A 56,463-nucleotide genomic window follows, 5' to 3' on the forward strand; every position below is an offset into this window, starting at 1 on the left:
GTTGGGCTTCTTCTCCGGGTTCAGCCGGATCAGCGTGCCGGCTTCGACCAGCTCGTCGGTGAGGCGGCGCCACTCCTCGTCGGACCCGTCCACCCAGACGACCCGGTCGGGGGTGGTCAGTTCCGCGACCTCACGGACCCAGGCGAGCAGTTTCGGATGGGACGTCGGGGCCTGATCAATACCCCGCACAACAGCCGGAGCAACCATGACACATCTCCTTGTGGTCGACGCTGACCGATCTATGGGATGCACGAGACTCAGCGGCGCGATGCGTCGCCTTCGTGGAAACCTGGGATTGGCCTCAGCGTAAACCGGGCAGCCTTCCGAGTCAGTGGGACTGGTTGTGAAGAACTGCACAAGCTACGGCCACGCTGCGGCATCACGATCTGATACCCGCTTTCCTGCGCAGTTTCACGCAAATCTTGTTGTGCACCCCGGCGGACGCTTGTGGCGGTCGGGCCTTGGACCTGCCCCGCCGACCGGTGCGTGGATTCCCGTTCCGAGGCGCGTCAGTCCTCCGAATTGGTTACGCTGCGTACGACGGTTTCGCACACGGTGATCAGCTGCGCCGGGCGACCACGCCCGCTTGCCATAGCTCCCCCTCGGACTGGCCCGGAGCCGGTAGGCTCGCTCCGTGGCCGCCACGATGACCGGGGAGCAACCGGGTCCCCGGCAGACCCGACCGGGTCTGGTTGGCAAGCTGCTGGACCGATTCGGTCACCTCGTCCGCGAGATGAGCAAGTTCGCCACCGTGGGCGGCGTCGCCTTCCTCGTCGACTTCGCGCTCTTCAACTACCTGACGAGCACGCGCGACGTCGAGCAGCTGACGGCGAAGACGATCTCGACCATCATCGCGGCCTCCGTCGCCTTCGTGGGCAACCGGTTCTGGACCTGGCGGCACCGCCAGCGCAGCAACCCGGCCCGCGAGTACGCGCTGTTCTTCTTCTTCAACGTCGTCGGTCTCGGCATCGCGGTGGCCTGCCTCGCGATCAGCAGGTACGGGCTCGGCAGCGTCTGGCCGGCCGTGTTCCAGACGACCCTGGCCGACAACGTCGCCAGCTACATCGTCGGCACGGGCCTCGGCACGCTGTTCCGATTCTGGTCGTACCGGCGGTTCGTCTTCGTCGAAGCGGGAACCCGGACCGTTCCGCAGGTAAGACCCGACCCCGACCGCAGGGCGTGACCTGCCGCTCACCCCGTTTGGCCGGTGATCGCCGGTCACACCGACTGCCCTAAGGTGTTTCGCATGCGTCTTGTCCGCCTGCTGCCTGAGCGCTGGCAGAAGTTCATCCACGAGGCGCTCAAGTTCGGCATCGTCGGTGGCATCAACACCGTCATCAATTACGCAGTGTTCAATGCCCTTGCACTGACCGTTTTCGTCAATGGTCAGTTGAAGGCGACGGTGATTGCGACGGTCGTCGCCACGATCACGTCGTACCTCATGAATCGGCACTGGACGTACCGGGATCGCCCGAAATCGGCGATGCGCCGGGAGTACGTCCTTTTCTTCCTTTTCAACGGGGCTGGCCTGCTCATCGAGCTGGGCGCCGTCGCGGCGGCCAAGTACGGCCTCGGCGTTCACGGCCTGCTGGCACTGAACGTGGCAAAGACCGCGGGTGTCCTGTTGGCCACGCTGTTCCGGTTCTGGTCGTACCGGACCTTCGTGTTCCAGCCCGTCGCTGTCGCCGACGACGAGGCGAAGCCCGAGCCCACCTGGCACGACATCCCCCGCGACGAGTGGGACACGATGGCCGAGATGGACCCGGTCGCCGAACTGGCCGAATCCGTGTCGGAGCTGGAGGAGGCGGAGTCCGCGCGACGTGCCGACCCACCGGCCGGCGCGCCCACCCAGGGCCGCCCCCGGTTGAGCGTCAGCCCCGCCGCCGACCTGGACGCGGAGCTCGCCGCGGAGTTGCACGTCAGCACCCGCCGCGCGCCCCGCCGGTGACGACACCCGACGCCCGCTCCGGCACCGGGCAACCCGCCGAGCTGTTCTTCGAGGATCTTGTCCCGGGGCTCACCGTCGACCTCGGTGTGGTCACCGTGGATGGCGACGAGATGGTCGCCTTCGCGCGGCGCTTCGACCCGCAGTGGTACCACGTCGACGCCGACCTGGCCGGGGCCAGCCGGCACGGTGGGCTGATCGCCAGCGGCTTCTACACAGTCAGCCTGTTCATGCGCGCGTACGTCGACCACCTGCTGTCCCGGGCCGCCGCGGACGCCTCCCCCGGCCTGGAGGAGCTGCGCTGGCTCGCCCCCGTGCGCGCCGGTGACCGGCTCGCCGTTCGGGTCGACGTGATGGGCGCCCGGCCGTCGAGCGCCCGCCCGGGGCTCGGTACCGTCAGCCTCACCGGCACCATGCTGCGTCTCGGCCCGGACGATCGGCCCGAGCAGGAGGTGCTGCGGACCCGCTTCCGTGGCTGGTTCGCCGTCCGCCCAGGCGACGCCGACGCGCCTGACGCCGGCCCTGACGAAGCCGACGCGCCCGACCCGGCCGAGGCCGACGCGCCCGAGGCCGACCCAGCCGAAGCCGACGCACCCGGCAGCGGACCGTCCGACGCCGGCAAGCCGGCGGGTGGGCCGCCGGACGCGGGCTCGGCCGAGACCGGCCCGGAGCGACCCGCCAACGGCCCACCCCGGGCCGAACCACCCGGCTGACCCGCCCCGACACACTGCGGCGGCGGGCCGCCGAGGCACCCGACCCGGATCAGGTCGTGGTGTCCCGCAGTGGCTTGCCGTCCTGCATGTCGGCGAGCATGTCGCGCATCTCCCCGTCGCCGAGCGAGTGCTTGTCGTGTTGCGCCTCGACCAGCTCGTACAGGGTGGTCTGCACCCTTCCGACACTCGGCACGTCGGCGAGCACCGACTGGCCGCGTTCACCTGCCGACTCGATGGTGAGCGTGCCGCAGCCGAGCAGACGTTCGACGAACCGCTGGTTCATCGCGTGGTCGTTGACCCGGGTGAGCGGAAGGTCGCGCCGGTCGCGGGAGAAGACACCCTGCTGGATCAGCACCCGCTCATTGGTGAACAGGTAGTGGGTGGTACGCCAGACCAGAAACGGCCACAGCCCGAGCCAGAGCACCCCGACCAGGGCGATCACTCCGATCACGGCCAGCGCGACCGAACCGCCACCGCTCTCGGGCAGCAGGAGCACGCCGACCACCACCGCGGCGATGGCCAGCACCAGCACCGCGATCGGCCGGATCAGCGCCTTCCAGTGCGGGTGCAGATGGAGCACGACATGCTCGTCCGCGGTGAGCACGTCTTCAGGAAACGCCACGACAACCTCCATCGCCATTTTTCCGACGCGCAGACGGTAAACCCCCAGGCCCCACCACGACATCCGCCGCGCGGCCCCACCCGCTGTCCATGATCTTGCACGTGTTTCGAAAAGGGGTGGTGGTCAGCGCAGGTGCAGGACGTCTCCGGCGGCCAGGGTTCGGGCGCCCGTCGGCGTGGTGAGCTGAAGTTGGCCGTCCGGGTCCACTCCGGTGGCGGTGCCGATCACGGTCTCGCCGTCGGGGAGCAGGACGCGTACCTCACGGCCGATCGTCGCGCAGGCCGCCAGGTAGGCGTCGCGCAGGCCGCTGGCGACCGCGTCGCCACCCGCCGAGCGCCAGCGGTCGTACCAGTCGGCGACCGAGCGCAGCAGTGCCCGCAACAGGGGGTCCCGGTCGGTCGCCGCCGCACCGGCCAACTGCAACGAGGTGGCCGGTAGCCCGGTCGGATTCACCGGCAGCTCCTCGGCGCGCAGCGTCACGTTCAGCCCGATGCCGAGCACGATGGCCGGCGGTTGGTCCGGCGCCCGTCCGGGCACCGCCTCGGCCAACACGCCCGCGCACTTCGCGTCGTCGATCAGCAGGTCGTTGGGCCACTTCAGGGTGGCGTCCAGCTCCGCCAGCCGGGCCACCGCCTCCACCAGCGCCACGCCGGCCAGCAACGGCAGCCACCCGTACCCGGGGGGTGTCACGGGTAGCCAGTCGCGGTCCGGCACGGCCACGCCGGGCCGCAGCAGCACGCTCGTCGCGATGCCGGCCCGGGGCGGCGACTGCCAGACCCGACCGCGCCGGCCGCGCCCGGCGGTCTGCCGCTCGGCCACCACGACCAGACCCTCGGGTTCGCCGGCCCGGGCCGCCTCGGCCGCGTCGGCGTTCGTGGAGCCGGTCTCGGCGTGCAACTCCAGGCGGGTCCACGGCCCGTTCGGCGAGACCAACGCGCGACGCAGCCGCGCCGCCGACAGCGGCGGACGGTCCAGATCGGTGTACGGGGAGCCCGACATTCCGCCAGCCTACGGCGGTGGCGGCGCCGACACTGAGGGGTACTGCACAGCGGCACCGACCTGAACCATCGTTATATTCCCAGGGTGACTACCGAGACCGGGACCAACATCCACAGCACCGCGGGCAAGCTGGCGGACCTGGAGCGCCGGGTCGACGAGGCGGTGCACGCCGGGTCGGCCCGCGCGGTCGAGAAGCAGCACGCGCGGGGCAAGAAGACCGCCCGCGAGCGGATCGGGATGCTGCTCGACGAGGGCTCCTTCGTCGAACTCGACGAGCTGGCCCGGCACCGGTCCACGGCGTTCGGGCTGGAGCGCAACCGCCCGTACGGCGACGGCGTGGTCACCGGCTACGGCACTGTCGACGGCCGGCAGGTGTGCGTGTTCGCGCAGGACTTCACGGTCTTCGGTGGTTCGCTCGGTGAGGTCTTCGGCGAGAAGATCGTCAAGGTGATGGACCTGGCCATGAAGATCGGCTGCCCGGTGGTCGGCATCAACGACTCCGGCGGCGCCCGCATCCAGGAGGGTGTGGTCTCGCTCGGCCTCTACGGCGAGATCTTCTTCCGCAACGTGCGGGCCTCCGGCGTCATCCCGCAGATCTCCCTGGTGGTGGGACCCTGCGCGGGGGGTGCGGTCTACTCCCCGGCGGTCACCGACTTCACCGTGATGGTCGACCAGACCTCGCACATGTTCATCACCGGCCCGGACGTGATCAAGACGGTGACCGGCGAGGACGTCGGCATGGAGGAGTTGGGCGGCGCCCGCACGCACAACACGCGCAGCGGCAACGCGCACTACCTCGCCACCGACGAGGACGACGCGGTCGACTACGTCAAGGCGCTGCTGTCGTACCTGCCGTCGAACAACCTCGACGAGCCGGTGGTCTTCGACGCGCCCGCCGACCTGGCGATCAGCGACGAGGACCGGGAGCTGGACACGCTGATCCCGGACTCGGCCAACCAGCCGTACGACATGCACACCGTGCTGGAGCACGTCCTCGACGACGGGGAGTTCCTGGAGGTCCAGCCGCTCTACGCGCAGAACATCGTGGTCGGCTACGGCCGGGTGGAGGGCCGCCCGGTGGGCGTCGTCGCCAACCAGCCGATGCACTTCGCCGGCACCCTGGACATCGCCGCCTCGGAGAAGGCCGCCCGGTTCGTGCGCACCTGCGACGCGTTCAACATCCCGGTGCTGACCTTCGTGGACGTGCCCGGCTTCCTGCCCGGCACCGGCCAGGAGTGGGACGGCATCATCCGCCGGGGCGCCAAGCTCATCTACGCGTACGCCGAGGCCACCGTCCCCAAGGTCACCGTGATCACCCGCAAGGCGTACGGCGGGGCGTACGACGTGATGGGCTCCAAGCACCTCGGCGCGGACCTGAACTTCGCCTGGCCCACCGCCCAGATCGCCGTGATGGGGGCGCAGGGCGCGGTGAACATCCTCTACCGCTCCGAGCTGGCCAGCGCCGAGGACCCGGCCGCGATCCGGGCCGAGAAGATCGCCGAGTACGAGGACACCCTGGCCAACCCGTACGTGGCGGCCGAGCGCGGTTACATCGACTCGGTGATCGCACCGCACGAGACGCGCACCCAGATCGTCCGGGCGCTGCGCGTCCTGCGCACCAAGCGGGAGACCCTGCCGCCCAAGAAGCACGGCAACATCCCGCTCTGAGCGGGTGGCCCCTGCTCGCTTGATCCGCGCAACTTCGGGGAAAGTGCTGCCTCCCGGCACCGGGAGGCAGCAACATCCCTGACGTTGCGCGGATCAAGAAGGGTCAGCAGGCCGGGTTGGCCTCGGGGCACAGTCGCCGAGCGGCCGTCCGGCCCAGCGCCTCAAGATCCGCGTCGCCCAGGCCCAGGCCCGGGTCGGGCACCAGCACGGTGACCAGGTCGCCGACCCGGACCACGACGGTCATCCCCACCGGGCTGGAACGCTGGAGTGTCCTTCCCGAGGCCGGGCCACGGGGGGCGAACGGCACATGCCGCACCAGAATCGACTCGTCACCGGCGAAGTTGCTCGCCGCCGTCTCCCAGGCGTGCTTGCTCTCGTTGGGCGTCGTCTCGCCCGCGGCGACGACGTTCTCGACGACATGCCACTCGGGGCAGGCGTCGAGCAGCGCCCTCAGGTGAGTGAAGAGTCGCGCGCTCACCAACGGATCGACCCGGTAGACGTCCTGGCTGAGTTCGACCCTGGTCGGTGCCCTGCCGGCCCCCGTCGGCGACAACAGGGTCTGCGACCGCGAGTAACGGGAGTACGCGGGGACCGCGGGCAGGCCACGACCGTCGCCGCACCTCTGCAGCGTTGGATCCAGTCGGACGACCTCACCGAGGCCGGCGTCGCCGAGCTGCACGGCGCCTTTCACCGGCACCTCGGTGACAGCCAGCAGGGCGTCGAGGGGGATCTCCGCCCGGGCGGGGCTCTGCGTCGCCACAGGCACGGCGGTAGTGGGCGGAGCCGACGTGCGCTCCGTCAGGGCGTATGCCGGGCCGGTCACCGCCGCGAGCACCGCGACCGCCGCGAACGCGGCCGTGCGACGCCTACGCCTGCGGGCCGTCGCCCGGATCTCCTCCGGCTCCGGCCACCTGACGTCACGCAGGTCCCGGTGGACCCGTTCGACGAATGCCAGGTCGTCGTCACGCATCGGTAGCCTCCTCCAGGTCAGAGACGGCGAGCAGGCCGGCGAGCGCGGTGCGCCCCCGGGACAGTCGAGCCTTGACGGTGCCCACCGGGGCCGCGGTCTCCCGCGCCACGTCGGCGACCGGCATGCCGACCAGGTAGTACAGGGCGATGGCGACGCGTTGCTCCTCGGGCAGCCGACGCAGGGCCGCGACCACCTCGACGGTGTCGGTGCCCGGGCCGGGAACGCTCTCGGTGGCACCGTGCCGCAGGTACGCGCGGGCCCGGCTGCGCAGGCTGCGCCAGCGGCTGACCGCGACCCGGCTGGCCACCACCCGCACCCACGCCTCCGGATCGTCGTACCCACGGACCGTCGACCAGCGCTGCCACGCCCGGATGTACGCCTCCTGCACGGCGTCCTGAGCCTCGACCCGGTCCCCGGTCAGGGCGTAGACGAACCCGAGCAGCCGTTGCCGGCTCCCCCGGTAGAACTCGTCGAACTCGTCGACGTCCGGCACCCGTTGCCTCCCCGTGTCGGTCGCAGGGAACACGCGCCGGGCCGGGTCATCGGTTGCCCCGATCAGGAGATCATCTTCTCCAGTTCGGCGAGCGGGAACGCGCCGGCCGCGATCCGCTCCCGCACCGCCCGACGTACGGCCCGCTGCACGGCGACGTTGGCCGGCGTCGGCACGCCATGCAACCGGCCGAGCAGCGCGATCTCACCGTTGAGGTGGTCGACCTCGGTCGAGCCGGTGCCCCGGGCCAGGCTCTGCCAGGTGGAGCCACCGGAGCGGGCCTCGCCGTCGACCGGGCGCTGCTGCACCAGGTCGCCGCGTTCGGCCTTCTCCTCCGGCGGGGACGTGTGCGCGATCCCGGCGGCGGCGAGCGCGGCGACACCCTCGGCGCGTACCCGCTCGGCCAACGCCTCCGGGATGTCCCGACCGAGCAGCGCCTGGAGGCCGTTGCCCAGATTGCTGAGCAGCTTGCCGTACTTCCAGCGCAGCACGTCCTCGCGGACCGGCGCGACGAACCCGGCGGCGCTCAGATCGGCGGCGATCGCCCGGTCGGTGTCGTCGGCGCCCTGGGGGTAGCGCCCAATGTGGAGCATCCCCGGGTGCGGGTAGCCGTTCGCCACCACCACGCCCGGGTCCAGGTGGGTGGCCGGCAGCCAGACGCAGACCGGGTGCACGTCGGCGAAGAGCCGCAGCGCGGCCCGCTCGTTGGCCACCCCGTTCTGCGCGGTCACCAGCGGCAGACGTTCGCCCGCCGTGCCACCGCCGGCCACCGGCGCGTCCACCCAGGCGGCCAGCGCGCCGGCGGTGTCCTGCGACTTCACGGTGAGGATCAGCACGGTGTCCGCCGGCAGCGGCTGGTCCGTGGGCCGGTCCACCGCCGCGAGCCGGGCGGTGACCTCGCCGTCGGGCTGCCGCAGGGTCAACCCGTGCGCCCGGATCGCGTCCAGGTGGGCGCCGCGGGCCACCACTGTCACGTCCCGGTCGGCCTGGGCCAGCCGTACGCCGATGGTCCCGCCGACCGCACCCGCCCCGATGATCACGTATCGCATGGCCTCATTCTGCCCGCCCCCATCCCTCCCGCCGTCGATCATGGAGTTGTGGTGCCTGACTGCGGGGGTATTGCGGCTTTCGCGGCCCACCACAACTCCATGATCGACCCGTGCGGAGGTCGGTTTTAGAGCGCCAGGCCGGCGCTGGTGAGGATGGGGCCGGTCAGCAGCAGGGCGCCGGCGACCAGGGCGGCCAGGTTGACAAGCGCGAAGACCCCCACCCAGAAGAGCGGCGGGAACGGGGTGAGCCCCGCGAGTTGGTCGGCGTCCGAGGCGGGCATCCGCCCCCGCGACCGCAGCCGTTGCAGCTCCACCACCGGTCGCACCCCACCGAGCAGCAGGAACCACACCCCGACGTACGCGAACGCGGCCTGGACCTGCGGCGGGGCGTACCACGAGACGGCGAACACCAGTGCGCCGGTGACCAGCAGCGACACCACTCCGAAGACGTTGCGGATCAGGACGAGCATGGCCAGCAGCAGCGCCACCGCCACCCAGAGCAGCAGGGTGATCCGGTTGCCGCCGAGCAGCCAGGCACCGGCCAGCCCGACCAGCGGCGGGGCGACGTACCCGGCGAGCAGGGTGAGGATCATGCCCGGCCCGGTGGGACGGCCGGCGGAGAGCGTCAACCCCGATGTGTCCGAGTGCAGCCGGATGCCGCGCAGCTTGCGCCCGGTGAGCAGGGCGACGAGTGCGTGCCCGCCCTCGTGCGCGATGGTGATGGCGTTGCGGGCGATCCGCCACGGCAGCCGGGTGGACACCACCACCAGCGCCACGGCCGCGGTGATCAGCACCAGCAGCGGGGGCGGGTCCGGCTGAGCGCCGAACAGCGTGTCCCAGGTCTCGCCCAGCCCGTCGATCGACATCATGGAGCGCGAGCCTACCGGCGGCGTTCCGTGTCGCTCCCGGAGCACCGCCTCGTATCCCGGGAAACTGATCGGGTGGCGAGTGAAGCGAGAGGTGAGCGCAAGTGAGCGCAGCCCTCCTGGAGCCGCACGTCGGCCTGTGGACCGAGGCTGACTACTTCGCTCTGGGCGAGACGCCTGACCGGATCGAACTGCTCGACGGGAGCCTGATCGTGAGCCCTGTACCGAGCCGACGGCACCAACGGGTGTCGCGCCGGCTGGCGAACAGCATCGAGGCGGCAGCAGAGCCTCGTGGTCTCCTGGTCTATGACGCGATCAACGTCCGGCTCGGTGTCGACCGGGTCGTCGTTCCGGATCTCGTCGTCACCGACGCCGACGACGACGGCACCCAGCTCGACTCGGACCGAGTGTCGCTCGTCGGCGAGGTCGTCCCGCCGGGCAACGCCGCTGCGGACCGGCTGGTCAAGATGCAGCTCTACGCCATCGCGCGAATCCCCTGGTATCTGCTGGTCGAGCAGGACGGCGAGGGTCACTCGCTGCGGCTGCACCGGCTCGACGGTGAGCACTACGTCGAGGACCAGGTGGCCAAGGCCGGCGAGACGCTGACCATCGTCGAGCCGTTCCGCTGGCAGCTCGACCCGGCCGCGCTGGGCTGATCCGTCCGACTCCCGCAACCGGGACGACACACGCCCGTCGATGAAGCTTTTTTCAGTCGCCCTTGTGATCTAGGGCACTTACCTCCAAAGATGGTTGTCGATAGAGCGACGTCCTTGGAGGCATTCATGGCCCGTACCTCGTCATCGCTGCGCCGCGTGCTCGCGGCCAGCCTCACCGTCCTCGCCACCGCGGCGGCGGCCCTGGTCGCGACCGCCGGACCGGCGGCCGCCGCCACCACACCCGGCATCGACGTGTCCCGCTACCAGGGCACCATCAACTGGACAAGCGTCCGCAACGCGGGCATCCAGTTCGCCTTCATCAAGGCGACCGAGGGCACCACCTACAAGGACCCGAACTTCAACGCCAACTACGTCAACTCGTACAACGCCGGGGTGATCCGCGGGGCGTACCACTTCGCCCGGCCCAACATCTCCGCCGGCTCCACCCAGGCCAACTACCTGGCCTCCAACGGCGGCGCCTGGTCGGCGGACAGCCGCACCCTGCCGGCGGCGCTGGACATCGAGGCGAACCCGTACAGCGGCGGCTACTGCTACGGCCTGAGCACGACCGGCATGCGCAACTGGGTACAGGACTTCCTGAACACCTACCGCTCCCGCACCGGCCGGTACGCCGTCATCTACACCACCACGAGTTGGTGGAACCAGTGCACCGGCAGCTGGACCGGCCCGTGGGCGAACCACCCGCTGTGGCTGGCCCGCTGGTCGAGCACGCCCGGCGCTCTGCCGGCCGGGGCACCGGTGTGGAGCTTCTGGCAGTACACCAGCACCGGCGTCGTCTCCGGGATCAGCGGCAACGTGGACCGCAACTACTGGAACGGTGACCGCAGTCGACTGATCGCGCTGGCCAACAACACCTGATCGTGCCGTTGGCGGCAGCGGGATCGACGGTCACCACCTGGTTGACAATCGGTCCGGCTGCCGCCACACACCGGGTACGGGTCAGACCCGCCGTCGGCTCAACGCCGGCACCATCACCGGAGCATCCTCGCGGACCAGCGCGTCCCGCCGGCTGAGCCGCCGGACGCCCACCGCACCAATGGTGATGGCAACGACGCCGAACAGCGCGACGAGTACCGGAAGCCCAATGCTGATCAGCAGCAGTGCCACATCGCCGAGTGCGACGAGCATCCACAGTGCCAGCCGGGGCCGGGCGTTCCTGTATCGGTAACCCATGTCGCACCTCCCTCCGTCGTTGGAGATCAGATACCCCGAACGACGCAAGAACATGCGAGAGAGGTTCGCGCAGGTGCGGAACGCCTGTCAGTTGACCCGATCGGGCTTGAAGCCCTTGACGATCTGGTCGAAGTTGGCGAGGTTGGCCTGCCAGTCCTTCTCCGCGATCTCCCACCGGATGGCGTAACCCCGGTTGGTGGCGGTTACGAAGCCCCGGTTGCGCACATAGATGCGGGTGCCGTCCCGGGTCTCCAGCCACTCCCAGTCGGCGCAGGTCCGGTACCAGTCGCAGGCCTTGATGCTGCCCACCAACTGATAGTTCTTGACCAGGCTCTTGCGGTACGGTTCCTTCTCCTTCCAGTCGGCGACCGCGTCCTTCTCCGGGCTGGAGGTCCACTGGACCAGCATCTTGCCAGGCCCGCCGGACTGGTTGAAGACGGCCGTGTCCGAACTGGTCTGACGGCCGCTCCAGCCGGGTGGGAGCGGAATGGAGAGGGTCGGCCCCTCGTACAGCTTCCAACCCGCCGGCAGCGCGTTCGGGTCGGTCGACGGCGTGGCCGAGGGCGACGCACTCGGTGCGCCCGTGGTGGGCGGAGGCGCCGCCGGAGCCGAGGACTGCGCCGGCGCCGACGTCGCGGCAGCACCGGTCGTCGGGCCGGCCTGCGGGGTCTCGTTGTCGTCGCCCTTGGTGAGCATCGGCACGATCACCACGAGGCCGATCAGCAGCAGGGCCACAAGCGCCCCGATCAGCACGTTGCGTCGGGTGTTGTTCGGCTTCGTGCCGTCCGACGGCGGGACCGCCGCACGCCCGGCCGGACTCAACGGCGGCATGAGCGACGTCGGCGTCGTCGGCTTGCGCTGCTCCGGGGCCACCGGCGGTCCGTCAACCACAGTCGGTTCGTCGTCGACGTTCGCCGTACCGTCGCCGACGCTCGTCGTACCGTCGCCGGTCGTGTCGGCCGTGGCCGTGACCTTCGCGGTCGGGTCGGCATCGGACGGGCTGTCGATCGTGGCGGTCGGCTCGGCCGGCACCACCGCGGTCGGGTCGGCTGGCACCGGTGCCGTCGGGTCGGAATGCTCGCCGGAGGGAACGACTGTCGTCGGCGTGGCATCGGCGGAGGTGGTCGCGGCAGCAGCGGAGGTAGCGGCCGGCGGCGGTGACACCGGCCGGTCGGCACTCTCGGCCGGCCGCGGGGCGGGGACGTGCGGCGGGCGCGGCTCGCGCGGGCCGTTCGGCCCCGGCCGGCGTACGCCATCCAGCAGTGAGATCCCGCGCGCACGCTTGCCACCGGCGCGGCGCAGCAGGCGTTCCGCCACCTCGGCGGTGATCCGCTCGTGCGGATCCTTGCGGAGCAGCCCGTTGAGCACGGCCTTGAGCGGACCGGCGTTCTTCGGCGGCGGAATCGGCTCGGTCGCCAGCGCCGCGAGGGTGCCGATCGCCGACGGGCGGGCGTAGGGCGACTTACCCTCGACCGCCGCGTAGAGCGTCGCGCCCAACGACCACAGGTCGGCCTCCGGGCCGGCGGTGCCGTCCCGGGCCCGCTCCGGCGAGATGTACGCGGGTGAGCCGAGCACCATGCCGGTGCGGGTCACGTTCGGGTCGCCCGGGATCGTGGCGAGACCGAAATCGGTCAGTACCACGCGGCCGTCCTCGCCCAGCAGCACGTTGCCGGGCTTGACGTCGCGGTGCATGACGCCCGCCTTGTGCGCGGCACTGAGCGCGCCCAGCACGCCGAGGCCGATCTCCACCGTGCGGGCCACCGACACGGGACCGTCTTCGGCGAGAGTGTCCTGCAACGACTTCGACGCCACGTACTCCATGACGATCCACGGATCACCATCGGTGCGCAGCACGTCGAAGATGCGGACGACGTTCGAGTGGTTGAGCCGGGCGATGGCCCGCGCCTCCCGCAGGGAGCGCTCACGCATCTCCCGGCGCTCCTCGTCGGTGAGACCCGGCGGCGGCACCAATTCCTTGATGGCGACGTCCCGGTGCAACACCTCGTCGCGCGCCTTCCACACCCGGCCCATGCCACCCTGGCCGAGCGGCGTCAGAAGCCGGTATCGGTCAGCGACAAGTTGGGGAAGCGCGTTCGACATCGGTGAGACGGTACCCGGACCCACCGACGCTCACACCGCCGGCACGCCACTGTGCGCTTCCGGTAACTTCGCGCCGCGTACCCTGGCGTCATGTCTGCCGAAGAGCCGCTGTTCCGGGTCGTCCGGGGCGTGCCCACCGCGGAGGAGTTGGCCGCCCTGGTAGGGGCGATCATCGTGCGATCCCGCCCAGCCGCCGCGCCCACGCCGACGACCGCGTCCGCTTGGGCCCGCAGCGGTCGACCCTCCAGCTCCGGTGGGTGGCGCGCCGCCGGCCTGCCTCGCTGAACCGACCCTCCGGACGGGGGCTGCCAGCGGTGCGTGCAGACGTTACCCTCACTCAGGGAGACGGTGCCGTGACAGCGAGGGAGGACCCGTGATCCCCGACGAGGACCGCCCAGCGCCCTGGCTGCGCGGCTACGGTGGCATCGAGGCCGACATCAGCCAGCTCAGAGAGTTCGCCGACCGACTCGCCGCCGAGGTCGAGAGCAACTACGCGCCGCACCTTCCGTACATCGCCGAAGACATGTCCGCGCGGCTACCCAACCCGTGCGACGCCTTCGTCGAGCTGGTCACGTTCCTACACGCGCACCACGAGACGCAACAGGCCACCGCCGACATGGTCTACGCCGTCCGCGGCGCCACCGGCCACCTGGCCGCCGCCGCCGATCAGGTCGCCACCCGGTACGCCGACAGCGACGCCTTCACCGCCGCGCGAGTGGTGGACGTACGACAGGCCCTCGCCGACCCGACCAGCATGCTGCCCGGCGGCCCGACACCCATGCTGACCGACCCGACCGGCCCCGACGCCGACACCGAAGGGCCGGTGGTGCTGCCATGATCAAACGGGACTCCGGCCGCACCTCCGGCCTCACCGACTGGCACCTGATGGACGTCAACAGCATGTGGGCCTGCCTCCAGGACCACGAGACCGACAACCACTGGAAGCAGGTCGCCGGCTGGCGCAAGGTCTGCGACCTGGCGCAGACCCACCTCAGCCGCCTCCAGGAATACCGGCGCGGGCTCGCCGAGGCGTGGCCACCCGAAACCAGCGCCGCCTCCAGCACCTACCTCGCCGAACTCGACGAGCTGATCGACAAGGTGCAACGCACCCACAACGCCGCCGCCGCGAACTACACCGCCCTGTCCGCCGCCACCCAGGCCATCGGCACCACCCGCGCCGCGCTCCGCAAGATCCACGAGGAGTACGCGACCAAGTCCCAGAAGAAGCAGGCGTACGAGTCGATGGCCGCCGACCCGAAAGCGGTGATGGGCAACCGGGTCACCGAATCGCCCGTCAGTGATGCGGACCTGGAACGGCTCAACGTTCAGGCACGAGCGGCGATGTTCAACCTCAGCGGCGAACTCCAACAAGCCCAAGCAACCCTTCAAAAACCACCAGCAGCACCACGGAGCAATCCCGGAATCGATCAAAGCGACTCAGACGTCTACAATGCCGCTCCTGTCATTCCTCCGGTAGTCCCAGTACCACTTGCGCCAACTCTGAGGATTAAACCAAGCACCGTCGCGAGTCAGGCGGGAACATCTGCGAGCGCCGGCGTAGGGCCAGTTCTTGGCGGCGCAGGTGGCGTACTCGCCTCCGGCCCCACAACCCCGCTCCCACCAGTCAGCACTACATTCCCAACACAACTTGGTTCAACGCCTGGTTTCGCTGGGGCACCGGCTTTACCACCTGTCATTCCTGCGCGCGGCGATCGACCGAAGCCCCCGCGCTCGCAGCCTTACCCGGCCCACCCAGCCGGCAACGGCACAGGCGCCAAGGGGTCTCCCGCCACCTCACCGCGCCCGATGCCGCCCGGCGGCTTGATCGGTGGCGCGCCCGGCATGGGACTCGGCCAACCCGGGGCCAGCGATAGCCAACCTCGCCGCATCAACCCGGTGGGCGGCCTAATTGGAGGCGGCGGTGCCGGAACGGGACCCACTGGTGGCGCAGGCTCTCGCCCCGGGGGCAGCCGAGGCTCAAGCAACCTCCACGGGATGCCCCCGTTCGGTGCCGGCTTCAACGGCGGTACCGGCATAAGTCCTAGTGGCATCGCGTCTACGCGACGTGACGCCCGAGGAGTGCCGGGCGAGACGGAGAACCGCTGGGATCCCGACCATCCATGGGAGACGAGCGAAGGCCTACCCCCGATTGTTCGACCACCAAATGAAGAAGGCCCAGTCGATCCCGGCCCGGCCATTGGTCTGGACCGTTGATCCTAGCGGCCTGTGGAATTCTATTAGCAAGCGTCAGCCTCACGGCCGTTCCACCACCTCAACCAACACAGGTCGCAGGCAACCTGACCTCGGCTGGGGTTGAACGAATACGGCAGGATCAGTGGCACCTAAGCTACCTTAACGTTGCGCAGGCGCACGAAATCAACAGAGGAAAAGGGGTGATTGTGGCCGTGCCGGATACTGGCGTGGCACCTCACCCAGATCTTCGCGTAAATCTTCTAGATGGTGCTGACCTCGCCTCCGACGGCGGGAACGGCCAGCAGGATCAGAGTAGCCACGGTACCGGAATGGCTGGAATAATCGCAGCGCACGGGCAGTCGGGTGAGATCGGCGCTCTCGGCATCGCCCCAGAGGCTAGCATCCTGCCCATTCGAAACAAGCAGGCAGACGATGATGGCGACAGCGACAAGCTTGCGGCTGCAATTGAATACGCCGTCACCCGCGGCGCCTCAGTTGTCAGCATCTCCTCTGTCGCCGGACCAAGTATCCGACTACAGCACGCAATAGGAATTGCAATACAGGCCAATATCGTCGTGGTCGCAGGGGTGGGGAACAAGCCCCGCGACGAACTCGTCAGATTTCCTGCGACCTACCCCGGAGTTATCGCGGTGGGTGGAACTGATCGAGACGGAAACCACGCCAGCTTCTCGGCAGTCGGGCCGGAGATTGATGTGGTTGCGCCTGCGGTCGATATCTACAGCACGAGCATCGATGGCAAGTACCGCAAAGGCACTGGGACCTCTGACGCCACGGCGATCGTGGCGGGGGCGGCTGCGTTGATCCGGTCCAAGTACCCGTACCTGCCCGCGCGCGAGGTGGCGCACCGGCTCACGGCGACGGCGATCGACAAGGGCGCGCCTGGGCGTGACGACGAGTACGGCTACGGCGTGATCGATCTGGTGGCGGCGCTGACGGCGGACGTACCGCCGCTGGGGTTTGAATCTGTGAACGCGTCGGCTGGCCCGACGACGGCTGCTGCCCAGCCGGGTGACGACGAGGGTGGCGCGACCGCGCGTGGCCTGGTCACGCTTGGGGTGATCTTGGCTGCGGGGGTCGGATGGGCGGCGGTGGCGCGGCGCCGCCGGCGCGGCGATGATCCGCCGCCCAGGATTAGTCGCTGATTGGGCGACAGCGCGGCGATCGACTCGGGTTCCTTGATGTTGCGGTGTCCGGGGCGGTGGGACAGCCCGGTATCAACGAGGGCGAGTCGATCACGCCCGGCGGTGCGTGGGTCGGTGCGTGCGTCCGGTCGCGTGGGTCGGTGCGTGGTGGGAGGCGTTGTGGGGGTGGTTGCCGGTAACGTCGGACGGGTGCCCGAAACTCTGCCGCTCCGCCTTGTGCTCGCCTCGGCGAGCCCTGCCCGTCGCAAGATCCTCCAGGCTGCTGGAATTGAGCCAGATGTGCTGGTCAGCGGGGTGGATGAGTCGCTGGTGGTGACCGATCGGGCTGAGGAGTTGTGCCTGGAGTTGGCGCGGCTCAAGGCGCAGGCGGTGTTGACCCGGCTGAGCCCTGGCGCCGGCCAGCGGACGCTGGTGATCGGCTGCGACTCGGTGCTCGCGTTCGACGGGAAGATCCTCGGCAAGCCTACGGACCCGGCGGACGCCACCGGGCGGTGGCTGCGGATGCGGGGGCGCAGCGGCGTCCTGCACAGTGGGCACTGCCTCATCGACGTTTCCGCCGGGCGGCGCGCGGAGGCGGTCGCCTCGACCACTGTCCACTTCGCGGACATCAGCGACGACGAGATCGCCGCGTACGTGGCGAGTGGCGAGCCGCTGGCGGTGGCCGGCGCGTTCACGATCGACGGGTTGGGCGGGCCGTTCGTGGAGCGGATCGAGGGTGACCCGGGCACTGTGGTCGGGCTGTCGATGCCGCTGCTGCGTCGACTCCTCGCGGAACTCGACCTACGGATCACCGACCTGTGGACGAAGGTCGCGCCCGGGGGCCAGTCGGTCGAGTCGGTCGGTAACGTCCGCTCATGACCACCAAGTCGATCCCGCTGACTGACGAACTGCACTCCTACCTGGTCGCCCACGGCTCCCCGCCGGACGAGATCATTCGGGACCTGGCCGAGGAGACCCGGTCGGTGCTGCCAGAACACGCCACCATGCAGGTGGCGCCCGAGCAGGCCGCCTTTCTGACGTTCCTCACCCGGCTACTCGACGTACGGCAGGCTGTCGAGATTGGCACGTTCACCGGGCTCTCGTCGCTGGCGATCGCCCGCGGGTTGCCCGAGGGTGGGCGGCTGACCTGCTTCGACATCTCCGAGGAGTTCACCGGCATCGCCCGGCGCTACTGGGCTCGGGCCGGCGTGCAGGACCGGATCGAGCTGCGCATCGGCCCGGCCGGGGAGACGTTGCGGGAGTTGCCGCACGAGCGCTACCTGGACTTCGCGTTCATCGACGCCGACAAGACGGGTTACCCGGTCTACTGGGCCGAGTTGGTGCCTCGGATGCGGCCCGGTGGGGTGATCGCGGTCGACAACGTCCTGCGTGGCGGTCGGATCGTCGCGCCGCAGGACGAGGGCGACCGGGCGATGGCCGCCTTCAACGACGAGGTGGTGGCCGACGTGCGGGTGGATCCGGTGATGCTGCCGATCGCGGACGGCCTCACCCTCGCCCGGGTGCGCTGACGGCCAACGCCCGGCCGGCTCTGATCCTCTCGAGTTCCTGGAAGTCGCGGCATCCCACCCGGTAGGACACCCCGACTTCCAGGAAACCGAGTCGATCAAGCCAACCGCCGCCGCCGAGCCGATCACGCCAAGGCCGCCGCCGGGTCGACCAGGCCAGGGCGACCTGGACTCGACCAGCCGAGGCTGGTCGAGTCCAGGTCGGGTCAGCGGACGCTGCGGGCGAACTGGCGGGCGGCCCAGTAGACGCCCAGCGCGGCGAGGACCGCCGTGATGCTCAGGCCCTGCCAGACCTTGTCGCTGCCCAGGTCACCGGCGAACAGCGCCCGGGTGCCGTCGACAGCCCAGGAGAACGGGTTCCAGTTGGCGATGCCCTGCAACCAGCCCGGTGCGAAGGTGAGCGGCAGCAGGATGCCGGAGAGCAGCAGCACCGGCTGCGCCACGGTGTTCATCAGGGGGGCCAGGGCGTCCTCGCTCTTGACCTTGAGAGCGACGCCGTAGGAGACGGCCGAGGTCATGAGGGCGATCAGGGCGAGCATCAGGTACGCCAGCAGCAGGTCCCCGATGAACACCCGCAGGTCGAACAGGAGCGCCAGCAGGGTGATGATGATCGCCTGCACGACGAGCGACACAACGTCGCGCAGCGAGCGACCGAGCAGCAGGGCGAGTCGGCTGATCGGGGTGACCCGGGAGCGTTCGATGACGCCGGCGCGCAGCTCGGCGATCAGGCCGAAGCCCTGGAACAGCCCGCCGAAGATCGCCAGCAGCACCAACAGACCGGGTACGAAGATCTTGTAGGCGGCGGCCTGGGTGGGCGCGTTCAGCGCGGGCTTGAGCAGCGGGGCGAAGAGCAGCAGGTACATGACCGGCTGGAACACGCCGACGAAGACCCAGACCGGGTTGCGCAGCAGGAGTTGAGTCTGGCGTTGGAAGATCAGCCAGGTGTCACGGGCGAATTTCATGAGTGATCTCCGGGTTGTCAGGACTCGCGCAGCGAGCGACCGGTCTTGGTGAGGAAGACGTCGTCCAGGCTGGGTCGGTGCAGCTCGATCGAGCGCAGGTCAAGCCCGGCGTGGTCGAGCCTGCGCAGCACCTGCGGGATGGCGACGGCGCCCTCGTCGACGTAGAGGCGTAGGCCGCCCTCGTCGATGGTCTCCAGCTTGTTGACGTACGGCTCGGCGTCGAGCACCTGGGCTGCCTGCGGGGTGGCGGCCAGGTCGAGACCGACAAGCACCACGTCGCCGGAGATCTCGCGCTTGAGCTCGGCCGGCGTGCCCTCGGCGACGACCTCGCCGTTGTCCATGATCGCGATCCGGTCGCAGAGGGCGTCGGCCTCGTCCAGGTAGTGCGTGGTGATGAAGACGGTCATCCCGTCCCGGCGTAGCCGCCGGATCTCGTCCCACATGTGCGCACGGCTCTGTGGGTCGAGGCCGGTGGTCGGCTCGTCCAGGAAGACGATCTTCGGCTCGTGGATGATGCCCAGCGCGATCTCGACCCGCCGACGCTGACCACCGGAGTAGGTCTTGCACTTGCGGTCCGCGTACTCGGTGAGCTGGAAGGCCTCCAGCGCGCGGACGGCGCGGCGCTGCGCGTCGGCCTTGCCGATGCCATACATGCGGGCATGCAGGACCAGCTCGTCGCGAGCGGTGGACTCGTCCCAGGTGCTGCCGCCCTGCGGGACGTAGCCGATCCGCCGACGCACCTCGGCCGGGTCCTTGCGCAGGTCGGCCCCGGCGATGGTGGCCTCGCCGCCGTCCGGCTCGATCAGCGTGGCGAGCATCCGCAGCGTGGTGGTCTTGCCGGCGCCGTTGGGGCCGAGGAAGCCGAAGATCTCGCCCTCGGCGACCTCGAGGTTGACGCCGCGCACGGCGTCCACCGTCTTCGTCTCTCGACCCGCGCGGGAGCGGAACGACTTCCGCAGCCCCCTGGTCTCGATCATTTTTGCTCCTGGTCGTTCGGGCCGGCCGCGCCGGCCGTCGGAGTGGGACGACGCCGGACGGCGCACTCCCCCGCTGTGCCACCAGCAGGCTAACGCGATATAACTCTTGTAGTCAACGTTGATTATTACGCCTGCGTCGGAGGCGTCGACTCGGGACGTCCCTTCCACCCCGACCAACCCTCGACGTCCGCCAGCTCAGCAGGCAGGTACGACACTCCGGAGTCGATCCGCTCGGCGATCCGGTCGCACCACCCCATCTCCGCCTCCGCCCGCGCCGCCCACAGCTCGAACATCCAACCCACGTGCACCGGCTTGCGGTTACGCACCCAGTCCGACTCCAGGGAGGCGCGCATCGACTCGACACCGGCGCGCAGCAGATTGGCCCGGTTGCGCAGGGCCGCCGCGGCCTCGTCGCGCGGCAGGGCGGGCAGGAAGGAGAAGGCCACCGCGAAGGGGTCGGACTGCTCGCCGAGGTTCCACCAGAGGTTGCGCAGCAGCGTCTCGAACTCGTCCTCACCCTTCGGGGTCACCTCGTAGGTGGTGCGGGCCGGACGGGATCCCACCTGCTCGGTGGCGACGGCTCGGAGCAGCCCTTCCTCGGTGAGCTTGCGCAACGCGTGGTAGATCGAACCGGGCTGCACGTTCGCCCACTTGTCGGCGCTCCAGCTCAACAGCTCGCGGCGCACGTCGTAGCCGTGCACGGGCTGCATCCACCGCACCAGACCGAGGATCATCATTCGAGTCGCAGACACCCGACAAGCGTAATAGCCAAGTTTGACTATGGTGAGTGCCGCATTCCACACTGAGCGATCGTTAGGGTGACCGGGGCGGCCGATACACTCCCCGTCAGTAACCTGCCGGGGAGGAGCCACGAAGGTGCGCAAGGTACTCATCGCCAACCGCGGCGAGATCGCCGTCCGGGTGATCCGTGCGTGCCGCGACGCCGGCTTGGGCAGCGTCGCCGTGTACGCGGACTCCGACCGCGAGGCCCTGCACACCACCCTGGCGGACGAGGCGTACGCGCTCGGCGGGGACAGCGCGACCGAGACGTACCTGCGCATCGACAAACTGCTCGACGTCGCCGCACGGGCCGGCGCGGACGCCGTACATCCGGGTTATGGCTTTCTCAGTGAGAACGCCGACTTCGCCCAGGCGGTCATCGACGCCGGGCTGACCTGGATCGGCCCCACCCCGCAGGCGATCCGCGACCTCGGTGACAAGGTGACCGCCCGGCACATCGCCCAGCGCGCCGGTGCGCCGCTGGTCCCCGGCACCCCGGACCCGGTGGCCAGCCCGGACGAGGTGATCGCGTTCGCCGCCGACCACGGCCTGCCGGTCGCCATCAAGGCCGCCTTCGGCGGTGGCGGGCGCGGCCTCAAGGTCGCCCGGACGATGGAGGAGATCCCCCAGCTCCTCGAGTCGGCCACCCGGGAGGCGGTCGCGGCGTTCGGCCGGGGCGAGTGCTTCGTCGAGCGCTACCTGGACCAGCCCCGACACGTCGAGGCGCAGGTCCTCGCCGACCAGCACGGCAACGTGATCGTGGTGGGCACCCGGGACTGCTCGCTGCAACGTCGACACCAGAAGCTCGTGGAGGAGGCCCCCGCGCCGTTCCTCACCGACGCCCAGCGGGCACAGATCCACGACAGCGCCAAGGCGATCTGCCGGGAAGCCGGCTACCACGGCGCCGGCACTGTCGAATACCTGGTCGGCCGGGACGGCACCATCTCCTTCCTGGAGGTCAACACCCGGCTCCAGGTCGAGCACCCGGTCACCGAGGAGACCGCCGGCATCGACCTGGTCCGCGAGCAGTTCCGGATCGCCGACGGCGAGAAGCTGCGTACCACCGAGGACCCGACGCCGCGCGGGCACGCCATCGAGTTCCGGATCAACGGCGAGGACCCGGGCCGCAACTTCCTGCCCGCCCCGGGCACCGTCACCGCGCTGCGCCTGCCCAGCGGCCCGGGCGTCCGGGTGGACACCGGCATCTCGGCCGGCGACGTGATCGGCGGCAACTTCGACTCGCTGCTCGCCAAGGTGATCATCGTCGGTGAGACGCGGACCGAGGCGTTGGAACGCGCCCGCCGCGCACTGGACGAGATGATCGTCGACGGGATGGCCACCGCGCTGCCGTTCCACCGGCTGGTGGTGCGGGACGAGGCGTTCACCGCGGAGCCGTTCACCGTGCACACCAGGTGGATCGAGACGGAGTTCCACAACACCGTGCCGCCGTTCACCGCCGCCGCCGGCGCCGCCGAGGCGCCGGCCGAACGCGACACCGTCGTGGTCGAGGTGGGCGGCAAGCGCATCGAGGTCAGCCTCCCCGCCGGCTTCGGCGGGAGTACGACCACCGCGGCACCCGCCTCCCGCAAGCCGACCCGGCGCGGCGGCGGTGCCAAGGCCGGTGCCCCGGTCAGCGGCGACGCGCTCACCTCACCGATGCAGGGCACCATCGTCAAGATCGCGGTGGCCGACGGCGACACCGTGGCCGAGGGCGACCTGGTGGTGGTGCTGGAGGCGATGAAGATGGAGCAGCCGCTGCACGCGCACAAGGCGGGTACGGTCAGCGGCCTCAGCGCCGAGGTCGGCGCCGTGATCACCGCCGGTGCCCCCATCTGCACCATCGCCTGAGCGCCCGACTCCGCACCATCGCCGGAGCGCCCGGCGGGCGGTCAGCGCAGGGCTTCGGCGGCGACCGCTCGGACGGCGGCGGTCAGGGAGTTCAGCACGTCAGACTCCAGCCGCCAATGTTGCCAGTACAGCGGAACGTCGAGGTGTCGGCCCGGCGCGAGGTCGACGCAACGACCGGCGGTCAGGTCGGCCTGGGCGATCTGTTCCGGCACCAGACTCCAGCCCAACCCGAGCCGGATCGTCTCGCTGAACGCCGGCACCGACGGTACGTAGTGCACGGGCGGGTCGAGCGGTCGACCGACCACCGCCCGGATGAACCGGTGCTGCACCCGATCCTTCCGGTCGAAGACCACCAGCGGGGTGCTCGCCAGCGCGGCTGCGGTGAATCCTCCGGCGAAGTGGGAGGCCGCGAATTCCGGGGTGGCCAACGCGCGGTAGCGCATGGCCCCGAGCCGCAGCACCCGGCAGCCCTGCACGGCCTCCCGTTGGGCGGTGACCGCCGCCATCACCGAACCGTCACGGAGCAGCTCGGCGGTGTGGTCCTGATCGTCCTGCCGCAGGTCGAACGAGAGCCCGGCCCGCTGCGGCAACTGGGCCAGCGCGGCGGGAAACCAGGTGGCCAGCGAGTCCGCGTTGACCACCACGGCGACCCGGATCCGGCCACCGCCAGCCAGGGGGCCGCGGGCCTCGGTCAGCGCCTCCCGTTCGAGCAGCGCGAGCTGGCCGGCCAGGCGCAGCAGCGGGCGGCCGGCGTCGGTTGCCACGCACGGACGGGCGCGGCGGACCAGCACCTGGCCGACGGTCTCCTCCAGCGCCTTGATCCGTTGGCTCACCGCCGACGGCGTGACGTGCAGCAGCCGGGCCGCCGCGTCGAAGCTGCCCTCTGCCACCACCGCCGCGAGTGTCCGCAGCTGCGCCGAGTCGAGACCATCCATTAGCTGAGCTTAAGTTGCGTCAAAATCTTTAGTTGGACTGGTGGACACCCGCGGTCCTAGCGTCGACATCGTGCTCACCTCCGCCGTCGCCGGCTTCTCGATCTCCATCGCGCTCATCGTCGCCATCGGCGCCCAGAACGCCTTCGTCCTGCGCCAGGGCCTGCGACGCGAGCACGTCGTACCCGTGGTGCTGACCTGCGCCGCGTCGGACGCACTGCTGATCGTGGCCGGAGTGGCCGGGGTCGGTTCGCTGGTGACCGGCCGACCGGGCCTGCTGATGGCGATCCGCTGGGGCGGTGCGGCCTTCCTGCTCTGCTACGCGGGGCTCGCCGCCCGCCGCGCCCTGCGTCAGGGCGCCCTGCTGCCCACCGAGCGGCCGCCGGCCACGTTGGGGGCGACCCTGCTCGCCTGCGCCGCCTTCACCTACCTGAACCCGCACGTCTACCTGGACACCGTGCTGCTCCTGGGCAGCGTGGCCCAACAACACCCGCACCGGTGGGTCTTCGGCGCCGGCGCCGCCCTGGCCAGTGTGGTCTGGTTCACCGCCCTCGGCGTCGGTGCGCAGCGTCTCGCGCCGCTGCTCGCCCGCCCCGCCGCCTGGCGGGTGCTGGACGCGCTCATCGCCGTCGTGATGGCCGGGCTCGCCGTGGCACTCCTGCTGGGCTGACCGGTTCGTACCCGGCCGGACTCGCCGTGGCACTTCCGCCCGCCCCCATCCGGCGAGCACCGACAAGGCCACCGGGACCAGGACCAACGACGATGCGAGTGTTTTCCGCGACCACCGGCGGTGGAATGGACCTCGAGCGGGAATGATTGCCGGGTGCGGTTCCTTCACGGCGCGGCTCCCGCGCACGACCTGACCTATACCGACGTCTTCATGGCGCCGGCCCGCTCCGACCTGGGTTCCCGGCTCGACGTCGACCTGTCCACCGGTGACGGCACCGGCACCACCATCCCGCTCGTGGTGTCGAACATGACCGCGGTCGCCGGCCGGCGGATGGCCGAGACGGTGGCCCGCCGGGGCGCGATCGCGGTGATTCCGCAGGACATCCCGATCGAGGTGGTGGCGAATGTCGTCGCCTGGGTCAAGCAGCGGCACCTGGTCTACGACACGCCCATCACCCTGGGTCCGACGGAGACCGTGGGTGACGCCATCCATCTGCTGCCCAAGCGCTCGCACGCCGCGGTGATCGTCGTCGACGACGCCGGCCGACCGCTGGGTGTGGTCACCGAGGCGGACACCACGGGAGTGGATCGGTTCGCCCAGCTCCGCCACGTGATGTCCACGGAGCTGCACACCGTCCCGGCGGACGCCGACCCGCGTACCGGTTTCGAGCTGCTCTCCGCGGGCCGTCGCCGGCTCGCCCCGGTGGTGGACGCCGACGGTCGGCTGGTCGGGGTGCTGACCCGCCAGGGCGCGCTGCGCGCCACCCTCTACACGCCGGCCGTGGACGACCGGGGCCGGCTGCGCATCGCGGCGGCCGTCGGGATCAACGGCGACGTGACAGGTAAGGCCGCCGCGCTGCTGGAGGCGGGGGTGGACACGCTGGTCGTGGACACCGCGCACGGCCACCAGTCGCGGATGATCGCGGCGCTCCAGGCGGTCCGCAAGCTGGACCCGGGGGTGCCGGTCGCGGCCGGCAACGTGGTCACCGCCGAGGGGGTACGCGACCTCGTCGAGGCGGGGGCGGACATCATCAAGGTCGGCGTCGGGCCGGGCGCGATGTGCACCACCCGGATGATGACCGGCGTGGGTCGGCCGCAGTTCTCCGCCGTGCTCGACTGCGCGACCGCGGCCCGGCAACTGGGCCGGCACGTCTGGGCCGACGGCGGCGTACGGCACCCCCGCGACGTGGCGCTCGCGCTGGCCGCCGGCGCGTCGAACGTGATGATCGGCTCGTGGTTCGCCGGCACCTACGAGTCCCCCGGCGACCTCTACACCGAGCCGGACGGTCGGCGGTACAAGGAAAGCTTCGGGATGGCGTCGGCTCGGGCGGTCAGTGCCCGTACCGCCGACGACAGTCCCTACGACCGAGCTCGTAAGGCGGTGTTCGAGGAGGGCATCTCCTCGGCGCGGATGTACCTGGACCCGGTCCGACCCGGCGTCGAGGACCTGATCGACGAGATCATCGCCGGGGTACGCAGCGCCTTCACCTATGCCGGCGCGCGAAACCTGACGCAGTTCCACGAACGGGCGGTCGTCGGCGTCCAGAGCGCCGCCGGCTTCACCGAAGGAATGCCCCTGCCCACGAGCTGGTGACCCCGGCCCCGCCCGCGTCACCATGGAGTTGCGCCGCCTTGTTCGACGGGCGGCAATGGGCGAAACCACCACCATTCCAATGAACGACGCCCGGGCGGGCGTGCCGAGAGCTGCGCGGCGAGCGGGATCGGCCTGCGCCGTGCCGGCGCTGCTCGCGCCGCCCATGAACCGTTTGGCCGCCGGACGCGGATAACAGGTGACCCATCCCGCTCCGCGAAAGGCTTTATATGAAGCACCTGCGGCGAGCAAAAGATGTCGATGTCGGTGCGATGGCGGACGGAGCGATTATCGCCCGGTCCGTGCAGGAACCAGAGATCTTCTCGGTCATCTTCGACCGACACGCGCCGCACATCCATCGTTACCTGGCCCGTCGTCTCGGCGTGCCGGCGGCGGACGACCTGGTTGCCGAGACGTTTCTGGCGGGATTTCGTCGTCGGGATCGATTCGACGTCACCCACTCGAACGCCCGGCCATGGCTGTATGGGATCGCAGCCAACATCGTCAGCCAACACTGGCGCAATGAGGAACGGGAGTACCGGCTACGGCAGGCGTACGTCCCCCCGACGAGCGAGACGGAGCACGCCGACCGGGTCGCCAATGTGGTGACCGCGCAATCGCTACGTCGACTCCTTCTGGATGCGTTGGCCGTGCTCTCCGACGGAGACCGCGACGTGTTGTTGCTGGTCGCGTGGGAGGACCTGACCTACGACGAGGTTGCCGCCGCTCTGACGATTCCGGTCGGCACCGTGCGATCACGACTCAACCGAGCCCGCCGGCTGCTCCGTGAGCGGTTGGGCGGCGAACCGGCCGGCACTATCAAGGAGGCACTGAGCAATGGATGAGATGCGGCTGCTCCAGCAACTCGGTGGCGAGACCGGGCTGCCGACCATCGAGCGGTTGGAGCCGGCCCGTGCCCGGCTGACGACCGAGATGACCGCCCTGGCCTCCGTACCCGTGACGACGATCGTACTTCCGGCGCCTCCTCGCTCGCGGCAGCCCGTTTGGCGGCTCGTGCTCAGCGGGGTGGCGGCGGCCAGCGTGGCTGCGTCGCTGGCTGCCGTACTGGTTCTTGCCCCGGACCGGCTCGGTGGCAGCACGCCGGCCGCCCGGGCCGATGCGGCCCAGGTTCTCCGGAACGCGGCGGCCGCTGCGCTGGAGCTGCCCGACGTCAATCCCCGGCCACATCAGTTTGTCTACTCACGCAGCCAGGAGGGGCCGGAGATCCGGGAGAGTTGGCAGTCGGTGGACGGAGTCCGGGACGGTCTGATCATCGAGACCGCTACCGATGGCCGCACGGAGACCATCCTGCCCGGTTGCCGGAACGGAAGGTCCGCGGTGACCAGGGGCGGCCAGGTGGTGCCGGGCGAGACCGAGCAGTGCACTCCAACGCCCGCCTACCGTGCCGACATGCCCACCGACGCCGCCGCCATGCGGGCCTTCCTGACGAAGAATCGCAGCGGTGAACCGGGTGACGCCAATGCTGCCGGCAAGGACCTCCTCTACTACCTCAGCGAGGGCTACCTACGCCCTCGATCACGTGCGGCGCTCTACGAGGCGGCGGCGGCGACGCCGGGCCTGCGGGCTGTGGAGCACGCCAAGGACGGCGCGGGCCGATCGGGTATCGGGATCACCTGGTCGTCGACGGGCGGCCCGGGACAGATCGTGCTGGTCTTCCATCCCGAGACCTACGCCTTCCTCGGGGTGGGTGGGTCGGCGGGATCGTCAGCCACGCTGGCTCTTGCCGTCGTCGACCGAGTCGGTCAAACACTCTGATCTTGCCCGGACGGGCGGGCGCCTCGGCGCGCCCGCCCGGTGGCTGTCGGAGCCGGTGCCGAGAGCAGAGCGGCGGTCGTTGCTCGGGGCGAGCGAGGGAATCATGCGCGATGACCCCTCGGTGGATGATCATTTTCCGGCAATCGGCTGGTCCGGCTGGAACGGTTCGCGCGCTAGGCGGCTCAGGACTTCGCGGGCCGCGTCCCGGGGGTTGTCGCCCACCCGGGGCGGGAGCGCCCCGGCCAGCCAGAGGGTCGCGAAGCCGTGCGCGATCGACCAGGCGGCGAGCGCGTCCCGATCGGTGTCGGCGGGCGTGCCGTTGGTGGGCAACGAGGCCACCCCCGCCCGCAGAGCGGCCCTGGCCCGGCCCCGCGCGGCGACCAGTTCGGGGTCGTCGGCCCGATACAGCTCCGGCCGGAACATCAGCTCGAAGTGCGCGCGGTGTCGGACGGCGAAGTCGACGTACGCGACTCCGGCCGCCAACAGGTCGTCCCCCGCCGCCGTCAACTCCTGGGCCAGCAGGTCGAAGCCCTGGGTGGCGAGCGCGGTGCGCAGGCCGGCCTTGTCGCCGAAGTGGTGCGCGGGTGCGGCGTGCGAGACGCCAGCCCGACGGGCCAGGTCACGCAGGCTCAGCGCGGCCTGCCCGTCCTCCTCGATCGCGTCGAGCGCGGCCGCGAGCAGCGCGCGACGGAGGTCGCCGTGGTGGTAGCCGCGCGTCTCAGTCATGACCGAATCCTAACTTGTCGTTGACAAGATGCTACCTCGTCACGCAATCTTGCCAGCGACAAGATTGTGCGAAGGAGGATTCCGATGGCACCCCTGATCGCTCTGCTCGCCGGCAGCGCGCTGGCCCGACTGGCCGGCCTGGCTGGCATCTCCGCGCTGGACGGCTGGCACCCCGCACTGCGGGTCGGGTTGGCCCTGCTGTTCGTGCTGACCGGCGTCGCGCACTTCGTCGGTCAGCGCCGCGCCGACCTGATCGCGATGGTCCCGCCCCGACTACCCCACCCGGCTCTGCTGGTGACCCTCACCGGCGTCCTCGAACTGGCCGGCGCCGTCGGGCTACTGATCCCGGCGACCGCCCGCCCGGCCGCGGCCGGGCTCGCCCTGCTCATGCTCGCGATGTTCCCCGCCAACGTCTCGGCTGCCCGCCGGAGGTTGACCCTCGCCGGGCGTCCGGTGACCCCGCTCCCACAGCGCACGGTCCTGCAGATCGTGTTCGTGGCCACTGCCGCGGTAATTTCGTTTGGCCCCTGACTATCAGGGAGCTAAGGTGCCTCCTGTGGACATCGTGACCCTCCAGGACGTGCCGCTCGGCCGGCTGCTGCTGGTGGCCGGGCACCTCGTCGAGCAGCGCTGGAACCGCTACCTCGCCGAGGAGCACGGTCTCACCCACGCCGGCATGGTGACCCTGATGACGCTCGCCCGCCACGGCGAGCTACCCCACCGGGAGGTCGCCGAGATGGGCTTCGTCCGCCCTGCGACCCTGACCGGCATCGTGGACACGCTGGCCCGGGACGGGCTGGTCGAGCGGCAGCGCGACGACAGCGATCGTCGCAGCATCCGACTCGCGATCACCCCTGCCGGTCGGGAGCGGGTGGCGGCACTCACGGCCATGATCCACTCCGGACGCCCCATCACCTCGGTCGACGCCGACCCGGCAAAGGCCCAGGTGATCCGGGAGTTCCTGCTAGAGGTCATCGGCAGCGGGGACGACCCGCGGATGACCGGCCGCCCTACCGATCCGAAGGACCCGGCGTGCTGATCCGACTGTTGCGCAACCAACTGCGCACCTACCAACGACAGTTGCTGGCGGTGGTGCTGCTCCAGTTCGTGGGCACCATGGCCTCGCTCTACCTGCCCAGCCTCAACGCCGACATCATCGACAAGGGCGTGGCGCGGGGCGACACCGACTACATCGTGCACACCGGCGGGTGGATGCTGCTGGTCAGCCTGATCCAGATCGCCTGTTCGATCGCCGCGGTCTACCTGGGCGCACGGATCGCGATGGGCTTCGGCCGGGACGTACGGGCCACGCTGTTCGGGCACGTCAACCGCTTCTCCGCCCGGGAGGTGGCCCGGTTCGGGGCACCCTCGCTGATCACCCGCAACACCAACGACGTCCAACAGGTGCAGATGCTCGTCCTGATGAGCTGCACCATGCTGGTCGCCGCGCCGATCATGAGCGTCGGCGGCGTGGTGATGGCGCTGCGCGAGGACGTCGGGCTCTCCTGGCTGATGCTGGTGAGCGTGCCGGTCCTGGCCGTCACGCTCGGCGCGATCATCCGTCGGATGGTGCCGGGCTTCCGGCTGATGCAGACCCGCATCGACACGGTCAACCGGGTGCTGCGCGAGCAGATCACCGGCATCCGGGTCGTCCGCGCGTTCGTCCGCGAGCCGTACGAGACGAACCGTTTCGGCGTCGCCAACGCCGACCTGACCGCCACCGCGCTGCGGACCGGCCGGCTGATGGCGCTGATCTTCCCGGTGGTCATGCTGGTGCTGAACGTCTCCAGCGTGGCGGTGCTGTGGTTCGGCGCGCAGCGGGTGGACGCCAACGCGATCCAGGTCGGCGCGCTCACCGCGTTCCTGCAATACCTGATGCAGATCCTGATGGCCGTGATGATGGCCACCTTCATGCTGATGATGGTGCCCCGGGCCGCGGTCTGCGCCGAGCGGATCGTCGAGGTTCTGGACACCGACTCCTCGGTGGTCCCCGCCGCCGAGCCGGTCAGCGAGTTGGCGACCCGGGCCGAGTTGGAGCTGCGCGGGGTGCGCTTCCAGTACCCCGGCGCGGTCGAGCCGGTGCTGCGGGACATCTCCTTCCGGGCCACCCCGGGCACCACCACGGCGATCATCGGCAGCACCGGCGCGGGCAAGACGACCCTGCTGTCGCTGATCCCCCGCCTGGTCGACGTCACCGCCGGTGCGGTGCTCGTCGACGGGGTGGACGTGCGTGAGCTGGCGCCGGACGAGCTGTGGCGGCGGATCGGTCTGGTGCCGCAGCGGCCGTACCTGTTCACCGGGACGGTCGCCAGCAACCTGCGCTACGGCAACCCGGACGCCACCGACGAGGAGTTGTGGGCGGCACTGGAGATCGCCCAGGCCCGGGACTTCGTGGCCCAGATGCCCGGCGGCCTGGAGGCACCGATCGCCCAGGGCGGCACCACCGTCTCCGGTGGGCAGCGGCAACGCCTGGCCATCGCGCGGGCGCTGGTCCGACAGCCGGAGATCTTCCTGTTCGACGACTCGTTCTCGGCGCTCGACCTGGGCACCGACGCGCGGCTCAGAGCCGCCCTGCGGCCGATCACCGCGCAGTCCGCCGTGGTGATCGTGGCCCAGCGGGTCTCCACGATCATCGACGCCGACCAGATCATCGTTCTCGAGAACGGAGGGGTCGTCGGAGTGGGACGACACGCGGAACTGCTGGAGACCTGCCCGACGTACGCCGAGATCGTGGCGTCCCAGCAGACGACGGAGGTGGCGGCGTGAGCGAGCGCGACGAGCCGCGCACCGCGGCCGTACCCAGTCAGAAGCCGGCCGGCGACGAACGGACACCGGGAGGGGACGCGTCGGCGCCCGCCGGCGGCGCGGCGACGCCGAAGCGGCTGCCGCCCGGCCGTCCGGGCGGCGGTCCGCCGTGGATGAGTGCCGGGATGCCCGCCGAGAAGTCGATGAACTTCGGGCCGTCCGCCCGCCGGCTGCTCGGCCGGTTGCGCTCGCACCGGCTGCACCTGGCCGCGATCATCACGTTGGCCCTGGTGAGCGTGGGGTTCAGCGTGGCCGGCCCGAAGATCCTCGGCCACGCCACCGACCTGATCTTCACCGGGGTGATCGGCCGGGACCTGCCCGCCGGCACCACCGCCGAGCAGGCCGTCGCCGCGGCGCGGGCCAACGGCAACAACAGCTTCGCCGACATGCTGGCCCGGATGGACGTGGTGCCCGGAATGGGCATCGACTTCGCCGCCCTGAAGCGGGTGCTGCTGCTGGCCCTCGGGCTCTACCTGGCCGCGAGCGTGCTGTCCTGGTGGCAGGGTTGGCTGCTCAACGGGGTGGTCCAGCGCACCGTGCTGCGGCTGCGCGCCGAGGTGGAGGAGAAGCTCAACCGGCTGCCGCTGCCGTACTTCGACAGGCAGCCCCGCGGCGAACTGCTCAGCCGGGTCACCAACGACATCGACAACATCTCGACGAGCCTCCAGCAGACGCTGAGCCAGCTGCTCACCTCGCTGCTGACCGTCGTCGGCGTGCTGGCCGTGATGTTCTGGATCTCACCGCTGCTGGCCCTGGTGGCCCTGGTCGCGGTGCCCCTGTCGGTGCTCGTCACCCAGCGCATCGCCAAGCGTTCACAGAAGCAGTTCATCGCCCAGTGGACGCACACCGGCGAGTTGAACGGCCAGATCGAGGAGGCGTACACCGGTCATGAGCTGGTGAAGGTCTTCGGCCGGCAGCGTGAGGTGGAGGCCGCGTTCCACGCGAAGAACGAGGAGCTGTTCCGGGCGAGCTTCGGGGCGCAGTTCGTCTCCGGGATCATCATGCCGTCGATGATGTTCATCGGAAACCTGAGCTACGTGGCGATTGCCGTGGTCGGTGGGCTGCGGGTCGCCTCCGGCACGATGAGTCTGGGCGACGTGCAGGCGTTCATCCAGTACTCCCGGCAGTTCACCCAGCCGCTCACCCAGCTCGCCTCGATGGCCAACCTGCTCCAGTCCGGGGTGGCGTCGGCCGAGCGGGTCTTCGCGGTGCTCGACGCGGACGAGCAGACCCCCGACCCGGTCGAGCCGGCCCGGGTCGCCGACCCGCACGGGCGGGTCGAGTTCGAGCACGTCTCGTTCCGCTACGAGCCGGACAAGCCACTGATCGACGACCTGTCGCTGGTCGCCGAGCCGGGGCACACGGTGGCGATCGTCGGCCCGACCGGCGCCGGCAAGACCACGCTCGTCAACCTGGTCATGCGCTTCTACGAGCTGGACGCCGGCCGGATCACCCTCGACGGGGTGGACATCACCACGATGCGCCGCGACGACCTGCGCGGCCGGATCGGCATGGTGCTCCAGGACACCTGGCTGTTCGGCGGCACCATCCGGGACAACATCGCCTACGGACGGCCGGACGCCACCGAGGAGGAGATCCTCGCCGCCGCTCGGGCCACGTTCGTGGACCGGTTCGTCCGCAGCCTGCCGGACGGCTACGACACGGTCATCGACGAGGAGGGCAGCAACGTCAGTGCCGGCGAGAAGCAGCTCATCACCATCGCCCGCGCGTTCCTCGCCGAGCCGTCGCTGCTGATCCTGGACGAGGCCACCAGCTCGGTGGACACCCGTACCGAGGTGCTGCTGCAACGGGCGATGGCCGCGCTGCGTTCGGACCGGACCAGCTTCGTCATCGCGCACCGCCTCTCCACCATCCGCGACGCCGACCTGATCCTGATGATGGAGGACGGCCGGATCGTCGAGCAGGGCACCCACGAGCAACTGCTCGCCGCCCACGGCGCGTACCACCGGCTCTACCGCTCCCAGTTCACCGGTGCCGTGGCCGACGAGGAACCGGCCGAGCCCGCCGCCCAGCCGGCGTCGGTCTGAGGGGCGGGTCGCCGCCGTGCGCGCCACGCGACCGACGGCGACCCACCCCGGCTCGGCGGGTGGGTCAGCCCCCCGGGAGCAGCTCGGCGGCGCGCGCGGCGACCTGCCCGCCGATGAGGGCCAACGCCGCGTCGGCGGGCATCGGGTCCAGGGCCCGGCCACCGCGCAGGCGCAGCGCGAGGCGTCCGTCGGCCGCCTCCCGGGCACCCAACACCCCGAGGTACGGGACGCGGCGGCGGGCCGCGTCCCGGATCCGGGCACCCAGCGAGCCGGCGCCGTCCACCTCGACCCGCAGGCCGGCGTCGACGGCCCGGCGGGCCAGGTCGGCCGCCGCGTCGGCCTGGCCGTCGCCGACCGGCAGCAACACCAGTTGCACCGGGGCGTACCAGGCCGGGAAGGCGCCCTCGTGCACCTCGATCAGGTACGCGAAGAGCCGCTCCATGCTGCCGACCAGGCTGCGGTGCACCATGACCGGGCGACGCCGGCTGCCGTCCGAGTCGGTGTACGACAGGTCGAACCGCTCGGGTTTGTCGAAGTCCAGCTGGATGGTGGAGATGGTCGACTCCCGGCCGGCCGCGTCGACGATCTGAATGTCGATCTTCGGGCCGTAGAAGGCAGCCTCGCCGGGCGCCTCGACGTACTCCACGCCGGCCAGCGCGCCCCGGAGCAACTCCTCCGCGTGGGCCCACTGCGCGTCGTCGCCGACGTACTTCTCCCCCGGCCCGCGCAACGAGAGCCGGAAGCCGGCCGGGCGGACGCCGAGCGCGGCGTGCGCGGCACGGATCAGTCGGAGGATCTCGACGACCTCCCCGCCCACCTGCTCGGGGGCGCAGAAGGTGTGCGCGTCGTTGAGCGAGATGGCCCGTACCCGGGCCAGCCCGCCGAGCACCCCGGAACGCTCCGAGCGGTACATCCCGCCCAGCTCCGCGATCCGCAGCGGCAGCTCCCGGTAGGAACGGCCCCGCGCCCGGAAGACCAGCGCGTGGTGTGGGCAGAGCGCCGGGCGGAGCACGAACTCGTCGTCGGCGCTGAGCCGCATCGGCGGGAACATGTCGTCGGCGAAGTAGCCGAGATGGCCGGAGAGTTCGAAGAGTTCGCGCTTGCCCAGCGGCGGCGAGTAGACGTGCTGGTGGCTGGAGCGGCGCTCCAACTCCCGGACGTACTCCTCGACGGCGTGCCGGGCGGCGGCGCCGGCCGGCAGCCAGATCGGCAGGCCGGCGCCGGCCAGCGGATCGGAGACGAAGAGGTCCAGCTCACGGCCGAGCCTACGGTGGTCGATCATGTCGGGCTCCTGGATCGGGTACGACCCGGAGGCGACCTGGGCTCCGAACGGCGCGCGGCCCTCGGGGGCGGATCGCCCCGGGGCCTGGTCGACTGTGGTTACGTCAGAGCGGCGCGCCGGGGATTCCCGGCGTCGTGGTCACCACAACCGCGCTGCGCATACGGCGACCGTACTCGCGGGGCAACCGGGGACGCACCCGGATTTGCGGCGGCGAGCAGAGAGGTGGGCCGCCGGCGCGGGACCCGCCGGCGGCCCTGGCGGCCCGAATCGTCAGGAACGGGGGACCCGACGGGCGTGGGCCGCGCCCGTCAACGGTACGCCGACGTGCGCCGTTCTGCCGCCCGGTACCGGACGGGTGGGACGGGCGTCGCACCCGTCACCCGAGATCGGTTGACCTCGTTGTACCTGGGTGGCCCCCGTCGTGTCGACCGTCACGACGGACCGGGCCTGTCCTCCGTGACGCCGGACACGCCGTCAGGCTCAAGACACCCAATCGGCCGCATCCGGCGAGGTGGCAGGCGTGCCCGAACTACTGACTGACGTCGCATCGCCGACGTGGGCGTACCTGGTGCTGCTCGCCCTCCTGATCGCGGACGCCTTCGTCCCGGTGATCCCCACCCAGATCGTCATGATCACCAGTGGTGCGCTCACCGTCTACGGCGGGCTCAACCTGCCGGTCACCATCGCCGTCGGCGCACTCGGTGTCTTCGCCGGCGACCTGGCCTGCTACCTGCTCGGACGCAACGCACCGGACCGGCGGGCACCCCGGCACGCCGAGCTGAGCCGGGCCCGTCGGATGGCCAGTCGGGTCACCAGGGGGCTCCGCCAACCCGGGCCGATGGTCATCCTGCTCTGCCGGTTCGTGCCCGGCGGCCGGATGGCGGCCTGCTTCTCGGCCGGTCGCAGCCGTTACCCGTATCGGCTGTTCGTGCTCTACGAGGCCGTCGCCGCGCTGGGCTGGGCCACCTACGGCGCGCTGGTCGGGCACCTCGGCGGCACCGCGCTCACCGAGTCGGCGTGGCGCCTGGCCATCATCGCCACCGCCGCCGCGGTCGGCTTCGCCGCAGCGGGATGGGCGATGACGCTGGTCAGCGCCCGCCACGCCCGCGCCGCCGCAGTCGACGTCCCCATCGACTAAGTGTCGCCCCGCCCCCGCCTGCCCCGCGATCTTGCACTTGGTGTCCCCGCATTTGGGGCGTGTCGCGCATAAGGGCGACCGAAAGTGCAAGATCGCGGAAGGTGGGCCGGGGGTCTCTAGGGGTGGTTCCTCGGGGCGATTTCGGTGGGCTTCCCGGATCCGGCTGGGGTGGTCGCGGCGACAGGCTGAGGCATGCCTGGAACCCGGAACACCGGTCTGCTGGCCCTGGGCGGGATCGCCGTGGCGGCGCTGCTCACCGTGATCGGTCACCTCGAAGTCAACGACGACCTCAGCCCCTGGGCGCTGACCATCAGCGACTTCGCGGTCTCCGACCGGGGCGGCGTCATCGACGTGGCCATGGTGGTGCTCGCCCTCGCCACGGTGGCGCTGCTGTGCGGGCTGCGCCGCACCGGCCCACCCCGACCGCGCGCCGGGACGGCCGAGTTGCTGCTCGGCGCGTGGGTGGCCGGGCTGCTGCTCGCCGCGGTGGTGCCGACCAACGAGCCGGGTACCGCCATGACCACCGAGGCCTACCTGCACCGGTACGCCTCGGTGGTCGCCTTCCTGGCGCTACCGGTCAGCGGTTGGCTGCTCGCCCGCCGGCCGGCCCTGGCCCCCGCGGCCCGGACGCTCCGCACCCTCGTCCTGCTCAGCCTCGCCCTGGCGGCGGCCATGATCTGGTCCGCCTACCCCGGCGACCGAATGCTCATCGGACTGGCCGAACGCCTGCTCATCCTCACCGAGGTAGCCGTCCTGGCCACGGTGGCGGTGATCCAGACCCGGAGGGTCACTCCAGCTCGTGGAGCATCAGCTGGCGTGCTGCTTCGGTGATCGAGCCGGACAGCGACGGGTAGATGGTGATGGTCTGGGCCAGCTCGTTGACCGTCAGGTTGTTCTCCACGGCCATCGTGATCGGCAGGATCAGCTCGCTGGCCTTCGGGGCGACCACCACACCGCCGATCACCTGGCCGCTGGCCGGACGGCAGAACAACTTCACGAAGCCGTCGGAGAGGTCGTCCATCTTCGCGCGGGCGTTGCCGGACAGCGGCAGCATCACCTGCCGGGCCGGGGTCTTGCCCGCGTCCACCTCGTCCTGCGAGACGCCCACGGTGGCCAGCTCCGGGTCGGTGAAGACGTTCGCCGCGACGGTACGCAGCCGCAACGGGCGGACCGCCTCGCCGAGGGCGTGCCACATGGCGATCCGACCCTGCATCGCGGCGACGCTGGCCAACAGCAGCACCCCGGTGCAGTCACCGGCGGCGTAGATGCCGGGCACGTTGGTCCGGGACGCCCGGTCGACGGTGACGTAGCCGCCCCGGCCCAGCTCGACGCCATACTCGGTCAGGCCCAGGTTGGCCGTGTTCGGGATCGAACCGACGGTGATCAGCGCGTGCGAGCCGGTGACCCTGCGGCCGTCGGAGAGTTCCACCTCGACGCCGTCGGCGGTACGCCGGACCGCGTCGGCCCGGGAGTTGTTGAGGATCTCCATGCCCCGGTTGCGGAACACCCGCTCGATGGCGGAGGCGGCGTCGGCGTCCTCGTGCGGCATCACCCGGTCCCGGCTGGACACCAGGGTCACCTGGACCCCCATGGCCAGGTACGCGCTGGCGAACTCCGCGCCGGTGACACCGGAGCCGACCACGATCAGGTGCTCGGGCAGCTCCGGCAGGTCGTACACCTGGCGCCAGGTCAGGATGCGCTCACCGTCCGGTACGGCGGTGGGTAGCTGGCGGGGTGTCGAGCCGGTGGCCACCAGCACGGTGGTCGCCGCGATGGAGTATTCCTCCCCGCCGTCCGCGGGAGTCACGACGACCAGATGGGTGTGCCCGAGAGCGTCCTCGCCGAGCCGGGCGGTGCCGGCCACGAAGGTGACGCCGGCCTTGAGGAGCTTGGCGTGGATGTCGGCGGACTGCGCCAACGCCAGTCGCTTGACCCGCTCGTGCACGGCCCGGGCGTCGACGGTGACCGCCTCCAGGCCGTCCGAGTGCACCCCGAACTCCTCGGTGTCCCGGTAACCGGTGACCACCCCGGAGCTGGCGATGAAGGTCTTCGACGGCACACAGTCGGAGAGCACGCAGGCCCCGCCGGCACCATCGGCCTCCACCACGGTGACATCGGCGTCCAGCTGGGCGGCGACCAGCGCCGCCTCGTACCCGGCCGGCCCCCCACCGATGATCACGATCCGGCTCACAGCGTTCGCCCTTCGTCCAATTTCACAGTGACTTTGTTCTCCCGAGCGCATTCGACACGCACTGTCGTATTCTCCCCCACCCGTCCGCCGGGCTATCGTCATCGCCGTGCGTCATCACGCCGCCTACGGCTCAAATCTCGATCCCGCCCGAATGCGCGCCTACTGTCCGCATTCGCCGATGGTGGGCACCGGCTGGCTGGAAGGCTGGCGGCTGACCTTCGCCGGAGCGGACGTGATCGGCTGGGAGGGTGCGGTCAGCACCCTGGTCGAGTCGCCCGGTGACCGGGTCTTCGTCGCGCTCTACGACATCCACCCGTACGACGCGGGTCAGCTCGACCAGATCGAGGGGGTGACCGCCGGCACGTACCGCAAGCTGCACGTCCGGGTCTCCACCCTCGACGGCGACGTGACCGCGTGGATCTACGTCTTCAACGGGTACGAGGGCGGCCTGCCGACGTCGTGGTATCTGTCCGAGATCGCGAACGCCGCCGAGAAGGCGGGCGCCCCGGACGACTACGTCACCGAGTTGCGGTCCCGCCCCACCGGCACCGCGTCGGCCTAGCAGCGCGTATCGCACCTCCCCAGTCTGCTCCCGCCGTTGAGCGGAGCGCGGATCGGGTGCGACGAGGGTCGTCAATCACACACCGGCGGCGAGGTCGGCCCGGGTGCGGTGCAGCAACTCGACAAGCTCGGCGCCGGCAGCCGGACCGAGGGCCGTGAACGCCGGCGCGACGAGACGGTTGGTCACCGCCTCCGCCCAGAGTCGCCGGCGCACCAACGGTCCGATCGGCGGGTAGGGCGGCGACCAGCCGCAGGCCACCGCCCCGGCCTCCCCCTCCGGCCCGGCGAGCACGGCCTCCAGCGGGGTCATCCCGGCGGCGCGTACCGCCAGCAGGTAGGCACCGGTGAAGTGTTCCCGGAGCAGTCGCAGCCCGGCGGCGCTGCGGGCGCCGGCGGAGAGATCCGGCAGCGGCATGGCCCGCCACGCGGCGAAGAGCGGCATGGCGCTGGCGTCCGCCGCCACCACCGCACGCTCGACGAGGAACGCCAGGCGCTCGATGGCGGGCCGGGCGTCGAGCTGCTGCGCGCCCCAGCGGCAGCACTCGGCGAGGCTCGCCGTCGCCACCTCGATCGGCGGGACGATCCGGGCGGCGGCGTCCCACCCGTCGGCAACCGCGTCCGGGGCGATGAACCCGAGCGCCGCGGCGGCCGTCTCGGCCCGCACATCGCCAAGCGCGCCAGCCCGACCACTGATGTAGAACGCCCAGCCGGAGATGCCGAGCAGTCGGGCACGGCGCAACGTGGCCGGATCCCGGGTGAACGCGTCGCCGAGGTCGAGCACGACCGGCTTGCTGGCGGCAGCGACCTGCTCCGGTGTCATCCGAGCCGCCCTCTCGGGCAACCCGATCCATCGACCACGACGAGGCCCCGATCCGGGGTCACCCGCCCTGGACGGCCCGCACACTCGTCGTCGTCCATCGATGGTCAGTCTCCCGCGCCACCGCCCTCGTCCGCATCCCCCTCTTCGGCCGCCAACGCCTCGACCGCCGCCTCGACCTCGCCCGCGCGCCGCCGAGCCACGGTGACCGCTCGCTCGGCGGCTCGCCGAGCGAGCTTGGCCCGACTGAGATCCTGCTCGGCGACCGCCCGCCGCCGCTCCAGCTCGGCCAGTTCGGCCTCGATCCCATCGAGTACGGCAACATCGTCCCGCTCCTGTCCGGCCGCCTCGGTCAGCTCGGCCTCCGCGCGTTGCTGGTCGGTCCGGGCCTTGGCCAACTCCCGATCCAGGGCGCGGCGCTGCCGTGCCCGCTCCGCGCGGGCGGCCCGCTGCGCGGCCTGCTCGGCGCGCTCCGCGGCCCGATCCGGGCGGGGCACCGCCTCGGGACGCCCCCGCTGGGTACCCGGTCGGCGGGCGGGGCGTTCCTCCTCGGGCTCCTCCTCGTCGTCGCCGGTGACCAACCTCAGCTGCGGGCGGGGCACCTCGCCGAAGCCGGCGTAGCTGGCCGCCCGGAGCAGGCGGCCCGCCCGGACCTGCTCGGCGACGTCGACGTCGGAGAACGCCGCGTTCAGCGTCGACTCCACCTCGGCCAGTGGCAGCCGACCGGCCGGTGGCGCGTCCGACTCCGCCACCGCGAGCTTGCGAACCTCGGCGACCAGGGCGCCGACCACCGCCCGGCGCTGCGCGGACAACTCCCGCAGTCGAGGCCCGCGCAGCTCCCGCTGGGCCGTCCGCAGGGCATCAGCGAGCTGGACCAGGTCGGCGACCAGCTCCGGGCGTTGGATGGCGAGCAGGTTCACCAGCCAGGCCGCCACCGTCGGGCGACGTAGCCGGGCCAGTTGTCGGGCGGTGCCCGGGTCGCCGGCACGGCGGGCCTCGGCCACGGCGGCGTCCCGGGCGGCCACGAACCGGTCCGGTGGGATGCGGTAGAGCTGCTGCACTAGCTCCGCTGACGGGCCGGGCATCGGATCAGACGTCCACCCGGGTACCGGGCTCCAGCCGCTGGTACTCGGTGCCGGACAGCGCGGTGTACTGCCCGTTCAGCACGCGCAGACCGTTGTCGTTGAGCAGGCCGTCGTGCAGGGCGTACGCCCGCCGGGGCGCGACCGCGCGGATGAAGTCGAGCACCTCGGAGAACTTCGACCAGGGGGCGTGGATCGGCGCGAAGAGCGTGTCGACGGGTGTCTCGTCGGGCACCACCAGGGAGTCGCCCGGGTGGTAGACCACGTCGTTGATCAGGTAGCCGAGGTTGTCCACCACGGGGATGTCGGGGTGGATCACCGCGTGTCGCCCCCCGTACGCCCGGACGGCGACCCCGGCGGCGGTGAACGACTCGCCGGGCGTGACCGGGTGCAACACCTCGGCGGTGTCGCCCAGGGTCTCGGCGAGTGAGGCCGGCCCGTGGATCGGGAACGGTCGCCGGTCGAGCTGCTGGCGCACCGCGGCCAGGTCGAGGTGATCGGAGTGCAGGTGGGTGATCAGCACCGCGTCCGCGCCATCCAACGCCGTCGCGGAGTCGCCGAACACCCCGGGGTCGACGACGAGCACTCCCCCGTCGTGTTGCACCCGGAGGCAGGAGTGGGCGTACTTGGTGAGCCGCATCGTGACTCCTCGATTATCGAATCGTGACGTCCTCAGCGCAGTCTGCCGGAACCAGCCGACGTGTGCGCCACGTCCGAGCTATCGCCACACCGGATCACGACGAGGGGAGCGGGGATGGACGGACAGGCGGTACGACGACGCGGCACACTGCTGGCGGTAACGGCGCTGGCGGCGGCGCTGGTGTTGACCGGGTGCGGGGCCGGCGACAGTGGAACGGCGGACACCGCGGCCGCCCCACCGGCGGTGGACCGCGACGCTGCGCGGGACAACGCGGCGGTAGCGCCCGAGGCGGCCAAGGCCGGGGACCGGCAGCAGGCCGGGGCCGGGGCGCCCCAGGAGGCCGGCGCCGGGGCACCGGACCTGCGGGTCGACCAGCGGGCCATCATCTACACCGGTTCGATGCGGGTGCAGGTGGACGATGTGGACGCCAAGGCCCGCGAGGTGAGCGCCCTGGTCGCCCGCGCCGGTGGCTTCATCGGCGGTGACCAGCGGCGCAGTGCCGGTGCCGACGCGGTGGCGGAGTTGCAGTTGCGGGTGCCGGCGGAGAAGTTCACCGAAGTGGTGGACGAGATCGCGAAGCGCGGGAGTCAGCAGAGCCGGGAGATCAGCACCGAGGACGCCACCGAGGCGATCGTCGACCTCGACGCGCGTATCACCAGTCAGCGGGCCAGGGTGGAGAGCGCCCGCCGGTTGCTGGCCCGCGCCAGCTCGATCACCGACCTGGTGTCGTTGGAGAACGAGTTGGGTCGCCGCGAGGCCGACCTGGCGTCGTTGGAGGCCAAGAAACGACGACTGGCCGACCTGACCGCGCTCTCCACGATCACCGTGACACTTGTCGGGCCGGCGGCCAAGGCCACCGAGGAGGAAGCCGAGACCGGCTTCCTGGTCGGGCTCAAGGGCGGCTGGAGGGCGTTCGTGGCCTCGTTGACCGTCCTGCTCACCGTGCTGGGGGCACTGCTGCCGTGGCTGCTGGCAATCGGCGTACCGGTGGCGGTGCTGCTGTTGGTGCTGCGTCGCCGGAAGAGGACCTCGATGCCGACCGCTCCGGTCAGCGCGCCGCCGCCAGTGCCCGCAGCGCGGTCTGCACCATGACGCGTACGCCGGCGGGGATGGCCCGCTCGTCCACGTCGAAGCTTGCCCGGTGCAGGTCGACGTTGGGACCCGAGCGACCCACCCCGAGCCGGGCGAGGGCGCCGGGGACGTACTCCAGATACCAGGAGAAGTCCTCGCCGCCCATGCTCTGCGGCGTCTCGGCGATCCCCTCCGGGCCGAGCGCGGCGGCGGTGGCTGCGGTCAGCACCTGGATGGCCCGCGCGTCGTTGGACACCGGCGGCCGGCCGCGCAGGTATTCCAGGTCGACAGTGGCGCCGGTCGGCGCGATCACGTCCCGGACCACCTGAGCGACGATCTTGGGGGCCAACTCCCACGTGTCGCGGTCCATCACCCGCAGGGTGCCGGAGGCGCTCGCCTCGGAGGGGATGACGTTGTAGCGGGTGCCGGCCGAGGCGTGGCCGAAGACCAGCAGTAGGCCACTGTTGGCCGGCACCCGGCGGCTGACCAGGGCGGGCACCTCGGTGACCAGCCGGCCGAGCGCGTCGACCAGGTCGACGGTCAGGTGCGGGCGGGCGGTGTGCCCGCCCGGGCCGGAGAGCCGGACGGTGACGTTGTCGGCGGCCGCGGTGATCGGGCCGACCCGCAGGCCGACCTTCCCCACCGGCAGGTTCGGGTCGCAGTGCAGCGCGAAGATCTGCACCACGTCGTCCAGGCCGCCGGCCTCGATGACCTCCAGCGAGCCGCAGGGCAGGATCTCCTCGGCCGGCTGGAAGATGAGCCGGACCCGTCCGTCCAGCTCACCCAGGTCGGCGAGCTGGGCCAGCAGCATGCCGACGCCGAGCAGGATCGTGGTGTGCACGTCGTGGCCGCAGGCGTGGCAGACGCCCGCCACGGTCGACCGGTAGGGCACGTCCTTGGAGTCGTCCAGGGGCAGGGCGTCGATGTCGGCGCGCAGCGCGACCACGGGGCCGTCCGGCCGACCGTTGATGTCGCAGATCACGCCGTTGCCCTTGGGCAGCAGGCGCGGGTTGAGCCCGGCCAGCGAGAGCTCGCGGGCGATCAGGGCGGCCGTCTCGAACTCGTTGCCGGACAGCTCTGGGTGCGAGTGGAGGTGACGGCGCGTAGCGATCAGCCCCGGTACGCGGAGGGCGAGGAGGTGGTCCAGTTCGCGGGGCAGCGGTTGGGAGCCTGGCGGCGTCTCCAGCCAGGACGACGCCAGCTGGCCACCTGTGGGCAGCGTCAACGCACTCGTCACGTCGAATTCTCGATCACTAGAAATGGATGGATCATCGGGGACAGCAGACAGCCTAGACCTCCGACGGTGACGCTGCGCAACCTCGTTACGGTAATGATCAGACCGCGCAGCGTCAGGTACGCCCTGTTCGGAGCGCTCGGAGATGTGTGGGACAGCAGGTAGATCGCTGTCGAACGCCGACATCCGCCCCTCACCTCCTACAACGCGTAACCAATCGCGGCGGCCCAGGATCTGGCGGAACACGCGCGGATCCAGGTGTAAATTGTCGCATTAGTCGGGGTGATGAACTGACACTCCGACAATTAGCCGACCACACCCGCAACCAGCCGGATAGGGACGCTCACATGTAGCCGCCCACCGCGGGCGCACACCGTGTGCGTCCGCGCTCCTCCGATCCGGTACCCGCCCAGCCCGACGGACACACCGCGACCGCGAGGGTCAGAAGCGATCGGTGGGCCGGTACAGCCCCCAGACCTCGCGCAGCGTCCCGCACACCTCACCCACGGTGGCCCGGGCCCGCAGCGCCTCCTTCATCGGGTAGAGCACGTTGTCCGAACCCTCCGCGGCGGCCCGCAGGTCGGCGAGTGCCCGCGTCACGGCCGCGCCGTCACGCTCGGAGCGCAGCCGCGCCAGCCGCTCGGCCTGACCCGCCTCGATCGTCGGGTCGACGCGCAGCGGCTCGTACGGCTCCTCCTCGTCCACGGCGAACCGGTTGAGCCCGACCACCACCCGCTCACCCGAGTCGATCTCCTGCGCGATCCGGTACGCGGACTGCTCGATCTCCCGCTTCTGGAAACCGGCCTCGATCGCGTCCACCGCCGAGCCGTGGTCGGCCACCCGCTCCATCAACTCGAGCGCGGCGGCCTCGATCTCGGCGGTCATCGCCTCCACCACGTACGACCCGGCGAACGGGTCGACGGTGGCGGTCAGGTCGGTCTCGTACGCCAGCACCTGCTGGGTACGCAACGCGAGCCGGGCCGCCTTCTCGGTGGGCAGCGCGATCGCCTCGTCGAAGCTGTTGGTGTGCAGCGACTGCGTGCCGCCGAGCACCGCGCCCAGCCCCTGCACCGCCACCCGGACCAGGTTCACCTCCGGCTGCTGCGCGGTGAGCTGCACGCCCGCGGTCTGCGTGTGGAAACGCAACATCATCGACTTCGGATCCTTCGCGCCGAAGTCGTCGTGCATCAGCCGGGCCCAGATCCGCCGGGCGGCGCGGAACTTCGCCACCTCCTCCAGCAGTGTGGTGCGGGCCACGAAGAAGAACGACAGCCGGGGCGCGAAATCGTCCACCGCGAGCCCGGCGGCCAGCGCCGCCCGCACGTACTCCACGCCGTTGGCCAGGGTGAACGCGATCTCCTGCGCGGGCGTCGCGCCGGCCTCGGCCATGTGGTAGCCGGAGATGGAGATGGTGTTCCACTTCGGCACCTCCTTGCGGCAGTACGCGAACGTGTCCGCGACCAGGCGCAGCGACGGCTTCGGCGGGAAGATGTACGTGCCCCGGGCGATGTACTCCTTGAGGATGTCGTTCTGGATCGTGCCGTTGAGCGCCGAGCCGGGCACCCCGTTCTCCTCGGCGACGAGCTGGTAGAGCAGCAGCAGCACCGAGCCGGGCGCGTTGATGGTCATCGAGGTGGAGACCTTGTCCAGCGGGATGTCGGCGAAGAGCAGCCGCATGTCCTCGATGGAGTCGATGGCGACACCCACCTTGCCGACCTCGCCGTGCGCGATCGACTCGTCGGAGTCGTAGCCCATCTGGGTCGGCAGGTCGAACGCGACCGAGAGGCCCATCGTGCCGGCCCGCAACAGTTGGTGGTAGCGCGCGTTGGACTCGGTGGCGGTGCCGAAGCCGGCGTACTGGCGCATGGTCCACGGACGGGAGGTGTACATGGTGGGGTAGACCCCCCGCGTGTACGGGAACTCGCCGGGGGCGCCCAGCCGGGAGTCCAGGTCCTCCGGAAGGTCCGCGCCCGTGTAGACGCCCTTGATCGGAAAACCGGACTCGCTTGACCGCCGTTCGTTCATCCCCGGATGGTAGGTCGTGCGGGCACGGCATCGGGTGAGGGATACCGCACAGCCCGTTCCGAGCCGTCGACAGCAGGTGAACCGCATGGCACTTTCTGTCGACTTCGACAAACGTCCGTCGCGTCGGCTTTCGCATCGGGCGTCGGAACCAGCAAGATAGGGGGGTTGTGTCCCAGCCCCCCTCGATTTCCCCCGGTGGCTTTTCTGTGACTCAGATCCCGACGTGGAGCGGCGGACCAGTCAGTCCCGCCAACGGCCGCGCAGCACCCGGCACCACCATCGGTGGCCGGTACTCGCTGCGGTCCTCGGTGGGCAACGGCGGCATGGGCACCGTGTGGCGTGCCACCGACACCCTGCTGCGCCGTGACGTGGCGGTGAAGGAGGTCGTCCTGCCTCCGGGGCTGGCCCCCAGCGACCGCGACGCCATGTACGAACGCACCCTGCGCGAGGCGCGGGCCGCCGCCGCCATCCAGCACCCGGCCGTGGTGCAGGTGTACGACGTGGTCACCGAGGCCGGCCGGCCGTGGATCGTGATGGAGCTGCTGGACGCCCGCAGCCTCGCCGACATGGTGATCGAGGACGGGCCGGTCGCGCCCCGCGCCGTCGCCAAGATCGGCATCGCGCTGCTCGGCGCGTTGGAGGTGGCGCACGCGATCGGCGTCCTGCACCGCGACGTCAAGCCGGCAAACGTGCTGATCTGCTCCGACGGGCGGTGCGTGCTCACCGACTTCGGGGTCGCTCGGATGCCCACCGACGTGCAGCTCACCACCCCCGGGATGGTGCTCGGCTCACCGCACTTCATCTCGCCCGAGCGGGCCATGGGCCAGGAGTTCGGTCCGCCGAGCGATCTCTTCTCGCTGGGTGTGACGCTCTACACGGCGGTGGAGGGGCGACCCCCGTTCGACAAGGGTGACCCGATCGAGACCATGCACGCCGTGGTCGAGGACCCACCGGCCCCGCCGCAGCGCAGCGGCCCGCTGACCCGCGTGCTGATGGGCCTGCTGGAAAAGGACCCGGCCCGCCGACTGGATGTGCACACCTCCCGGGCCATGTTGCGCGAGCTGCTCGCCGGCCCGCTGGGCAGCACCGCGACCGCGGTGCACTCGGTCACCGACCCGTACGCGGTGGTGCCGGTGCAGCAGCGCCCTCCGGTGCCGGTCCTCCCGCCGCCCCCGGCGGAGCCGAAGTCGGACAAGCAGATCGGTGGCCCGGCGATGCTGGCCCCGGACGAGTCCCTGACCGATCGGCTCGCCGCGCTGCGCCGGGGCGAGCGCCCCCGGCCGGCCACCGCGGCCGGTGCCACCGGGTTCGACGAGACCAGCGCCGACGTGTTGGCCGGCCCACTGCACACGCCCACCGGCGCGATGCCCGGCCCCGGCCAGCCACCTCCCCGGCACACCTACGGTGGCAGCGCCGACACCACTCAGCGGGTGGACGCCGGCGGGCACCCGGACGCCACCCAGCGGGTCAACTACGGCAGCCCCGCCGATGCCACCCAGCAGGTCGGGTACGGCGGCGCACCGGAGGCCACCCAGCGCATCGGCGGCACCTACGGCGGCGGCAACCAGTGGTCGGTGCCCGGCACCGGCCAGCCCTGGGCCACCTCGCCCGCCCCTGCTGGCGGCGGCGCCCTCGGCAAGGCCCGTGCCACCGGTGGTCAGCTCGTCAGCACGGTCAAGGGCTGGCCCCGCAAGGTGCAGCTCGCCGCGGCCGGCGGGTTGGCCGTCGTGCTGCTGCTCACCGTGGTGGCCCTCACCAGTGGCGACGATCCCCCGCCGAACACCCCGGCGGCGCAGCCGACCGCGTCCGCCCCGGCGGCCTCCACGGTCGAGATGCAGGAGCACGTGGCCCGCGGCATCCAGGTCATGGTGCCGAAGGGCTGGAAGAAGGCCACCGGCCCCTCGTACACCGACTACACCGACCCGGAGGACAGCGGTCGCAAGGTCCGCATCATCACCGAGAAGTGGTCGAGCGACGCCAACCGCTGGGCGGAGACGGCAGCGAACGGTCTCATGACCCGGAGCACCTCCTGCGTCAAGCCGTACCAGCAGCTCAACGCCACCGAGACCCAACTGGACAGCAAGCCGGCCGCCGAATTCGAGTACACCTGCGGCGAGGGCGACGTCATGCGGCACGGCGTCTGGCGTGGCGTGGCCGAGGGCGGCAAGGCGTACTCGTTCTACCTCACCTCGACGAACGCCAAGTTCGCGGAGAGCAAGCCGATCTTCGACGAGATGGCCAGGACGTTCAAGCTCACCGGGGCAGGCTGAGCCGAGGGAACCGACAGCGGTGATCCGCCGCCGTGCTATCAAGAGGCATGGCGGCGGACACCACTGACATCGACGACATTCGCGAGCAAGCCCGGCGCTGGCTGGCCGACGACCCCGACCCGGCCAGCCGGGACGAGCTGACGGCGGTGCTCGACCGGCTGCCGGCGAGCGCCCCGGAGCTGGCCGACCGGTTCGCCGGTCCGCTGACCTTCGGCACGGCGGGCCTGCGCGGACCGCTGCGCGCCGGCCCGAACGGCATGAACCTCGCCGTGGTCACCCAGGCCGCTGCCGGCCTGGTCGGCTGGCTCGCGGCCCAGGGTGGCACCGGCCCTCTGGTGATCGGGTACGACGCCCGGCACGGCTCCCGGCAGTTCGCCGAACGCACCGCCCAGGTGGCCACCGGCGCGGGCCGGCCGGCTCTGCTGCTGCCCCGCCCACTGCCCACCCCGGTGCTGGCGTACGCGGTACGCCAGCTCGGCGGGGTCGCCGGAGTGATGGTCACGGCCAGCCACAACCCGCCCCAGGACAACGGCTACAAGGTCTACCTCGGCGCGGAACTGGGCGGTGAGCTGGGTGCCGGCGCGCAGATCGTGCCGCCCGCCGATGCCGGTATCGAGGCGGCCATCCGGGCGGTCGGCCCACTGACCCAGGTGCCGTTGGGTCCACCCGGGCAGGTGCTCGGTGACGACCTGGTCGCCTCGTACGTGGAACGGGCCACCGCGGTGATCGACCCGGACGGACCCCGGGACCTGACCGTGGCGTACACGCCGCTGCACGGGGTGGGCGCGGCGGTGCTCACCGCCGCCTTCGCCAGCGCCGGTTTCCCGGTGCCCGGTGTGGTGCCCGACCAGGCCGAGCCGGACCCGGCGTTTCCCACCGTGTCGTTCCCCAACCCGGAGGAGCCGGGGGCGGTGGACCGGTTGATCGCGCTGGCCGACTCCACCGGCGCGGACCTCGCCATCGCGAACGACCCGGACGCGGACCGGTGCGCGGTGGTCGTCCGGGACAGCACGGGCGGCGGGCAGGGCTGGCGGATGCTGCGCGGCGACGAGGTGGGCGTGCTGCTCGCCGACCACCTGATGCGCCGTGGGGTGACCGGGCTCTACGCCACCACGATCGTGTCGTCGTCACTGTTGCGGGCGATGTGCGCGGCCCGGGGCCTGCCCTACGACGAGACGCTCACCGGCTTCAAGTGGATCGTGCGGGCCGGCGGCGGCAGCGCACCGCTGGTCTTCGGCTACGAGGAGGCGCTCGGTTACTGCGTCGCCCCGGAGCACGTACGGGACAAGGACGGCATCACCGCGGCGCTGACCGTGGCCGAACTGGCCGCCGGCCTGAAGTCGCAGGGCCGCACGTTGACCGACCGGCTGGACGAGTTGGCCGCCGAGTTCGGCGTTCACCACACCGACCAGCTCTCCGCCCGGGTGGACGACCTGCAAGTCATCACCGACGCGATGGCCCGGATCCGGGCGGCCACCCCGACCACCCTGCTCGGGCAGCCGGTAGACAGCGTGCGGGACCTGCTACCCGAGTCGGACGTGGTGATCCTGCGGACCGCGGTGGCCCGGGTGGTGATCCGCCCATCCGGGACCGAGCCGAAGCTCAAGGCGTACCTCGAGGTGGTGGAGCCGGTGCCCGACCGCGACGTCGCCGCGGCCCGGGCCCGCGCGGAGTCGGCGATCGCGCAGCTGCGCACCGAGATCGCCGCGGCTCTGGGACTCTGACCGGCGGGGTCAGCGGCGGGGGCCGAGGGCCTGGTCGACGGCCCGGCCCAGGGCGGCGACGACCAGGCCGACCGAGGGGCGGACCACCGAGTCGTCGGTGCTCACCTCGCCGGAGAAGCCGGCGCCGGTGGCGATCTCCTCCAGCCGGCGGCGCGCGTCCGCGGCGGTCTCGCCGTCCACCCCGAGCGCGGACTCCATCCGCAGCACCACGACCAGGGTGGCCAGCGCGGCGGTCCGCTCGTCCGGGGCCGCCGCGCCGGTCAGCGCCTCGGCCAGCCGCTGCCGGGTCTCCGCCTCCACCGTGGCGTCCACGACCGGGTAGCGGTGCACGTGGATGAAGCCCAACTCGGTCTCGTCGACGTCGCGGACCACACCCTGGCTGCACAGGTCGCCGAGAATCCGGTCCCGCAGGCCGTGCCGCAGGCGCTGCACCCAGGAAGCCGGACTGTGCGGGGTGTCGGCCGCGACCCGACCCAGCACCTCGTCCGCGACCGGCTCGCCGGTGGGCGTCGGGTCGATCACTGCCAACGAACCGTCGGCGTACGCGATCCGGCCGGCCAGGGCCAGCTCGACCAGCACCGCGGCGGCCATGCCCAGGTCCAGGCTGATTCGCGGCATGGTCGCCTTGCCGGTCGTGTCGTCGTAGGCGAGGAGCAGCAGCTCCTTGGCGAGAGCAACACCAGTCATGGCCGGAGACGGTAGCGGGTCCGTGCACACCGCGCACGGACCCGCCCGACCCGACACCGACCGGGTGTACCGCCCTCAGAACCGGGGCATGCCGCCGAACTGGCGGTCGCCCGCGTCCCCGAGCCCGGGGACGATGAACATGCGGTCGTTGAGCCCCTCGTCGATCGAGGCCGTGACCAGGCGCAACGGCAGGCCAGAACGTTCCAGCCGCTCGATGCCGACCGGCGCGGCGAGCACGCAGAGCACGGTGATGTCGGTGCAGCCGCGGTCGGCCAGCAGCCGACAGGAGTGCTCCAGCGAGCCACCGGTGGCCAGCATCGGGTCGAGCACCAGCACCGGCAGTCCGGCCAGGTCGCGGGGCAACGACTCCATGTACGCGCGTGGCTCGTAGGTCTCCTCGTCGCGGGCCAGACCGACGAAGCCCATCGAGGACTCCGGCAGCAGGCCGAGCGCGGCGTCCGCCATGCCCAGGCCGGCCCGCAGCACCGGGACCAGCAGCGGCGGGTTGGCCAGCCGGGTGCCCTCGGTGCCGGTGACCGGCGTCTGCACCGGGTACCGCTCGACGGGGAAGGTGCGCGCCGCCTCGTACACCAGCATGGTGGTCAGTTCGTGCAGCGCCGCCCGGAACGTCGAGGAATCGGTGCGCGCGTCCCGCATGGCGGTCAGTCTCGACTGGGCCAGCGGGTGGTCAATGACGTGTACGTCCACGATCGCTCAACCTACCGGTCCGCACGTCCCGCCGGTGCGGGTGCGGTCGGACCAGCGACGCCGCTCACGTCCGGCGAGCCGCTGTGAGCAAGATCACGCGGCTTTCCGGTGCGTAGACTTCGGGGCATGACGGCGACAACGACGTCGGCCCGGTCGGAGCTCTCCGAGCTGGGACGATCCGAGACCGCTCTGCGGACCTTCCTCCACGGCCTACCGGGCGTGGACCAGGTCGGCGCGGAGCAGCGGGCGGCACAGCTCGGCACCCGATCCATCAAGACCACCGCCAAGGCCCAGGCCATCGACCTGGCGATCCGGATGGTCGACCTCACCACCCTGGAAGGGGCGGACACCCCGGGCAAGGTGCGGGCGCTCGCCGCGAAGGCGCTGCGACCCGACCCGGCCGACCCGTCCTGCCCGCACGTCGGCGCGGTCTGCGTCTACCCGGCAATGGTCCCGTACGTCGCCGAGGTGCTGCGCGGTTCTGCTGCCGGGTCCGGGCGGCCATCCGGCGAGCCGGGACGTGCGGGCGGCGCCGCGCCGGCCGGACTTGGCATTGTGCACCTGGCCAGCGTGGCGACCGCTTTCCCGTCGGGCCAGGCGCCGCTGGAGATCAAGCTGGCCGACACCCGGGCCGCCGTCGCGGCCGGCGCCGACGAGATCGACATGGTGATCAACCGGGGCGCGTTCCTGTCCGGGCGCTACCAGGAGGTCTACGACGAGATCGTGGCCACCAAGGAGGCCTGCGGGGACGCCCACCTCAAGGTGATCCTGGAGACCGGCGAGCTGGCCACCTACGACAACGTGCGGCGGGCCTCCTGGCTGGCCATGCTGGCCGGCGGCGACTTCATCAAGACCTCCACCGGCAAGGTCCCGGTCGCGGCGACGATGCCGGTGACCCTGGTGATGCTGGAAGCGGTCCGCGACTTCCGCGAGGCGACCGGGCGTCAGGTGGGTGTGAAGCCCGCCGGTGGCATCAAGACCACCAAGGACGCGATCAAGTACCTGGTGATGGTCAACGAGACCGTCGGCCCGGACTGGCTCGACCCGGACTGGTTCCGCTTCGGCGCGTCCAGCCTGCTCAACGACCTGCTGATGCAGCGCACCAAGCTGACGACCGGCGTCTACTCCGGTCCCGACTACTTCACCCTGGACTGATAGCCGATGTTCGAATACGCCCCCGCCCCCGAGTCCCGCTCGGTGGTGGACCTCAAGCCCTCGTACGGGCTGTTCATCGACGGCGCGTTCGTCGATCCGACCGACGGTGGCAGCTTCAAGTCGATCAACCCCGCCTCCGAGGAGGTGCTGGCCGAGATCGCCGAGGCCGGCGCCCAGGACGTGGAACGCGCGGTGCGCGCGGCCCGCAAGGCGTACGACAAGGTCTGGGGTCCGATGCCCGGCCGCGACCGGGCGAAGTACCTGTACCGGATCGCGCGGCTGATCCAGGAGCGGTCCCGTGAGCTGGCCGTCCTGGAGTCGCTGGACAACGGCAAGCCGATCCGGGAGTCCCGGGACGTCGACCTGCCGCTGGTCGCCGCGCACTTCTTCTACTACGCCGGCTGGGCCGACAAGCTCCCGCACGCCGGTTTCGGCGCCAACCCGCAGCCGATCGGCGTGGCCGCGCAGGTCATCCCGTGGAACTTCCCGCTGCTCATGCTGGCGTGGAAGATCGCCCCGGCGCTCGCCGCGGGCAACACGGTGGTGCTGAAGCCCGCCGAGACCACCCCGCTCACCGCGCTGCTGTTCGCCGAGATCTGCCAGCAGGCCGACCTGCCGGCCGGTGTGGTCAACATCGTCACCGGCGCCGGCGACACCGGTCGCGCCCTGGTCGAGCACCCCGGCGTGGACAAGGTCGCCTTCACCGGCTCCACCGAGGTCGGCCGGGCCATCGCCCGGTCCGTCGCCGGCACCCGCAAGAAGCTCACCCTGGAACTGGGTGGCAAGGCCGCCAACATCGTCTTCGACGACGCGCCCATCGACCAGGCCGTCGAGGGCATCGTCAACGGCATCTTCTTCAACCAGGGGCACGTCTGCTGCGCCGGCTCCCGCCTCCTGGTGCAGGAGAACGTGGCCGACCGGGTCCTGGAGTCGCTGAAGCGGCGGATGGCCCAACTGCGGGTCGGCGACCCCCTGGACAAGAACACCGACGTCGGCGCGATCAACTCGGCCGCCCAGTTGGAGCGGATCCGCGAACTGTCCGACGCCGGTTCCGCCGAGGGCGCCGAGCGCTGGTCACCGCCGTGCGAGCTGCCCGACCGGGGCTTCTGGTTCGCGCCCACCATCTTCACCGGGGTCACCCAGGCCCACCGGATCGCCCGCGAGGAGATCTTCGGCCCGGTGCTGTCGGTGCTCACGTTCCGCACGCCGGCTGAGGCCGTCGAGAAGGCCAACAACACGCCGTACGGGCTGTCGGCCGGCATCTGGACCGACAAGGGCTCCCGCATCCTGTGGATGGCCGACCGGCTGCGCGCCGGCGTGGTCTGGGCCAACACGTTCAACAAGTTCGACCCCACCTCGCCGTTCGGTGGCTACAAGGAGTCGGGCTACGGTCGCGAGGGCGGCCGGCACGGGCTGGAGGGGTACCTCAATGTCTGAGCGGGTCGCCGTACGCAAGACGTACAAGCTCTTCATCGGCGGGAAGTTCCCGCGCAGCGAGTCGGGACGGTCGTATCTCGTGCAGTCCTCGAATGTGTCACTGGCCTCCCGCAAGGACGCCCGGGACGCGGTGGTCGCCGCCCGCGCCGCCGTGAAGGGCTGGGCCGGCGCGACCGCGTACAACCGGGGTCAGATCCTCTACCGGGCCGCGGAGATGCTGGAGGGCCGCCGCGAGCAGTTCGTCGCCCTGGGCATCCCCGGCGACGAGGTGGACGCCGCGGTGGACCGCTGGGTCTGGTACGCCGGCTGGGCCGACAAGCTCGCCCAGGTGTACGGCGGCGCCAACCCGGTCGCCGGCCCGTACTTCAACCTCTCCGCGCCCGAGCCGACCGGCGTGGTCGCGGTGGTCGCCCCGGAACGCCCGGCGCTGCTCGGCCTGGTCAGCGTGATCGCCCCGGCGATCGTCAGCGGCAACACGGTGGTGGTAGCGGCGTCCCCGTCGGAGCCACTGGCCGCGGTGACACTGGCCGAGGTGCTGGCCACCTCCGACCTGCCCGGCGGGGTGGTCAACATCCTCACCGGCGCGATCACCGAGACCGCGCCGGCGTTGGCCGCGCACATGGACGTCAACGCGATCGACCTGACCGGGGTCACCGACGCCGCGCTCGCCACCGACCTGGAGGTCAGGGCGGCAGAGAACCTCAAGCGGGTCCTCCGACCGGCGCCCGCCGACCACGACTGGTCGACCGACCCGGGTCTGGGCCGGATGACAGTCCTGCTGGAGACGAAGACGGTGTGGCACCCCAAGGGGGTGTGATGTCGTTCCCGGCCTTGTGGTTTTCCGGGGAGCCCCACCCGCTCCGGGCGGTCAGGCTTGATCCCTGCGCGGGTGGGGCTCCCCGGAAAACCTGACCTGGGCCGGGTTCGTCGGGTGGGTCAGCTCACGGGTTCTGCCTCGGATTGGGTTGCGGTGGCGATCATGGGGTTGACGGGGTTTTTGATCTCGCTCGGCCCGGTCAACCTCATGATCACCGTTGGCGAGAGGTGGGAGGGGTGGGGGTCTACTACCGGGGGTAGGATTACGGTGTGACTCGGTTGGGCGATCTTGAGCGTGCGGTGATGGACGTGTTGTGGGACGTGGTCCCCGGCACGTCGGATGGTGTGACCGTGCGCGAGGTCGCCGACGCGCTCGATGGCCGGGAGTTGGCGTACACGACGGTGATGACCGTGCTGGACCGGCTCGCCGGCAAGGGCATGGTGCAGCGCGAGCGCGAAGGTCGGGCCTGGCGGTACCGGCCAGCGGCCAGCCGCGAGGCGCACATCGCCCAACTCATGCTTGACGCCCTCGACCTGGGCGGCAGCCGGGACGCCGCGCTGGTGCGCTTCGCCCGTTCGGTCACCGGCACCGAGGCCGAGGTGCTGCGCGCGGCGCTGGGGAACGAGGCCGGGCTGGGCACCGCCGCCGGTGGCACGGGTGCCGCCGGACCGAACGCGCCGAGCCCGGCCGGGTCGGGTGCCGACCTGACCGACCGGGTGGACGGGCCGGCGGGCCGGCGACCTGCCGGCGAGGCAGCGGAGCGGTAGGGCGAGCGCCATGGCCTACGCCGTGCACTTCGCCGCCACCATGCTGGCCTGCTATCTGACGGCTCAGGTGCTGGCCCGCTCCACCTGGACGTGGCGCAGCCCCCGAGTCGCGATCATCTGCTGGCAGGCCGTCGGATTGGCGCTCGGCCTCTCCGCGATGGGCCTGCCGATGGCGCTCGGGCTGAGCACGTACGACCTGCCGACCGGAAGCGCACTGCTCGCCCTCGCCAACGACCTCGGACACGGCACCCTGCCAGCCGGGATGAGCACCTTCCACCTTGCCGGCGTCGGGGTGGGCTTCGGCATCGGCGCGGTGCTGGTCACCACGACCGCGCGCAGCATCCACGGCACCGTACGCGCCCAGCGTCGGCACCGGGACCTGCTCTCCCTGGTCGCCCGGGACGATCCAGCCGCGCCCGGCGCGCTGGTGCTGGACCATCCGAGTGCCGCCGCGTACTGCCTGCCCGGCGTCAAGCCGCAGGTGGTGGTCAGCGCCGGCACGCTGAACCTGCTGGATCGGGCCGAGTTGGCCGCGGTGCTCAGCCACGAGCGCGCGCACGCCCACGAGCGGCACGACCTGGTGCTACTGCCGTTCACCGCGCTGTGCCGCGCGTTGCCGTGGTTCGCCTGGGTTCGCGACGCGCACGAGCGGGTCGCCCTCCTGGTCGAGATGCGGGCCGACGACAAGGCCCGCGAGCTGCACGCCGAGGCGCCGTTGGCGGGAGCGCTACGCCGGTTTGCCGCCGCCGGTCACCGGATCACCCCGACCGGCGCGCTGGGCCTGGGCGACCGCGATCTTGACGTACGCGTCCAGCGTCTCCTGGTCAGCGACCGGCCACCCCGGGTGCTCGGCGCCACCGCCCTCGCGGTCGCCACCACTCTGGCCGCCCTCCCGATCACTCTCTTCCTGAGCTGAAGATCGCGCTCGATCCAGGATCGAGTGGCATCCACGGCCGACGAGGCCACTACATCTTGGTTCGAGCGCGATCTTGCCGTTCGTACATCTACTACGTGATGTCGTAGACTCCATTACGACACCGCGTAGTAGTCGGACATGTAGAGAAACTACGTGTAGGGTGGCTACGACAAGGGAGCCAACAGTACGGAGAGCCGGCCATGGACACCCTGCTCCTCGCCCGCCTGCAGTTCGCCACCACCACTTCGATCCACTTCCTGTTCGTGGTCGTCACGCTCGGGCTGGTCACCCTGCTGGTCGGGATGCAGACCGCCTGGGTGCTCACCGGTAACCCGAAGTGGGAGCGGCTGACCCGTTACTGGGGCCAGCTCTACGTGATCAATTACGTGCTCGGCATCGCCACCGGCATCGTGATGGAGTTCCAGTTCGGGCTGAACTGGAGTGGCCTGTCGCGCTACGTCGGCAACGTCTTCGGCGCGCCGCTGGCCCTGGAGACGCTTGTGGCGTTCTTCCTGGAGTCCACGTTCCTCGGGATGTGGATCTTCGGCTGGCACCGGCTCCGCAAGGGTGTCCACCTCGCCCTGCTGTGGGGCGTGGCGATCACCGCGTACGCGTCGGCCTTCTGGATCATGGTGGCGAACTCCTGGTTGCAGAACCCGGTCGGCTACGAGGTCCGCGACGGGATCGCCCACCT

55 protein-coding genes and 1 pseudogene (2 of these 56 only partly in view) are annotated in these 56,463 nt (G+C 71.0%); 33 read left to right on the forward strand and 23 right to left on the reverse strand.

Annotation, left to right across the window (positions count from 1 at the left end; translation table 11 throughout):
• Positions 1-207, reverse strand: the beginning of a protein-coding gene (locus tag AB0O48_RS02385) for a phosphoenolpyruvate carboxykinase (GTP) (RefSeq protein ID WP_357241620.1). It extends 1,638 nt beyond the left edge of the window; only the first 207 of its 1,845 coding nucleotides appear in the window; the start codon lies at positions 205-207; its stop codon lies off the left edge, out of view.
• A 136-nt stretch (positions 208-343) separates the two neighbouring features.
• On the opposite strand from AB0O48_RS02385, the pseudogene AB0O48_RS02390 reads away from it, so the two are divergent.
• From AB0O48_RS02390 to AB0O48_RS02400, 3 genes and pseudogenes are all read left to right on the forward strand, one after another.
• A pseudogene (locus AB0O48_RS02390) lies at positions 344-1,183 on the forward strand (GtrA family protein).
• Between the two features lie 63 nt (positions 1,184-1,246).
• Positions 1,247-1,948 (forward strand): GtrA family protein, encoded by a 702-nt coding sequence (locus AB0O48_RS02395; RefSeq protein ID WP_357242386.1) that lies wholly within the window; start codon positions 1,247-1,249, stop codon positions 1,946-1,948.
• Positions 1,945-2,658 carry a MaoC/PaaZ C-terminal domain-containing protein gene (locus AB0O48_RS02400; RefSeq protein WP_357241617.1) on the forward strand — a complete coding sequence of 238 codons (714 nt, stop codon included), beginning with the start codon at positions 1,945-1,947 and terminating at the stop codon, positions 2,656-2,658. Before AB0O48_RS02395 ends, AB0O48_RS02400 begins: the two co-directional genes overlap by 4 nt.
• A gap of 49 nt (positions 2,659-2,707) precedes the next feature.
• On the opposite strand, the gene AB0O48_RS02405 is transcribed toward AB0O48_RS02400, so the two are convergent.
• Positions 2,708-3,280 (reverse strand): PH domain-containing protein, encoded by a 573-nt coding sequence (locus AB0O48_RS02405; RefSeq protein ID WP_357241614.1) that lies wholly within the window; start codon positions 3,278-3,280, stop codon positions 2,708-2,710.
• Positions 3,281-3,403: 123 nt separating this feature from the next.
• Entirely contained in the window at positions 3,404-4,279 is an 876-nt protein-coding gene (locus AB0O48_RS02410) for a biotin--[acetyl-CoA-carboxylase] ligase (protein ID WP_357241611.1), read from the reverse strand.
• 84 nt (positions 4,280-4,363) lie between these two features.
• Here AB0O48_RS02410 and AB0O48_RS02415 point away from each other — a divergent pair, with 84 nt between their 5' ends.
• Positions 4,364-5,947 carry an acyl-CoA carboxylase subunit beta gene (locus AB0O48_RS02415; RefSeq protein WP_357241608.1) on the forward strand — a complete coding sequence of 528 codons (1,584 nt, stop codon included), beginning with the start codon at positions 4,364-4,366 and terminating at the stop codon, positions 5,945-5,947.
• Between the two features lie 103 nt (positions 5,948-6,050).
• Here AB0O48_RS02415 and AB0O48_RS02420 read toward each other — a convergent pair whose 3' ends face one another.
• The 4 genes from AB0O48_RS02420 to AB0O48_RS02435 form a co-directional block, all read right to left on the reverse strand.
• Positions 6,051-6,917: a hypothetical protein gene (locus tag AB0O48_RS02420; RefSeq protein ID WP_365062463.1), complete on the reverse strand. Its 867-nt coding sequence runs from the start codon at positions 6,915-6,917 to the stop codon at positions 6,051-6,053.
• On the reverse strand, positions 6,910-7,410 hold the full coding sequence (locus AB0O48_RS02425) for a sigma-70 family RNA polymerase sigma factor (RefSeq protein ID WP_357241602.1): 501 nt from the start codon (positions 7,408-7,410) through the stop codon (positions 6,910-6,912). The genes AB0O48_RS02420 and AB0O48_RS02425 overlap by 8 nt, the downstream gene beginning before the upstream one ends.
• A 62-nt stretch (positions 7,411-7,472) precedes the next feature.
• A complete protein-coding gene (locus AB0O48_RS02430) occupies positions 7,473-8,456 on the reverse strand; it encodes a 2-dehydropantoate 2-reductase N-terminal domain-containing protein (RefSeq protein ID WP_357572492.1) in 984 nt (327 codons plus the stop codon).
• Between the two features lie 125 nt (positions 8,457-8,581).
• On the reverse strand, positions 8,582-9,325 hold the full coding sequence (locus tag AB0O48_RS02435; RefSeq protein ID WP_357572491.1) for a M50 family metallopeptidase: 744 nt from the start codon (positions 9,323-9,325) through the stop codon (positions 8,582-8,584).
• 101 nt (positions 9,326-9,426) lie between these two features.
• Between AB0O48_RS02435 and AB0O48_RS02440 the strand changes: the two genes are divergently transcribed.
• Positions 9,427-9,978 (forward strand): Uma2 family endonuclease, encoded by a 552-nt coding sequence (locus AB0O48_RS02440; RefSeq protein WP_357572490.1) that lies wholly within the window; start codon positions 9,427-9,429, stop codon positions 9,976-9,978.
• Positions 9,979-10,104: 126 nt separating this feature from the next.
• Positions 10,105-10,857, forward strand: a complete 753-nt coding sequence (locus tag AB0O48_RS02445) for a GH25 family lysozyme (RefSeq protein ID WP_357241590.1) — start codon at positions 10,105-10,107, stop codon at positions 10,855-10,857.
• A gap of 81 nt (positions 10,858-10,938) precedes the next feature.
• Here the strand turns inward: AB0O48_RS02445 and AB0O48_RS02450 are convergent, their stop codons facing one another.
• Together AB0O48_RS02450 and AB0O48_RS02455 are read right to left on the reverse strand one after the other, a co-directional pair.
• Positions 10,939-11,172 (reverse strand): hypothetical protein, encoded by a 234-nt coding sequence (locus tag AB0O48_RS02450; protein WP_357572489.1) that lies wholly within the window; start codon positions 11,170-11,172, stop codon positions 10,939-10,941.
• A gap of 87 nt (positions 11,173-11,259) precedes the next feature.
• Complete coding sequence (locus AB0O48_RS02455) at positions 11,260-13,272, reverse strand: protein kinase (RefSeq protein WP_365062468.1); 2,013 nt, start codon at positions 13,270-13,272, stop codon at positions 11,260-11,262.
• Between the two features lie 90 nt (positions 13,273-13,362).
• Here AB0O48_RS02455 and AB0O48_RS02460 point away from each other — a divergent pair, with 90 nt between their 5' ends.
• The 6 genes from AB0O48_RS02460 (at position 13,363) to AB0O48_RS02485 (ending at position 18,136) form a co-directional block, all read left to right on the forward strand.
• Positions 13,363-13,557 carry an acyl-CoA carboxylase subunit epsilon gene (locus AB0O48_RS02460; protein WP_357241581.1) on the forward strand — a complete coding sequence of 65 codons (195 nt, stop codon included), beginning with the start codon at positions 13,363-13,365 and terminating at the stop codon, positions 13,555-13,557.
• Between the two features lie 88 nt (positions 13,558-13,645).
• Complete coding sequence (locus tag AB0O48_RS02465) at positions 13,646-14,110, forward strand: hypothetical protein (protein ID WP_365062470.1); 465 nt, start codon at positions 13,646-13,648, stop codon at positions 14,108-14,110.
• Positions 14,107-15,486 (forward strand): hypothetical protein, encoded by a 1,380-nt coding sequence (locus tag AB0O48_RS02470; RefSeq protein WP_365062472.1) that lies wholly within the window; start codon positions 14,107-14,109, stop codon positions 15,484-15,486. The genes AB0O48_RS02465 and AB0O48_RS02470 overlap by 4 nt, the downstream gene beginning before the upstream one ends.
• Positions 15,487-15,665: 179 nt before the next feature.
• A complete protein-coding gene (locus tag AB0O48_RS02475; RefSeq protein ID WP_365062473.1) occupies positions 15,666-16,628 on the forward strand; it encodes a S8 family serine peptidase in 963 nt (320 codons plus the stop codon).
• A gap of 189 nt (positions 16,629-16,817) precedes the next feature.
• On the forward strand, positions 16,818-17,486 hold the full coding sequence (locus AB0O48_RS02480) for a Maf family protein (RefSeq protein ID WP_357241569.1): 669 nt from the start codon (positions 16,818-16,820) through the stop codon (positions 17,484-17,486).
• Positions 17,483-18,136, forward strand: coding sequence for an O-methyltransferase (locus tag AB0O48_RS02485; protein WP_357572485.1), 654 nt, complete (start codon positions 17,483-17,485; stop codon positions 18,134-18,136). Before AB0O48_RS02480 ends, AB0O48_RS02485 begins: the two co-directional genes overlap by 4 nt.
• Before the next feature lie 203 nt (positions 18,137-18,339).
• Here the strand turns inward: AB0O48_RS02485 and AB0O48_RS02490 are convergent, their stop codons facing one another.
• The 3 genes from AB0O48_RS02490 to AB0O48_RS02500 form a co-directional block, all read right to left on the reverse strand.
• Positions 18,340-19,095 (reverse strand): ABC transporter permease, encoded by a 756-nt coding sequence (locus AB0O48_RS02490; protein WP_357241564.1) that lies wholly within the window; start codon positions 19,093-19,095, stop codon positions 18,340-18,342.
• Between the two features lie 17 nt (positions 19,096-19,112).
• Positions 19,113-20,072, reverse strand: coding sequence for an ATP-binding cassette domain-containing protein (locus AB0O48_RS02495; protein WP_357241561.1), 960 nt, complete (start codon positions 20,070-20,072; stop codon positions 19,113-19,115).
• A 125-nt stretch (positions 20,073-20,197) separates the two neighbouring features.
• A complete protein-coding gene (locus AB0O48_RS02500) occupies positions 20,198-20,809 on the reverse strand; it encodes a PadR family transcriptional regulator (RefSeq protein WP_357242382.1) in 612 nt (203 codons plus the stop codon).
• 139 nt (positions 20,810-20,948) lie between these two features.
• Between AB0O48_RS02500 and AB0O48_RS02505 the strand changes: the two genes are divergently transcribed.
• Positions 20,949-22,700: a biotin carboxylase N-terminal domain-containing protein gene (locus AB0O48_RS02505; protein WP_365062476.1), complete on the forward strand. Its 1,752-nt coding sequence runs from the start codon at positions 20,949-20,951 to the stop codon at positions 22,698-22,700.
• A 41-nt stretch (positions 22,701-22,741) separates the two neighbouring features.
• On the opposite strand, the gene AB0O48_RS02510 is transcribed toward AB0O48_RS02505, so the two are convergent.
• A complete protein-coding gene (locus AB0O48_RS02510) occupies positions 22,742-23,635 on the reverse strand; it encodes a LysR family transcriptional regulator ArgP (protein ID WP_365062478.1) in 894 nt (297 codons plus the stop codon).
• A gap of 70 nt (positions 23,636-23,705) precedes the next feature.
• Between AB0O48_RS02510 and AB0O48_RS02515 the strand changes: the two genes are divergently transcribed.
• The 4 genes from AB0O48_RS02515 to AB0O48_RS02530 all read left to right on the forward strand — a co-directional run bounded on the left by AB0O48_RS02515 (position 23,706) and on the right by AB0O48_RS02530 (position 27,668).
• Positions 23,706-24,302, forward strand: a complete 597-nt coding sequence (locus AB0O48_RS02515) for a LysE/ArgO family amino acid transporter (RefSeq protein ID WP_357241552.1) — start codon at positions 23,706-23,708, stop codon at positions 24,300-24,302.
• 153 nt (positions 24,303-24,455) lie between these two features.
• Complete coding sequence (locus tag AB0O48_RS02520; RefSeq protein WP_357241549.1) at positions 24,456-25,895, forward strand: GuaB1 family IMP dehydrogenase-related protein; 1,440 nt, start codon at positions 24,456-24,458, stop codon at positions 25,893-25,895.
• 227 nt (positions 25,896-26,122) lie between these two features.
• On the forward strand, positions 26,123-26,737 hold the full coding sequence (locus AB0O48_RS02525) for an RNA polymerase sigma factor (RefSeq protein WP_357241545.1): 615 nt from the start codon (positions 26,123-26,125) through the stop codon (positions 26,735-26,737).
• Positions 26,730-27,668 carry a CU044_5270 family protein gene (locus tag AB0O48_RS02530; protein ID WP_357241542.1) on the forward strand — a complete coding sequence of 313 codons (939 nt, stop codon included), beginning with the start codon at positions 26,730-26,732 and terminating at the stop codon, positions 27,666-27,668. The genes AB0O48_RS02525 and AB0O48_RS02530 overlap by 8 nt, the downstream gene beginning before the upstream one ends.
• A 129-nt stretch (positions 27,669-27,797) precedes the next feature.
• Here AB0O48_RS02530 and AB0O48_RS02535 read toward each other — a convergent pair whose 3' ends face one another.
• The gene (locus tag AB0O48_RS02535) at positions 27,798-28,394 is read right to left on the reverse strand and encodes a TetR/AcrR family transcriptional regulator (RefSeq protein WP_365062482.1); all 597 of its coding nucleotides are present in this window, start codon (positions 28,392-28,394) and stop codon (positions 27,798-27,800) included.
• A gap of 84 nt (positions 28,395-28,478) precedes the next feature.
• Here AB0O48_RS02535 and AB0O48_RS02540 point away from each other — a divergent pair, with 84 nt between their 5' ends.
• The 4 genes from AB0O48_RS02540 to AB0O48_RS02555 all read left to right on the forward strand — a co-directional run bounded on the left by AB0O48_RS02540 (position 28,479) and on the right by AB0O48_RS02555 (position 33,247).
• On the forward strand, positions 28,479-28,925 hold the full coding sequence (locus AB0O48_RS02540) for a DoxX family membrane protein (protein WP_365062484.1): 447 nt from the start codon (positions 28,479-28,481) through the stop codon (positions 28,923-28,925).
• Positions 28,926-28,950: 25 nt separating this feature from the next.
• Positions 28,951-29,433, forward strand: a complete 483-nt coding sequence (locus tag AB0O48_RS02545) for a MarR family winged helix-turn-helix transcriptional regulator (protein WP_357241533.1) — start codon at positions 28,951-28,953, stop codon at positions 29,431-29,433.
• Entirely contained in the window at positions 29,427-31,160 is a 1,734-nt protein-coding gene (locus AB0O48_RS02550) for an ABC transporter ATP-binding protein (protein WP_365062487.1), read from the forward strand. The genes AB0O48_RS02545 and AB0O48_RS02550 overlap by 7 nt, the downstream gene beginning before the upstream one ends.
• 164 nt (positions 31,161-31,324) lie before the next feature.
• Positions 31,325-33,247, forward strand: coding sequence for an ABC transporter ATP-binding protein (locus tag AB0O48_RS02555; RefSeq protein ID WP_357242379.1), 1,923 nt, complete (start codon positions 31,325-31,327; stop codon positions 33,245-33,247).
• 64 nt (positions 33,248-33,311) lie between these two features.
• On the opposite strand, the gene thrS is transcribed toward AB0O48_RS02555, so the two are convergent.
• A complete protein-coding gene (gene thrS, locus AB0O48_RS02560; RefSeq protein ID WP_365062489.1) occupies positions 33,312-34,529 on the reverse strand; it encodes a threonine--tRNA ligase in 1,218 nt (405 codons plus the stop codon).
• Between the two features lie 520 nt (positions 34,530-35,049).
• Here thrS and AB0O48_RS02565 point away from each other — a divergent pair.
• Both AB0O48_RS02565 and AB0O48_RS02570 read left to right on the forward strand, forming a co-directional pair.
• Positions 35,050-35,667: a DedA family protein gene (locus tag AB0O48_RS02565; RefSeq protein ID WP_357241524.1), complete on the forward strand. Its 618-nt coding sequence runs from the start codon at positions 35,050-35,052 to the stop codon at positions 35,665-35,667.
• 192 nt (positions 35,668-35,859) lie between these two features.
• The gene (locus tag AB0O48_RS02570) at positions 35,860-36,498 is read left to right on the forward strand and encodes a DUF998 domain-containing protein (RefSeq protein WP_357241521.1); all 639 of its coding nucleotides are present in this window, start codon (positions 35,860-35,862) and stop codon (positions 36,496-36,498) included.
• Here AB0O48_RS02570 and AB0O48_RS02575 read toward each other — a convergent pair.
• Positions 36,455-37,858 (reverse strand): NAD(P)H-quinone dehydrogenase, encoded by a 1,404-nt coding sequence (locus tag AB0O48_RS02575; protein ID WP_357241518.1) that lies wholly within the window; start codon positions 37,856-37,858, stop codon positions 36,455-36,457. The genes AB0O48_RS02570 and AB0O48_RS02575 overlap by 44 nt on opposite strands.
• A 106-nt stretch (positions 37,859-37,964) precedes the next feature.
• Between AB0O48_RS02575 and AB0O48_RS02580 the strand changes: the two genes are divergently transcribed.
• A complete protein-coding gene (locus AB0O48_RS02580; RefSeq protein WP_357241515.1) occupies positions 37,965-38,420 on the forward strand; it encodes a gamma-glutamylcyclotransferase in 456 nt (151 codons plus the stop codon).
• A 75-nt stretch (positions 38,421-38,495) separates the two neighbouring features.
• Here AB0O48_RS02580 and AB0O48_RS02585 read toward each other — a convergent pair whose 3' ends face one another.
• From AB0O48_RS02585 to AB0O48_RS02595, 3 genes are all read right to left on the reverse strand, one after another.
• The gene (locus AB0O48_RS02585; RefSeq protein ID WP_357241512.1) at positions 38,496-39,239 is read right to left on the reverse strand and encodes a hypothetical protein; all 744 of its coding nucleotides are present in this window, start codon (positions 39,237-39,239) and stop codon (positions 38,496-38,498) included.
• Positions 39,240-39,343: 104 nt separating this feature from the next.
• On the reverse strand, positions 39,344-40,321 hold the full coding sequence (locus AB0O48_RS02590; RefSeq protein WP_357241509.1) for a hypothetical protein: 978 nt from the start codon (positions 40,319-40,321) through the stop codon (positions 39,344-39,346).
• 4 nt (positions 40,322-40,325) lie between these two features.
• Positions 40,326-40,958 carry an MBL fold metallo-hydrolase gene (locus AB0O48_RS02595; protein ID WP_365062493.1) on the reverse strand — a complete coding sequence of 211 codons (633 nt, stop codon included), beginning with the start codon at positions 40,956-40,958 and terminating at the stop codon, positions 40,326-40,328.
• A 93-nt stretch (positions 40,959-41,051) separates the two neighbouring features.
• Here AB0O48_RS02595 and AB0O48_RS02600 point away from each other — a divergent pair, with 93 nt between their 5' ends.
• Positions 41,052-42,050 carry a DUF4349 domain-containing protein gene (locus tag AB0O48_RS02600; protein ID WP_357242376.1) on the forward strand — a complete coding sequence of 333 codons (999 nt, stop codon included), beginning with the start codon at positions 41,052-41,054 and terminating at the stop codon, positions 42,048-42,050.
• On the opposite strand, the gene AB0O48_RS02605 is transcribed toward AB0O48_RS02600, so the two are convergent.
• Complete coding sequence (locus tag AB0O48_RS02605; protein ID WP_357241503.1) at positions 42,007-43,266, reverse strand: amidohydrolase; 1,260 nt, start codon at positions 43,264-43,266, stop codon at positions 42,007-42,009. The genes AB0O48_RS02600 and AB0O48_RS02605 overlap by 44 nt on opposite strands.
• Before the next feature lie 438 nt (positions 43,267-43,704).
• Positions 43,705-45,288, reverse strand: coding sequence for a methylmalonyl-CoA mutase family protein (locus AB0O48_RS02610; protein ID WP_357368557.1), 1,584 nt, complete (start codon positions 45,286-45,288; stop codon positions 43,705-43,707).
• Between the two features lie 206 nt (positions 45,289-45,494).
• Here AB0O48_RS02610 and AB0O48_RS02615 point away from each other — a divergent pair, with 206 nt between their 5' ends.
• Together AB0O48_RS02615 and AB0O48_RS02620 are read left to right on the forward strand one after the other, a co-directional pair.
• Positions 45,495-47,558 (forward strand): protein kinase, encoded by a 2,064-nt coding sequence (locus tag AB0O48_RS02615; protein ID WP_365062496.1) that lies wholly within the window; start codon positions 45,495-45,497, stop codon positions 47,556-47,558.
• Positions 47,559-47,605: 47 nt separating this feature from the next.
• Entirely contained in the window at positions 47,606-49,282 is a 1,677-nt protein-coding gene (locus AB0O48_RS02620; protein WP_357241494.1) for a phospho-sugar mutase, read from the forward strand.
• Positions 49,283-49,291: 9 nt separating this feature from the next.
• Here the strand turns inward: AB0O48_RS02620 and AB0O48_RS02625 are convergent, their stop codons facing one another.
• Together AB0O48_RS02625 and upp are read right to left on the reverse strand one after the other, a co-directional pair.
• Positions 49,292-49,969 (reverse strand): GPP34 family phosphoprotein, encoded by a 678-nt coding sequence (locus AB0O48_RS02625; RefSeq protein ID WP_357241491.1) that lies wholly within the window; start codon positions 49,967-49,969, stop codon positions 49,292-49,294.
• Between the two features lie 75 nt (positions 49,970-50,044).
• Positions 50,045-50,677: a uracil phosphoribosyltransferase gene (gene upp / locus AB0O48_RS02630; RefSeq protein WP_357241488.1), complete on the reverse strand. Its 633-nt coding sequence runs from the start codon at positions 50,675-50,677 to the stop codon at positions 50,045-50,047.
• Positions 50,678-50,803: 126 nt separating this feature from the next.
• On the opposite strand from upp, the gene deoC reads away from it, so the two are divergent.
• From deoC to AB0O48_RS02660, 6 genes are all read left to right on the forward strand, one after another.
• Positions 50,804-51,832: a deoxyribose-phosphate aldolase gene (deoC, locus tag AB0O48_RS02635; protein WP_357241485.1), complete on the forward strand. Its 1,029-nt coding sequence runs from the start codon at positions 50,804-50,806 to the stop codon at positions 51,830-51,832.
• A 6-nt stretch (positions 51,833-51,838) separates the two neighbouring features.
• Positions 51,839-53,269 (forward strand): aldehyde dehydrogenase family protein, encoded by a 1,431-nt coding sequence (locus tag AB0O48_RS02640; RefSeq protein WP_357241482.1) that lies wholly within the window; start codon positions 51,839-51,841, stop codon positions 53,267-53,269.
• On the forward strand, positions 53,262-54,086 hold the full coding sequence (locus AB0O48_RS02645) for an aldehyde dehydrogenase family protein (protein ID WP_357241479.1): 825 nt from the start codon (positions 53,262-53,264) through the stop codon (positions 54,084-54,086). The genes AB0O48_RS02640 and AB0O48_RS02645 overlap by 8 nt, the downstream gene beginning before the upstream one ends.
• A 269-nt stretch (positions 54,087-54,355) precedes the next feature.
• Positions 54,356-54,853, forward strand: a complete 498-nt coding sequence (locus AB0O48_RS02650) for a BlaI/MecI/CopY family transcriptional regulator (RefSeq protein ID WP_357241476.1) — start codon at positions 54,356-54,358, stop codon at positions 54,851-54,853.
• A gap of 10 nt (positions 54,854-54,863) precedes the next feature.
• Positions 54,864-55,769, forward strand: coding sequence for a M56 family metallopeptidase (locus AB0O48_RS02655; RefSeq protein WP_357241473.1), 906 nt, complete (start codon positions 54,864-54,866; stop codon positions 55,767-55,769).
• Between the two features lie 200 nt (positions 55,770-55,969).
• Positions 55,970-56,463: the 5' portion of a cytochrome ubiquinol oxidase subunit I gene (locus AB0O48_RS02660; protein WP_365062501.1), read on the forward strand. 760 nt of this gene lie beyond the right edge of the window; only the first 494 of its 1,254 coding nucleotides appear in the window; the start codon lies at positions 55,970-55,972; its stop codon lies off the right edge, out of view.

It is taken from the genome of Micromonospora sp. NPDC085948 (genome assembly GCF_040686315.1).
In the GTDB taxonomy this organism is placed as follows: Bacteria; Actinomycetota; Actinomycetes; order Mycobacteriales; family Micromonosporaceae; genus Micromonospora.

Coding starts and splice junctions, on each gene's coding strand:
- AB0O48_RS02395 (WP_357242386.1), top strand. CDS start 1,247: ATGCGTCTTGTCCGCCTGCTGCCTGAGCGCTGGCAGAAGTTCATCCAC.
- AB0O48_RS02410 (WP_357241611.1), bottom strand. CDS start 4,279: ATGTCGGGCTCCCCGTACACCGATCTGGACCGTCCGCCGCTGTCGGCG.
- AB0O48_RS02420 (WP_365062463.1), bottom strand. CDS start 6,917: ATGCGTGACGACGACCTGGCATTCGTCGAACGGGTCCACCGGGACCTG.
- AB0O48_RS02430 (WP_357572492.1), bottom strand. CDS start 8,456: ATGCGATACGTGATCATCGGGGCGGGTGCGGTCGGCGGGACCATCGGC.
- AB0O48_RS02435 (WP_357572491.1), bottom strand. CDS start 9,325: ATGATGTCGATCGACGGGCTGGGCGAGACCTGGGACACGCTGTTCGGC.
- AB0O48_RS02445 (WP_357241590.1), top strand. CDS start 10,105: ATGGCCCGTACCTCGTCATCGCTGCGCCGCGTGCTCGCGGCCAGCCTC.
- AB0O48_RS02450 (WP_357572489.1), bottom strand. CDS start 11,172: ATGGGTTACCGATACAGGAACGCCCGGCCCCGGCTGGCACTGTGGATG.
- AB0O48_RS02455 (WP_365062468.1), bottom strand. CDS start 13,272: ATGTCGAACGCGCTTCCCCAACTTGTCGCTGACCGATACCGGCTTCTG.
- AB0O48_RS02460 (WP_357241581.1), top strand. CDS start 13,363: ATGTCTGCCGAAGAGCCGCTGTTCCGGGTCGTCCGGGGCGTGCCCACC.
- AB0O48_RS02470 (WP_365062472.1), top strand. CDS start 14,107: ATGATCAAACGGGACTCCGGCCGCACCTCCGGCCTCACCGACTGGCAC.
- AB0O48_RS02485 (WP_357572485.1), top strand. CDS start 17,483: ATGACCACCAAGTCGATCCCGCTGACTGACGAACTGCACTCCTACCTG.
- AB0O48_RS02490 (WP_357241564.1), bottom strand. CDS start 19,095: ATGAAATTCGCCCGTGACACCTGGCTGATCTTCCAACGCCAGACTCAA.
- AB0O48_RS02495 (WP_357241561.1), bottom strand. CDS start 20,072: ATGATCGAGACCAGGGGGCTGCGGAAGTCGTTCCGCTCCCGCGCGGGT.
- AB0O48_RS02500 (WP_357242382.1), bottom strand. CDS start 20,809: ATGATGATCCTCGGTCTGGTGCGGTGGATGCAGCCCGTGCACGGCTAC.
- AB0O48_RS02510 (WP_365062478.1), bottom strand. CDS start 23,635: ATGGATGGTCTCGACTCGGCGCAGCTGCGGACACTCGCGGCGGTGGTG.
- AB0O48_RS02525 (WP_357241545.1), top strand. CDS start 26,123: ATGAAGCACCTGCGGCGAGCAAAAGATGTCGATGTCGGTGCGATGGCG.
- AB0O48_RS02530 (WP_357241542.1), top strand. CDS start 26,730: ATGGATGAGATGCGGCTGCTCCAGCAACTCGGTGGCGAGACCGGGCTG.
- AB0O48_RS02535 (WP_365062482.1), bottom strand. CDS start 28,394: ATGACTGAGACGCGCGGCTACCACCACGGCGACCTCCGTCGCGCGCTG.
- AB0O48_RS02540 (WP_365062484.1), top strand. CDS start 28,479: ATGGCACCCCTGATCGCTCTGCTCGCCGGCAGCGCGCTGGCCCGACTG.
- AB0O48_RS02555 (WP_357242379.1), top strand. CDS start 31,325: ATGCCCGCCGAGAAGTCGATGAACTTCGGGCCGTCCGCCCGCCGGCTG.
- thrS (WP_365062489.1), bottom strand. CDS start 34,529: ATGATCGACCACCGTAGGCTCGGCCGTGAGCTGGACCTCTTCGTCTCC.
- AB0O48_RS02570 (WP_357241521.1), top strand. CDS start 35,860: ATGCCTGGAACCCGGAACACCGGTCTGCTGGCCCTGGGCGGGATCGCC.
- AB0O48_RS02585 (WP_357241512.1), bottom strand. CDS start 39,239: ATGACACCGGAGCAGGTCGCTGCCGCCAGCAAGCCGGTCGTGCTCGAC.
- AB0O48_RS02590 (WP_357241509.1), bottom strand. CDS start 40,321: ATGCCCGGCCCGTCAGCGGAGCTAGTGCAGCAGCTCTACCGCATCCCA.
- AB0O48_RS02595 (WP_365062493.1), bottom strand. CDS start 40,958: ATGCGGCTCACCAAGTACGCCCACTCCTGCCTCCGGGTGCAACACGAC.
- AB0O48_RS02610 (WP_357368557.1), bottom strand. CDS start 45,288: ATGAACGAACGGCGGTCAAGCGAGTCCGGTTTTCCGATCAAGGGCGTC.
- AB0O48_RS02620 (WP_357241494.1), top strand. CDS start 47,606: ATGGCGGCGGACACCACTGACATCGACGACATTCGCGAGCAAGCCCGG.
- AB0O48_RS02625 (WP_357241491.1), bottom strand. CDS start 49,969: ATGACTGGTGTTGCTCTCGCCAAGGAGCTGCTGCTCCTCGCCTACGAC.
- deoC (WP_357241485.1), top strand. CDS start 50,804: ATGACGGCGACAACGACGTCGGCCCGGTCGGAGCTCTCCGAGCTGGGA.
- AB0O48_RS02640 (WP_357241482.1), top strand. CDS start 51,839: ATGTTCGAATACGCCCCCGCCCCCGAGTCCCGCTCGGTGGTGGACCTC.
- AB0O48_RS02645 (WP_357241479.1), top strand. CDS start 53,262: ATGTCTGAGCGGGTCGCCGTACGCAAGACGTACAAGCTCTTCATCGGC.
- AB0O48_RS02655 (WP_357241473.1), top strand. CDS start 54,864: ATGGCCTACGCCGTGCACTTCGCCGCCACCATGCTGGCCTGCTATCTG.